The sequence below is a fragment of the Streptomyces carpinensis genome, from assembly GCF_002154505.1.
GTDB lineage: Bacteria > Actinomycetota > Actinomycetes > Streptomycetales > Streptomycetaceae > Streptomyces > Streptomyces carpinensis.
This window is the reverse complement of record NZ_MUBM01000016.1, coordinates 54,273-111,943: the sequence shown is the minus strand read 5'-3', so window position 1 is coordinate 111,943 and position 57,671 is coordinate 54,273. Positions and strand designations below refer to the sequence as shown.

Annotated in this window: 36 protein-coding genes and 3 pseudogenes (2 of these 39 cut by a window edge); 18 read left to right on the top strand and 21 right to left on the bottom strand. The window is 69.8% G+C overall.

Features of this window, described 5'->3' with window-relative positions; all coding sequences use genetic code 11:
- Both BZY54_RS02980 and BZY54_RS02975 read left to right on the top strand, forming a co-directional pair.
- Positions 1 to 1,673, top strand: partial view of a S9 family peptidase gene (locus BZY54_RS02980; RefSeq protein WP_244216926.1) — the 3' portion only. It extends 505 nt beyond the left edge of the window; the window shows 1,673 of its 2,178 coding nt (coding positions 506–2,178); its start codon lies beyond the left edge, outside the window; its stop codon occupies positions 1,671 to 1,673.
- Positions 1,674 to 2,220: 547 nt separating this feature from the next.
- The gene (locus BZY54_RS02975) at positions 2,221 to 5,202 is read left to right on the top strand and encodes an FG-GAP repeat domain-containing protein (protein WP_086722845.1); all 2,982 of its coding nucleotides are present in this window, start codon (positions 2,221 to 2,223) and stop codon (positions 5,200 to 5,202) included.
- A gap of 195 nt (positions 5,203 to 5,397) precedes the next feature.
- Here the strand turns inward: BZY54_RS02975 and BZY54_RS02970 are convergent, their stop codons facing one another.
- Positions 5,398 to 6,705 carry a sugar phosphate isomerase/epimerase family protein gene (locus BZY54_RS02970; RefSeq protein ID WP_086722841.1) on the bottom strand — a complete coding sequence of 436 codons (1,308 nt, stop codon included), beginning with the start codon at positions 6,703 to 6,705 and terminating at the stop codon, positions 5,398 to 5,400.
- An 84-nt stretch (positions 6,706 to 6,789) separates the two neighbouring features.
- The gene (locus BZY54_RS02965) at positions 6,790 to 10,332 is read right to left on the bottom strand and encodes a ThuA domain-containing protein (RefSeq protein WP_086722840.1); all 3,543 of its coding nucleotides are present in this window, start codon (positions 10,330 to 10,332) and stop codon (positions 6,790 to 6,792) included.
- A gap of 812 nt (positions 10,333 to 11,144) precedes the next feature.
- Here BZY54_RS02965 and BZY54_RS55270 point away from each other — a divergent pair.
- A pseudogene (locus BZY54_RS55270) lies at positions 11,145 to 11,886 on the top strand (SDR family oxidoreductase).
- Positions 11,887 to 11,999: 113 nt separating this feature from the next.
- Here the strand turns inward: BZY54_RS55270 and BZY54_RS02955 are convergent.
- From BZY54_RS02955 to BZY54_RS02945, 3 genes are all read right to left on the bottom strand, one after another.
- Complete coding sequence (locus BZY54_RS02955; RefSeq protein ID WP_208640527.1) at positions 12,000 to 12,794, bottom strand: COG4705 family protein; 795 nt, start codon at positions 12,792 to 12,794, stop codon at positions 12,000 to 12,002.
- A gap of 305 nt (positions 12,795 to 13,099) precedes the next feature.
- A complete protein-coding gene (lepB, locus tag BZY54_RS02950; RefSeq protein WP_086722838.1) occupies positions 13,100 to 13,771 on the bottom strand; it encodes a signal peptidase I in 672 nt (223 codons plus the stop codon).
- A gap of 726 nt (positions 13,772 to 14,497) precedes the next feature.
- Complete coding sequence (locus BZY54_RS02945; RefSeq protein ID WP_086722837.1) at positions 14,498 to 16,147, bottom strand: penicillin-binding transpeptidase domain-containing protein; 1,650 nt, start codon at positions 16,145 to 16,147, stop codon at positions 14,498 to 14,500.
- 115 nt (positions 16,148 to 16,262) lie between these two features.
- Between BZY54_RS02945 and BZY54_RS02940 the strand changes: the two genes are divergently transcribed.
- Together BZY54_RS02940 and BZY54_RS02935 are read left to right on the top strand one after the other, a co-directional pair.
- On the top strand, positions 16,263 to 17,192 hold the full coding sequence (locus BZY54_RS02940) for a LysR family transcriptional regulator (RefSeq protein ID WP_244216925.1): 930 nt from the start codon (positions 16,263 to 16,265) through the stop codon (positions 17,190 to 17,192).
- A 14-nt stretch (positions 17,193 to 17,206) separates the two neighbouring features.
- The gene (locus BZY54_RS02935) at positions 17,207 to 18,106 is read left to right on the top strand and encodes a serine hydrolase (RefSeq protein WP_086722895.1); all 900 of its coding nucleotides are present in this window, start codon (positions 17,207 to 17,209) and stop codon (positions 18,104 to 18,106) included.
- 278 nt (positions 18,107 to 18,384) lie between these two features.
- On the opposite strand, the gene BZY54_RS02930 is transcribed toward BZY54_RS02935, so the two are convergent.
- Positions 18,385 to 19,110 carry an alpha/beta fold hydrolase gene (locus BZY54_RS02930; RefSeq protein WP_086722833.1) on the bottom strand — a complete coding sequence of 242 codons (726 nt, stop codon included), beginning with the start codon at positions 19,108 to 19,110 and terminating at the stop codon, positions 18,385 to 18,387.
- 183 nt (positions 19,111 to 19,293) lie between these two features.
- Between BZY54_RS02930 and BZY54_RS02925 the strand changes: the two genes are divergently transcribed.
- Together BZY54_RS02925 and BZY54_RS52080 are read left to right on the top strand one after the other, a co-directional pair.
- On the top strand, positions 19,294 to 19,692 hold the full coding sequence (locus tag BZY54_RS02925) for a winged helix-turn-helix transcriptional regulator (protein WP_086722831.1): 399 nt from the start codon (positions 19,294 to 19,296) through the stop codon (positions 19,690 to 19,692).
- Positions 19,693 to 19,964: 272 nt separating this feature from the next.
- Positions 19,965 to 20,555: a hypothetical protein gene (locus BZY54_RS52080; RefSeq protein ID WP_208640526.1), complete on the top strand. Its 591-nt coding sequence runs from the start codon at positions 19,965 to 19,967 to the stop codon at positions 20,553 to 20,555.
- Positions 20,556 to 20,602: 47 nt separating this feature from the next.
- Here BZY54_RS52080 and BZY54_RS02915 read toward each other — a convergent pair whose 3' ends face one another.
- Positions 20,603 to 21,871 (bottom strand): amidohydrolase, encoded by a 1,269-nt coding sequence (locus tag BZY54_RS02915; protein ID WP_086722829.1) that lies wholly within the window; start codon positions 21,869 to 21,871, stop codon positions 20,603 to 20,605.
- A 545-nt stretch (positions 21,872 to 22,416) separates the two neighbouring features.
- Here BZY54_RS02915 and BZY54_RS02910 point away from each other — a divergent pair.
- The gene (locus BZY54_RS02910; protein WP_086722828.1) at positions 22,417 to 22,821 is read left to right on the top strand and encodes a gas vesicle structural protein GvpA; all 405 of its coding nucleotides are present in this window, start codon (positions 22,417 to 22,419) and stop codon (positions 22,819 to 22,821) included.
- Between the two features lie 438 nt (positions 22,822 to 23,259).
- On the opposite strand, the gene BZY54_RS02900 is transcribed toward BZY54_RS02910, so the two are convergent.
- Positions 23,260 to 24,153 (bottom strand): helix-turn-helix transcriptional regulator, encoded by an 894-nt coding sequence (locus tag BZY54_RS02900; protein WP_086722825.1) that lies wholly within the window; start codon positions 24,151 to 24,153, stop codon positions 23,260 to 23,262.
- A gap of 249 nt (positions 24,154 to 24,402) precedes the next feature.
- Between BZY54_RS02900 and BZY54_RS02895 the strand changes: the two genes are divergently transcribed.
- From BZY54_RS02895 to BZY54_RS02885, 3 genes and pseudogenes are all read left to right on the top strand, one after another.
- Positions 24,403 to 25,419, top strand: a complete 1,017-nt coding sequence (locus BZY54_RS02895) for a zinc-dependent alcohol dehydrogenase family protein (protein WP_086722823.1) — start codon at positions 24,403 to 24,405, stop codon at positions 25,417 to 25,419.
- A gap of 66 nt (positions 25,420 to 25,485) precedes the next feature.
- Positions 25,486 to 26,022, top strand: a complete 537-nt coding sequence (locus BZY54_RS02890) for a cyclophilin-like fold protein (protein ID WP_086722821.1) — start codon at positions 25,486 to 25,488, stop codon at positions 26,020 to 26,022.
- Between the two features lie 19 nt (positions 26,023 to 26,041).
- Positions 26,042 to 26,440, top strand: a pseudogene (locus BZY54_RS02885) (SDR family oxidoreductase); the annotation flags it as partial.
- A gap of 138 nt (positions 26,441 to 26,578) precedes the next feature.
- Here the strand turns inward: BZY54_RS02885 and BZY54_RS02880 are convergent.
- The 4 genes from BZY54_RS02880 to BZY54_RS02865 form a co-directional block, all read right to left on the bottom strand.
- Positions 26,579 to 27,226, bottom strand: a complete 648-nt coding sequence (locus BZY54_RS02880) for a class I SAM-dependent methyltransferase (protein ID WP_086722818.1) — start codon at positions 27,224 to 27,226, stop codon at positions 26,579 to 26,581.
- A gap of 322 nt (positions 27,227 to 27,548) precedes the next feature.
- Positions 27,549 to 28,208, bottom strand: coding sequence for an N-acetylmuramoyl-L-alanine amidase (locus tag BZY54_RS02875; RefSeq protein WP_086722817.1), 660 nt, complete (start codon positions 28,206 to 28,208; stop codon positions 27,549 to 27,551).
- The gene (locus BZY54_RS02870; RefSeq protein ID WP_086722816.1) at positions 28,205 to 29,698 is read right to left on the bottom strand and encodes a sulfatase-like hydrolase/transferase; all 1,494 of its coding nucleotides are present in this window, start codon (positions 29,696 to 29,698) and stop codon (positions 28,205 to 28,207) included. Before BZY54_RS02870 ends, BZY54_RS02875 begins: the two co-directional genes overlap by 4 nt.
- A gap of 118 nt (positions 29,699 to 29,816) precedes the next feature.
- Positions 29,817 to 31,181 (bottom strand): family 43 glycosylhydrolase, encoded by a 1,365-nt coding sequence (locus BZY54_RS02865; RefSeq protein WP_086722814.1) that lies wholly within the window; start codon positions 31,179 to 31,181, stop codon positions 29,817 to 29,819.
- A gap of 177 nt (positions 31,182 to 31,358) precedes the next feature.
- Between BZY54_RS02865 and BZY54_RS55265 the strand changes: the two are divergent.
- Together BZY54_RS55265 and BZY54_RS02860 are read left to right on the top strand one after the other, a co-directional pair.
- Positions 31,359 to 31,554 (top strand): annotated as a pseudogene (locus BZY54_RS55265) (IS1380 family transposase); the annotation flags it as partial.
- A 194-nt stretch (positions 31,555 to 31,748) separates the two neighbouring features.
- Positions 31,749 to 34,124, top strand: a complete 2,376-nt coding sequence (locus BZY54_RS02860) for a family 43 glycosylhydrolase (RefSeq protein ID WP_244216923.1) — start codon at positions 31,749 to 31,751, stop codon at positions 34,122 to 34,124.
- A 114-nt stretch (positions 34,125 to 34,238) separates the two neighbouring features.
- Here BZY54_RS02860 and BZY54_RS02855 read toward each other — a convergent pair whose 3' ends face one another.
- A complete protein-coding gene (locus tag BZY54_RS02855; RefSeq protein WP_086722812.1) occupies positions 34,239 to 35,012 on the bottom strand; it encodes an enoyl-CoA hydratase-related protein in 774 nt (257 codons plus the stop codon).
- A gap of 281 nt (positions 35,013 to 35,293) precedes the next feature.
- On the opposite strand from BZY54_RS02855, the gene BZY54_RS02850 reads away from it, so the two are divergent.
- Entirely contained in the window at positions 35,294 to 36,442 is a 1,149-nt protein-coding gene (locus tag BZY54_RS02850) for an NAD(P)-binding domain-containing protein (protein WP_208640525.1), read from the top strand.
- A 170-nt stretch (positions 36,443 to 36,612) separates the two neighbouring features.
- Here the strand turns inward: BZY54_RS02850 and BZY54_RS02845 are convergent, their stop codons facing one another.
- From BZY54_RS02845 to BZY54_RS54640, 3 genes are all read right to left on the bottom strand, one after another.
- The gene (locus BZY54_RS02845; RefSeq protein ID WP_086722890.1) at positions 36,613 to 39,891 is read right to left on the bottom strand and encodes a GH92 family glycosyl hydrolase; all 3,279 of its coding nucleotides are present in this window, start codon (positions 39,889 to 39,891) and stop codon (positions 36,613 to 36,615) included.
- A gap of 576 nt (positions 39,892 to 40,467) precedes the next feature.
- The gene (locus tag BZY54_RS02840; RefSeq protein ID WP_086722810.1) at positions 40,468 to 41,187 is read right to left on the bottom strand and encodes a hypothetical protein; all 720 of its coding nucleotides are present in this window, start codon (positions 41,185 to 41,187) and stop codon (positions 40,468 to 40,470) included.
- Positions 41,188 to 41,308: 121 nt separating this feature from the next.
- A complete protein-coding gene (locus BZY54_RS54640) occupies positions 41,309 to 44,032 on the bottom strand; it encodes a CBM96 family carbohydrate-binding protein (RefSeq protein ID WP_086722809.1) in 2,724 nt (907 codons plus the stop codon).
- Positions 44,033 to 44,392: 360 nt separating this feature from the next.
- Between BZY54_RS54640 and BZY54_RS02830 the strand changes: the two genes are divergently transcribed.
- Both BZY54_RS02830 and BZY54_RS02825 read left to right on the top strand, forming a co-directional pair.
- Positions 44,393 to 45,904 carry a glycoside hydrolase family 71 protein gene (locus tag BZY54_RS02830; RefSeq protein WP_086722807.1) on the top strand — a complete coding sequence of 504 codons (1,512 nt, stop codon included), beginning with the start codon at positions 44,393 to 44,395 and terminating at the stop codon, positions 45,902 to 45,904.
- Positions 45,905 to 46,489: 585 nt separating this feature from the next.
- The gene (locus BZY54_RS02825) at positions 46,490 to 47,851 is read left to right on the top strand and encodes an MFS transporter (RefSeq protein ID WP_086722805.1); all 1,362 of its coding nucleotides are present in this window, start codon (positions 46,490 to 46,492) and stop codon (positions 47,849 to 47,851) included.
- Between the two features lie 315 nt (positions 47,852 to 48,166).
- Here the strand turns inward: BZY54_RS02825 and BZY54_RS50720 are convergent, their stop codons facing one another.
- The 3 genes from BZY54_RS50720 to BZY54_RS52725 form a co-directional block, all read right to left on the bottom strand.
- Positions 48,167 to 48,670: a hypothetical protein gene (locus tag BZY54_RS50720; protein ID WP_158103802.1), complete on the bottom strand. Its 504-nt coding sequence runs from the start codon at positions 48,668 to 48,670 to the stop codon at positions 48,167 to 48,169.
- A 476-nt stretch (positions 48,671 to 49,146) separates the two neighbouring features.
- The gene (locus BZY54_RS02815) at positions 49,147 to 49,407 is read right to left on the bottom strand and encodes a hypothetical protein (protein WP_208640524.1); all 261 of its coding nucleotides are present in this window, start codon (positions 49,405 to 49,407) and stop codon (positions 49,147 to 49,149) included.
- An 809-nt stretch (positions 49,408 to 50,216) separates the two neighbouring features.
- Positions 50,217 to 50,462: a hypothetical protein gene (locus BZY54_RS52725; RefSeq protein WP_244216922.1), complete on the bottom strand. Its 246-nt coding sequence runs from the start codon at positions 50,460 to 50,462 to the stop codon at positions 50,217 to 50,219.
- Here BZY54_RS52725 and BZY54_RS02810 point away from each other — a divergent pair.
- Together BZY54_RS02810 and BZY54_RS02805 are read left to right on the top strand one after the other, a co-directional pair.
- Entirely contained in the window at positions 50,440 to 54,420 is a 3,981-nt protein-coding gene (locus tag BZY54_RS02810) for a carboxypeptidase regulatory-like domain-containing protein (protein WP_244216921.1), read from the top strand. The genes BZY54_RS52725 and BZY54_RS02810 overlap by 23 nt on opposite strands.
- 191 nt (positions 54,421 to 54,611) lie before the next feature.
- The gene (locus BZY54_RS02805; protein ID WP_086722799.1) at positions 54,612 to 56,438 is read left to right on the top strand and encodes a CocE/NonD family hydrolase; all 1,827 of its coding nucleotides are present in this window, start codon (positions 54,612 to 54,614) and stop codon (positions 56,436 to 56,438) included.
- Between the two features lie 120 nt (positions 56,439 to 56,558).
- On the opposite strand, the gene BZY54_RS02800 is transcribed toward BZY54_RS02805, so the two are convergent.
- Positions 56,559 to 57,299: a VOC family protein gene (locus tag BZY54_RS02800; RefSeq protein WP_086722797.1), complete on the bottom strand. Its 741-nt coding sequence runs from the start codon at positions 57,297 to 57,299 to the stop codon at positions 56,559 to 56,561.
- A 136-nt stretch (positions 57,300 to 57,435) separates the two neighbouring features.
- Positions 57,436 to 57,671, bottom strand: the 3' portion of a protein-coding gene (locus BZY54_RS02795; RefSeq protein ID WP_208640529.1) for a D-cysteine desulfhydrase family protein. It continues 760 nt past the right edge of the window; only the last 236 of its 996 coding nucleotides appear in the window; its start codon lies off the right edge, out of view — the gene reads right to left on this strand; the stop codon is at positions 57,436 to 57,438.

Below are 57,671 nucleotides of genomic sequence, written 5' to 3'. Positions count from 1 at the left end.
CCGGGCAGAGCGGTGCCGCCGGTCCTGGCGCGGGCGCCGCCTCCCCTGCCTCGCCCGTCTCCGGCGCTGCCGCGACGGTTCACCCGGAGGGCTGGACCGCACGGGACGGTCGCGCCACTCTCCTGGGCGCACCGTCCCGCCCCGCGCCGCCGACCGGTCACGTCACCACCGTCTCCGCCGCAGCGGACCGCGATGCGGCCACGGCCGAACCCGCGCCCAGGACGCTGTCGGCGTACCTCGTCGACCCCGACGGCTCGGCCGCACCCGTGCTGCTGGCGAGCGAACGGGAGGCCGCCACCCTGCGCGTGTGCGACATCAGCAGGGACGGGCGACTGGCGCTGGTGCGCCGGGGGCCGCGGGCCAGGCGGGAGGCCCTGGTCGTGCGCACCCGGGATCTGCGGGTGACCTGCGCGGTGCCGGTCGCCGACGGCGACCCGTGGATCGGCGCGTTCGCGCCGGACGCCCGTACGCTGTGGCTGCGCAGCGACCACGAACGTGAGTACGCCGCCCTGTACGCGGTCGCCCTCGACCCGCGGGGAGGACGGCTCGGTCTGACGGTGGCCGCCCAACGCGACGGCAGCGGGCTGGAGTTGCTGGCTCTGGACCGTGACGGCCGCGGCGCGGTGCTGGTCTGGAACGTGCGCGGCGTCAGTGAGCTGGAGGTGGCCCCACTGGTCCCGGTGCCCGGGACGGCCCTCGAGCCGTCCCGCGCCGTGCCGCTTCCGCACGAGGTCGTCACCCGCGTGGCAGTCACAGCGGACCCGGACGCGCCCGTCGTGGCGCTGTCGGGATCGCTGCGCCGGCCCGGTGTGTGGTGGCTGCCCCAGGGCGCCGAGCTGCGCACCCCGTGGTCCTCACGGGACGAGGACGTCGTCGCCCCCGGCGTTCACCGTCCCGTACGGCCGGTGCCGGTGCGGCCCCTCGCCCGGGACGGACTGGGCCTCGGCGGCTGGTACTACCGGGCGCGGGGACGCTCGCCGAGGGAGGCCGCGCCGTGCGTCCTGCATCTGCACGGCGGCCCGGAGGAGCAGGAGCGCCCGGTGTTCGATCCGCTCTACCACGAGTTGCTGGGCCGGGGACTGGACGTCTTCGCCCCCGATGTGCGCGGCTCCTCCGGTTACGGCCGTTCCTTCGTCGACGCGGATCTCGGCAGGGGCCGGTTCGCCGCGATCGACGACGTCGCCGACTGCGCGGCGCACGTTGTCCTGGAGGGCCTGGCCGACCCGGTCCGGCTGGCCGTGATGGGCCACTCCTACGGCGGCTATCTGGTCATGGCGTCCCTCGTGTGGCATCCGGAGCTGTTCCGCACCGGCGTCCCGGTGTGCGGGATGTCGAACTTCGCGACGTTCTTCGCGGGCACCGAGCCGTGGCTGGCGCAGTCGGCCGCACACAAGTACGGGCATCCGGACCGTGACCGGGAGCTGCTGCGGGTGCTGTCGCCGATGAGCCGCATCGACGCGCTGCGCGTGCCGCTGCTGGCCGTGCACGGCGAGCACGACACCAACGTGCCGCCGGGCGAGTCCGAGCAGTTCGTGCGGGCGGCCCGGGAGCGTGGGGTGGAGGCGGAACTCCTCGTCCTGCGCGACGAGGGTCACTACTTCCGGCGGGCGGACAACCGCCGGGCATTCCGCAGGACCGCCGCCGACTGGATCCAGCGTCACTTGACCGGCTGACATCGGGGCGTTTCGTCTTCGGCCGTGCCCGGGCACTGCTCGGTCAGCACGCTCCTCGCTGTCGCCGTCGGGTTGTCCAGAGAGGTCCTGGGGGTTCACTGCAGGCGTCATCCGGCCTTCCAGGCAAACCCGGCCCTCCGGAAGCCGGTCGGCAGGGTGGGAGAGCCGCGGTCGTCGTAGACGCCCTGGCGGTGTTGCAGGTGCCGCCGGTCGTTCTTCGGTGGCCGGGTGCTTGTACTCGCGCGGCGCGTCGGTGCGACCGGCGCCGCACACGGTCAGCAAACACTCTCCGAGGAGCTGTGAAGGGACTGTAGGATCAGGCCATTTGTGAGACGGGTGCGTTGGCCGGGGGGCCAGGGGCGCCGGAGAGCGGTGCACGTCCCGTCTCGGGTACCTAGGGAGGGTCCAGTTGGCTCGTCATGCCTCTGCACGTCTGAGTCTCGTCGCCGCCACAGCGGTCGTGTCTCTGTCGCTGGCTGCCGGTCCGGCCTCCTGGACCGCTTCCGCCGATGCCGGGACGTTCAGCAGGACCACGATTGCCGCGACCATGCGCGTCACACCGGACTCCGGCTATGTGGTGAGCGCCGGGACTTCCGGGTTCCTGCACTCCGCCACCACCACTAACGGTCCCTCCGGCCTGGAGTGGACGGGCGCGGACGGCTCGACCCGGAAGCTCGAGGGCACGCATCTGTACGACCCTGTGGAGTACTACGGAACGGCATCGGACGTAGTGGCGCTGCCGCCCGGCGGGGCCACGGGCGACGTACTGCTGCGGAACATGGTCACCGACGAGACCACAACCGTCACTGTCCCCAAGGGGCAGAAGTACAGCAGAACGATCGGGACCACCGTGGTCACCGAGGGCGGAGGTGCCGACGGGAAGTGGACCGAGTTTCATCTGCTGACCGATGAGAACGGGACCACGGAGGACCGTCGAGTGACAGGCCTTCCCGAGGGGGCCTACGTCATCAATGTCGGGCGAGCCGGCGTCCATGGGTTCCTCTCGCTTCTGAAGGTCCCCGGAGACGACGTAGCACAGTACGCATGGGTCGATCTCCGCACCGCGGAAGCCACGTTTCTGCCGTACGGCACGGTGTACGGGAATTCCGTGGTGACCGCTCTCCATCTGGTCACCCCCCAGGCCGGCGGCGTGCGGATCTATGAGCAGGGCCGGTTCGACACCCCTTTGCGCGAGGTCCAGGTCAGCCTCACGGACGCCAAGGTTCTCGGCGTCGTCGGCGACTCGCTGATCGTGGGCCGCTACGACCCTTCGCTCGGCCAGAAGGATTACCAGGCGTCCGTCTGGAGAGTCGTGGCCGTCCCCTTCGACGGTTCCGGCGAGCGGACGCTTCTCGCCCGTGCGGTGGCGGACCGTGTCGCCGTCCGACCGGACGGCGGCCTTCAGATCGTCGGCGGCCGGTCCGCGCAGGACTACGGCTACCAGGACATCACTGCCGGGGCGGACGCCGTACCGCACGCGACTCGTGTGCTCCGCATCCTGCCGGTCCCGATGCAGCTCCAGCGGCTGACGCTGGATCACGGCACCGTCACGACCCTGGAGTACGGCGATCGAGCCACCTTTGCGTACCAGCGCCTGCTCACCGAAACCGCGCCCGGATACGGCGAACGTGTGCGGGTCGGCGGCCTGCCGGCCCCGTACGACAAGTGCAGCGCCGGCTACGGACTGTGCCCCGAGCTGTATCCCACCGGGGACGGCCGGACCGTGTACCGCGGGGCAGTGAGCGTGGGCGGCGACTGGCAGCCCAAGCTGTTCGTCGTGGGCAAGGGCGAGACGTTTCCCGGCACTCCCATCGAAACGGGCCTCCAGGATTCCTTCGACGAATCCGAGGCACAGACGAGGATCGTGGGGGCATCCGAGAGCCTGGTGCTGGTCGACGGCACACCTGCGGGCGGCGGCCGGGAACTCCGGGTCGTCGACATCCACTCCGGCAAGGTCCTGCACAAGGAGCCGTATCAGACGGGTGCGATCTGGGGGACCACTCTGTGGTCCTCGACCCCGGGCGGCACGGTGACCGCCAAGGACGCGCGCACCGGGACCTCGCTGACGTCCTTCGCGGTGAGCACCAGGTGCTCCTCCATGGTCGATCTTCAGGCTGTCGGCCGATGGCTGTACTGGAAGTGCAACGTCAGCAACGCTCCGGACGCCGCAGGCGTCTACGACCTCCAGTCCAGGAAGAGCATCCCGCTTCCCTCCGCCGGGCAGGCCCACCTCGGCGACGGTGTCGTCGCCGTCCGGGCCGGGCAGGGGCTCGGTGTCTACGGCCTGCAGACCGGGGCGGCCGTCCAGCGGTGGGCAACCGACACCGCGGGGCTCGTGGCGCTCGACCCGCGCAACGGTGATCTCGCGTACTCCACACCGGACCAGGCCGTCCACGTCCTGAACACCGGGCGACCCGAGGCGGCCCTGGTCTCTCCCTACCGGAACGTCACCGCGCGGGTGGAGACGGACGCGACGCCGCTCTCCTGGCGCGGCGAATGGTGGCTGTCCGAACCGGCGGCCTCCTGGAAGGTGGAGATACGCCACAAGGCCACGGGCCGCGTCGTCGCCACGCGCAGGGGCGGACCGGCCACGTACTCGATCGCGACGACATGGGACGGCCGTGGCACGACGGGCGGACTGATTCCCAACGGCTCGTACACCTGGACGCTGACGGCTGTGCCGGCGGACGGGCAGGGTGCAGCGTTCGTCCAGTCCGGCACGGTTCGGCTGACGGGTGGCGCGGCGGTGTGGCGGGACCACGTCGGCGGCTCGTCGCTGCCCGACGGTGTGGGAGACCTCCTGACGCTGAACTCCTCGGGGGCGCTCACCTTCCAGCAGGGGGACGGGGCCGGGAAGTTCTCCGGGAAGGTGTCGGCGAGTGGCTGGTCGACCTCGGTCAGAGCCGTGCCCCTCGGCGATCTCAGCGGCGACCGCTGCAACGACGTCCTGGTCCGGCTGAGCAACGGCGCCCTGCGCCTTTACAAGCCGGCCTGCGGGGCGGCGCTGAAGCCGTCGACGCCGTACACCACACTCGGCAGCAGCGGCTGGACCCAGTACGACGTCCTGACCGCGCCCGGTGACGTGACCAAGGACGGCCGTCCCGACCTGATCGCGCGCAATGCCTCCACGGGAGCCGTCTACCTCTACAAGAGCACCAGCACCGGCAAGTTGTCCTCGCGCGTCAAGCTCTACGACAGTTGGAAGGGCTACAAGAAGATCGTCGGCGCCGGAGACCTCAACGGCGACGGCATCGGCGACCTCCTCCTCCAGGACAAGGCCGACAATCTCTACCGCCTCAACGGAACCGGCAAGGGAACCTTCACGTCCCGGGTGAAGATCGCCGGCAACTGGGGCGGCTCGTACAACGCGGTCGTCGGCGTCGGGGACATCACCGGCGACGGCAGGGCCGACATCGTCGCCCGGGACACCGCGGGCAACCTCTACCGGCAGAACGGCACCGGCAAGGGCACCTTCGGCTCCCGTACGAAGATCGCGAGCGGCTGGGCCGGCTACAAGGGCCTTTTCTAGCCGCCCGTTGCGCACGCTACGCCCCCGGCGAGGGAATCGCCGGGGGCGTGTCAGCCGGGCGGTGCGAGGTGCTTGCCCGCGCATCCTGGGACCGGACGCTGCTCCAGGTTCCGGGGCACGCACCCCGTTCCCGCCGCGGTGGCCACCGGGTCGCGTGGCCGCCGCGACGCGAGCGGGAAGGAGAGCCGCCAGGTGTCAGCCGCGCAGTGTCGCCATGCCGGCCGCACTGATCTTGGAGAACCGCAGGGACTGGCCCGGATCCGAGCTGCCGCCCGGGGCGTTGTCCTGCTCGTAGTTCGAGTTGTAGTGACCCTTGGCACCGACGCTCTTGTAGAAGGTCGTGTAGTCGATGTCGCTGCGGGGGTCGCCGAAGGGGATGAAGTTGTAGCCGTTGCCGACACCGGGTGCCTCGCCGGTGGCATCGCCGTCCTTGGCGTGGAACAGCTGGTAGCGCTGCGGCTGCTTGGCGACCTGGGCGGCCGGGTCGAAGACGTCCTCGACGCGGTTGCCCTCCCAGTCGTAGCGCCACCGCCACTGGTGCTGGGCGACGTGCGCCCAGTACACGTCCATCTCGATGACGCACAGGGCCGGGTCGGTGACGTCGAGATAGTGCTGCATGAGGCGTTTACCCGACTCTCCCCGCACCTGCGTGGGCGCGATCGGCTTTCCTGTCACGCGGTCCTCGGTCACGGTGACCATGGGACCGTCCTGCAGGAAGTTGTACGCCGGCGAGTGGTTGTGGGTGTACAGGTGGATGCCCCACTGGAGGCTGAGCGTGTTCAGCGCCTCCCATTTCTCGCCGGCGACGGTCCACGGCTCGATGTTGCGGTTGCCCGCGTTCGTCGGGTCGCTGCCGGTGCCCATGAACGGCGTGCCCAGGATCGCCGCGAATTCGAGCTCGGTCTGCAGCCGCTCGTAGTCCTGTGCGGCCATGGCGCCGCCGGGGCTGTTCGGGCCGTTCCACGTGTTCGGGATGAACCCGTGGTTGCCGATCACCTCCAGACCGTACGCGTCGAGGAAGCCGCGCAGCGTGCGCGCGTACGCCAGGTACGCTGCCCGCGACTGCGGTGTGGTGATGCCGCCCGGCGCCGGGTTGGGCACGTCGCCGCCGGGGTTCGCGGCGTTCTGGCCGTAGCCGGCGAACTCGATCTGCTTGAAGCCGCAGTTCGCCAGGAACTCGAACAGCTCCACCCAGCCGCCGGGCAGCGGCACGAGCGGGCCGAGGTCGGTGGGGTCCTGCGGGAAGTTCGGCCCGCCCAGGTAGCCCATGGTGGGTGAAACGCCGAGCCGCGCGCTCGCCGCGATGCCGACCCGCGTGGGCACGTCGCGCTGGCTGTAGGCGATCGTGCCCAGCTTGCCGCCCGGGATGAGCCGCCCGCCGGCCGCGCTCGCCTGGGCCGGCGTGAACACCGATGCGGGGCCGATCGGGCTGAACGCCGCGGCCACCGCCGCGCCCGCGCCAACCATGAACCGGCGCCGGTTGAACTTGCTGTCGAAGGCCATCGTGGTCCCTCTTTCGAAGTGGCTGAACCAGATCTGGGCCGGGGCGCCGTGGTGATCGCACGGCGCCCCGGCCGCGGGGTGGTGCTAGGACGCGCTCACTCCTTGTCCGCCGAACTCGGCCCAGTTGAGGTTGAACAGGTTGCCGCCGGTCTGGCCGCCGTCGACCGACTTGAACACGAGGTAGATCTTGTGCTTGCCGCCCGGGTCGGTGATCGGGAACTTCTGGCTCTGCCAGGTCGCCGTGCCACCGGTCGACGTGAGATTCGCCGTGGTGAGAATCGGCCCGCCGACCGAGTCGAGACGGACCTCGACGGCGGCCATCGGGCTGCCCGCCGGCACCTGCGTCGACGTGCTCGCCACCCGGAACGTCAGCGAGTCGGTGTTGAGCAGGTTGAACGGGCCGTTCAGGGCGATCCAGTCGCCGCTGCCGAGGCTGCCGCGGTGCTGACTGCCGCCGTCCGGGTCGTTCGTCGTGGCGACGGTGGTACCGGACTCCTCCAGGGCGACCTCGGCCTCCTGGCGCTTTTGCCGGATCTGATTCTGAGCGACCGTCGTCAGCGCCGGAACGCCGCCGGCTCCGCCCTTATCGGTGTACGAGGCGCTGATGACACCGAACACGTTGCCCCCGTGGGACACGTCGTTGGCATCGGTCGCCAGCACACCCGTGCAGCCGTGGGCGCTCTGCTCGGCGTGGCCGTGGGTGTCGTGGCCGAGGACGAACGTCACCTCGACCTTGCTGCAGTCGATCGTCCCGTCCTCGGGATCGGTGACCGTCACCGAGAACGGGATGCTCTCGCCGAAGGAGAACAGGCCGCCGTCGACCGGCGTCTTGACGGTCACGGTGGGCGCGGTGTTGCCGACCGTGATGGTCGTGTTCGCCGAGGCGGACTTGCCGCTGGAGTCGAGCACCGTCAGCTTCGCGGTGTACTGTCCCGGCGTCGTGTAGGTGTACTGCGGGTCGGGGTCGATCGAGTCGACGGTTCCGTCACCGTTGAAGTCCCACTCGAACCGGATCGAGTCGCCCGCGTCGGGATCCCGCGAACCGGCGCTGGAGAACTGCACGTTCAGCGGCGCGGAGCCGTTCGTCGGCGTCGCCGCGAGCACCGGGATCGGTGCGCGCTTGCCCTTGACGTAGTCCCACCGGTACAGGCCGGCGTCGGGGTTGCTGTTGAAGAAGCCGTCGCCGTAGCCGAGCAGGTAGAAGTGACCGTCCCCGTCGAACTGCATGTCCATCGGGTTGTCGCACTCGAACGGCTTGCTCGTGTCCGGGACCCGCTTGGCGTTGAGACCGGCACAGTCGAGCACGTCGTTGATCTTGAACACTCGGCCCTTCGAGTCCAGGCGGACCTCCTTGAGGGTGTCCCGGGTGAACTCGCCCATGAAGACCGCGTTGTCGTAGTACGGCGGCAGCTTCGTCTGATCCGGGTTGTCCGGGTCGAAGTGGTACTTGGCCGCGCCCTGCGGGCCGACACCGCCGGTGCCCAGCTCGGGGAACAGCCGCGGGCAACTGGTGGCGCCGGAGCCGTTGTAGTAGGCGAGGCACGGCGTACCGATCGGGTTGTCCGCCCGGTTCTCGGGTGTGTACGAGTACCAGATGTCCGGGTTGGTGATCGGCGGGCCGTACTCGAGGCCGGGCTCGACGGTGGGCCCGCCTTCGAGGTTCCACCGGGAGTTGTTCTGCGGCCCGTGCTCGGGGTTGTTGCACTCGAACTGCTGCGGCGGACTGTCCAGCGGCGTGGAGGTGTTGAAGTTCCAGCGGTAGTACGGCAGGTCCGTCCGGTAGCACAGCGGCCAGCCGTAGTTCGCCGGCTTGCGCACGATCTCCACCCGGCCGGTTCCAGCCGGCCCGCGGAAGTTCTGCGGGGTCTGCGAGTCGGGCGAGTAGTCGGTGATGTAGGCGACGTCGTTCTCGTCGACCTGGACCCGGAACGGGTTGCGGAAGCCCATGGCGTAGATCTCCGGACGGGTCTTGTCCTTGCCGACCGGGAAGAGGTTGCCCGAGGGGACCGTGTAGGCGCCGCCGAACTTGTTCTGGTCGCCGGCGGCGATGTCGCCGTCCTTGACCGAGATGCGCAGGAGCTTGCCGCGCAGGTCGTTGGTGTTCTGCGCCGAGCGGCGAGCGTCGACGAACGGGGCGTTGTACTGCCCGCTCGTGGTCTTCATGTCGTTGAAGGGAGAGAAGCCCCCGGAGTTGCCGCTACCGGCGGGGGTGTCGTCGCCGGTGACCATCCACAGGTTGTTGTGCTTGTCGAAGTCGATGTCACCCGCGACGTGGCAGCAGGCGCCGCGGTTGACCGGAACCCGCATGATCTGCTGCTCGGAGCCGACATCGAGGTGCGCCGGCGTGTCCCCGGCGGCGTCGACGAACTTGAAACGGGACAGCTGGAAGTACCCGACCCAGGGATCCCAGACCGCCGGCGAGTCCCCGGTGGTCGGCGCGTCCGCCGTCGGAGTCGTCTGCGTGACGACCTCACCCGTCGACAGCTTCACGTCCTTCACAGTGGGAGGCGCGTAGTAGAGGTAGACCCAGTGGTTGGTCTTGAAGTCGTTGTCGATCCCCGGCCCGTACATGCCGTCTTCGCTGTTCTGGTAGACCGGGATCTGGGCCAGCACGGTGGTCGTGTTCGACTTGGTGTCGTGCAGGCGGACGCTGCCGCGGCGGTCGGTCTGGATGGCCCGGCCGTCGGGAAGGACGTCGAAGCCGATCGGCTCGCCCAGGTTCGGCGGGGCTGCTACGGCCGTCTGCTGGTAGTTGGACAGCACTGTCGCACCGCAGTCGGAGTACACCGGATCGGCCTGCCCGGCAGCCCACTTGATCGCGCCACCGAGGTGCGAGCGCATGTCGCCCTCGCGGAAACTGGCCGCGGTGTTGCCGAGCGCGGTGTAGAAGGAGCGGCCCCCCTCGAAGTCCTTGCACCAGGTGACCGGGTGGTCGGCCCCCATCGTGCCGCCGCTGATGCCGGTGAGCGTGTCACCCGACGGCTGCTGCTTGAAGGTGTCCTCGACGACGGTGGCCAGGACATGGCTCTTGCCGCGCACATTGGACTTGAAGTTGTACCAGGCGTCGGAACGGGTCCAGTACTCCGGCAGGTTCTTCGACGCCTCGTGGACGCGGTCTGCGACCTTGATGGTGCCGGGCTGCACGTCGGTCCGGCCGGATGCGCGGGTGCCGAGGACGTCGGACAGGAATTTCCAGTCGGGCTGGGCCTCGATCGCCGAGCCGACGGCGACGAGGCCGCCGCCCGCGCGGTAGTACGACTCGAAGGCGTCCTGCTGGGCGGTGGTGAGCACGTCGCCGCTCGTATTGAGGAAGACGACGGCGCGGTACTGCTTGAGGTGCTCCTCGTCGAACTTTCGGGCGTCGTCGGTCACCTGAACCGCGAACCGGAGCTGATCGCCCAACTGTCTTATGGCGTCCACACCGGCGTTGGTCAGCGACGAGTGTGCCTCTGTGGATTTCGTGAAGACCAGGACTCTGTACTGATTGCCGGAGCTCTCCGGCACGGGCGCAGCCGGGGCGGACGCCGCGGCCGGAACAGACGCCGACGCCAAGCCGATGAGCGTGCTGCCCACGAGGGCGAGCAGCACGCCGAACGTGGTGAGGCGACGGCGGAGGGCTATGCGCATGGAACCTCCTCAGGGGTACGCCCGACCAACGGACCGTCATGCGGAGACGGCCCGGCCGGGGAAGGTGCGGTATGCGCCGGTATGCCGGAAGAAAAGGCAGACGGGTGATCAGTCGCTGCAGTGCGGGTGGGACGGGGTGACGGCAGGTGCGTGCACGACGCCGAGCTGCGCGTCAGCGCCCACCGGGATCGCTGGTGAGCGGCTGGCTCGGGCCAAGTTCCTGCGCGGATCGTATAGCCGCGAATGCGCCAAAGAAAGAGTCCGGTCCGCGCAAGTTTTAAGTAAAGGGGCAGAACTTCTGCTTAAACAAGTCAAAGTCAGCTGTCTGCGAGAGGAAGGCCGTTGCCCAGCCGGCGATCTCTGGCGGCACATCACCGGCGTACTGGCGATCGAGCTCGTGCCACGGGCCTGCGGGAGGGTGCTGGTCTCGTTGCCGCTCGCGAAGTACGAGCAGGGCCGAGCAAGCATGGAGGGCCGTATGGCAGGTGACCTTCGGCTTCGCCGGCCGAGCGGGCGGGCACGGATGACCCGCTGGCCACCGTTGTTGACCGCTGCTGACCCCTGCTTCCGGAACGGCTGTGGCACGGCGATCTCTTCGTCCCCAACCAGTGTCTGACGCACAGTCGCGGCTGCCGACGGCTGTGGTCGGGTAGTCGTGACCCGGGCTGGCCGACGAGGCGAGGACGGTTCGGGGGGCTGGTCTGAACGCCCGTGAACGGGGCTGAAGGAGACGGGTACTGAGACGGGCCGGGCCGTGTTCGCCCGGGCGTCACACCTCGTCAGTGGCGGAAGCGGGCCGCAGTGCCGTCGACGTGGATGAGGAAGTCTTCGATCGGTGCGGTGCCGTCCAGAGGTACGAGGGACACGTCACGCTGATCACCGGTGGCTCGACCGGAATCGGCGCCGCCACCGCCCGCGCCCTACTCAAGCAGGGCCACCACGTGGCCGTCACCGGACGTGATGCGGACAAGCCGGCCGCCTTCGCGGCTTCGGCCGGAGCAGGCGAGCGGCTACCGACGATCACCGGGGACACCAGCGACGAACACGATGTCGCTGCCGCCGTGCGCCGCGCGGTGGACACATGGGGCCGACGGGACAACGTGATCGCCACGCCGGTTTCTCACTGCCCGGTAACCTGGAGAGCCACGGCCCCGAGGACACGCGTGCCATGGTCCTGACAAACGTTCTGGGCCCGGCCCTACTGGTGCGGGAGACGCTGCCGCACCTGCGGGAATCCAAGGGCCGGATCGTGATCACCGGTTCGGTCGCCGGGGTTCGCAACACACCCGGCAACCTGTACTCGGTCACCAATTGGGCCCCGCACGCGCCGGCCGAGAACACGCGGCTGCTCGTGGGCAAGGACGGGGTCGGCGTGACGGTCGTCGCCCCCGGTGTGGTGGACACCCGTTTTAGGACAAGCGCGGCGGCACCCCCGAGACGGCGCCGGCAATGACGGCCGAGCAGATCGCGGACACGATCGTCTTCGCCGTCAACCAGCCCGCGGGCGTGGACATCAACCACATCACCATGCGGACCACGGGGCAGCTCGGCTGACACCGTTCTCTCAGCACGGTACCGCGCGGAGGGCATCACCTTCTGGTCCGTAGCTCCAGGTGGACGGGGCATTGAGCGTTTCGTACTGGCTGCAGTGAGTGTTTCGAGAGCCGCTATTTGACACTGAAGGTCGCTGAGGTTGCTGTACCTCGCTGCTGTACAGCCGTGGGTCTCCGAGTGAGTTGCTGGTAGCTCACGAGTACTACGAGCACAGCGAGCAGAGCTCCTGAAGTGATGGTCGTTCCTACACCCATTCCCCCTTGTAGGACGGGCTTTTCGACGGCGTTCTCCGCGACAGCCCCGAGGGGGCGGGTCAGCACGTAGGCCGACCAGAACAGCACTGTGCCGGAGATCGGGGTGAAGTAATGTGCGGCGAGGATCAGCAGCATCGCCGCAGACAGCAGGAGCGCGCTGTCCCGGAAGCCGATGCCCAGACCATCGGAAAGGAAGTCACCGCTGGAGGTGCCCAGCGTGTTGGACACCAGGGTCGCGGTCCAATACAGAACCTCGCCCTTGGTAGTGGCGATCCGTTCCACATCCATGGTTTGCCCGGTCGCTCGCCACCCGATCAGCACGAGCACCAGCAGGGTGGTCAGCACGGCCGCGCCGCCGGCGTAGCCCAGCCCGGCAGTGCGGTTCATGTAGTCCGACATGGCGGTGCCCACGATGCTGGTCGTCAGGATCACCGACCAGAACACCACTGGCTGGAACCGGTCGCTCTTCAACTGCATGGCCAGGGTGAGCGCGAAGGTCACCAGGAAAATGAGTGCGCTGGCGGCGTAGCCGAGATTCAGGGGCGCCATCGACACGAAGTTCGATACCGACTCGCCCAGCGTGGTTGCCACGATCTTGATCGTCCAGAAGAGCACGCCGACCATCGGCAACTTGCTCACAGGGACCTTGCTCACGTGAAGCTCCTATCCACAGCCGGATTCACGTGCTGACCATGCGGATCCCACGGTGACCGGAGGCGACAGATACAACGGGGTGTGCCGTGCGGACGGCCGCGCACACCCCCACGCAGAAACAGGCGTGAGTCAAGGCTCGCTCGCTGCACGCACCTCGGCCAGGCGGTCGGGCCGAACGGAGCATCCGTTGTTCTTCACAGCCGATCACGGTCACGATCCCCCGGAGTGGGCACGCAGCCCTCTGGCCCCCCGGAGTACGGCGGCCCCCGAGGACCGGGCCCGGCCGCCGGCCCCTGAGCCGTCCGCTACGCCTGCACGGGCCACGGTGGCAGCGGGGGAGTCACTCGCCGCCGTACGGCCCACGCGGCGATCCCGAAGCCGAGCCCGGCGAGCGCGAGGAGCAGCCCGAGCAGCGCGGCCACCCCGAGCAGAACCGGAACCGTGTAGTCATCGATCACCCGGCCCCGCACGGCGGTGGCTGGCACCGTGCCGCCGTGGTCCCAGGTGAAGAAGCGGGAGTCCCGCGCGTTCACGCGGTGATCACCGAGCAAGAACAGCCGCCCGTCGGGCACCGTCACGTCGTACGGGCGGTGCATCCCGTCGGCGACGCCGTCCTTCACGTACGGCTCGTCGAGCGGCCGGCCGTCGACGGTGATCCGCTCCCGAGGGGTACCCAGCCCCGTGCAGCACGAGACGTGATCGCCGCCCACAGCGATGACGCGCTGCATGACGCTCTCGTTGAACTGGTAACGCTCCGGCGCCATGTACAGCACCACATCGCCCCGCCGGACATCGTCCCCACCGACCCGCTCGTACACGATCCGCTGGCCGATGGTGTACGTGGGCGCCATGCTGTCGCTCGACACTGTGGCGGTGGAGTAGCTGGCCACCGAGAACACGACGGACCCGACGAGCAGCACCAGCCCCAAGGTCCCCAGAAGCCAGGCCGTTATCGTCAGCCCTCGCCGCTTGCGCATCACAGTACCCTCCCCCGCGGGGCTCTCCCGCGCGCGTCGAGGCTAGCGGTTTCTCCCGTGCACGCCCGCCCGTGGACGGCAGCATCGGTTCCTGCGCCCATGACCTTGATGCGAGGCTCGTCCATGGCCCGCACGGTATCTCGATCACCGCCCCGCGCTACGAGCTGGGGACGAGGGCGGACCCGTTGAACCTGTGGCGTCATCCCCATCAGGTCGATCGCAACGGCTCGTAGTCCGGGCCGTAGGAGTTCTCACTCAGCGGCGAAAGTCTTGGTCATCACGCAGACGAGCAGCTTGCTCTCGTAGAGAGGCCACGGTTGCGGCGGTCTCCGCCCGCAGACGAGCGGCCTGCCGACGCAGCGCTTCCAGAGATGCAGCCGTCTCTTCCTCGAGCCGATCAGCAAGCGCTTCTAGAACCTCTGGCATCGGTGTCTCGGCAACCTCGGCACCATCAGGCTGCATACCCGCGCTCCCTCCCCTTGGGTGACCTCGCGGAACCATACCGTCGATCTCCCTCGCCAGGCTTGGGGGAAACACTTGCCGACGGACTGCATGCCTGAAGGATGACGACCAGGGCCCGTCGTTTGGATCATCTGGTCCACCTCGCAGCCATCCTGATCTGGACGCGACTACGGAACGCCGACGACTCGTGCTCGCTTCAGGGAATGCCTGACTCTCCGACGGCGAGGGAACCCCGCCCTGCCCGTGCCTTCCTCAGGCCCGGCATCACGACGGATCGCCGGGGACGGCGGACAAGAGGCTGTGCAGGATCGGACCGGCTGAACCACCACCCGTGACACCCTGCTCGACGACGCACGCCACGGCGACATTGCCGCGCCGTGCGACGAGCCAGCCGTTGTTGGGCCGGCCGTCGGCGACCTCCGCGGTGCCCGTCTTCGCGCCGATGCCACCGGGCAGATCGGCCAGCACGCGCGCCGTTCCGTCGGTCACGGTGGCCCGCATCAGCGCGCGCAGTCGGGTCACCACGGACGACGGGAGCGGCTTCGTCGAGGTCGTTTCCTTCCCGCCGGGGACGATCGTCGGCTGATGGAACCGGCCGGACGCTGCGGTCGCCGTGACGGACGCCATGATCAGTGGGTTCGCCTGGATCCGACCCTGCCCGATCATCGAAGCGGCCTTCTCCGTCTCGTCCTTGGGCACCGGCACCGAGCCGTCGTACGACGGGATCCCCACGTGCCACTCCTGGCCGACCCCGAAGTACTCCCGTGCCACATCGCCGAGTTCGGCGTCGCCGAGCTTGTCGCGCAGGCCGATGAAGGCGGTGTTGCAGGACTCGGTGAAGGCCTTCCGGAAGGTGGCGCCCGGGAACTCGGATGTCTCGACGTTGTGGAACGACTTGCCGACGGTCAGGTACTTGGGGCAGTCCACGACGTCGTCGGGCGCGACGGCACCCTTGAGCAGCAGCGCGCTGCTCGTCACGATCTTCCAGGTGGAGCCGGGAGCATACGTACCGGAGACCGCCCGATTGAAGCCGGTGGCGGGGGAGTTGGCCATCGCGAGGATCTCGCCGTTGTCGACCCTCAGGGCGACGAGCGAGGCGTTCTTGCCGCCGGTCGTGTCGGCCAGGGCCTTGTCCGCCGCCGCCTGCCAGGTGGCGTCGAGTGTCGTGGTTACCGGTTTGTCGGACGGCTGCCCGTCCTTCTTCCCGAAGGTGGCCTCCGTGCGCTCGACTTCGCCGGTGGCCCGGTCGACGAGCCGGATCGCGCCGTGCGGCCCGGAGCCGCCCCTGGCGAACTGGGTCAGCACGGGCCGCAACGACGGATGGGCATCGCCCGTCAGGGACGTCCCGTTCCGGTCGATGACCTTCGGCAGGGGAGTGTCCTCACGCTCCAGGCGGAACTTGGCGGTGTCGCTGAGATGCGGATGGACGAGCGACAGGGACCAGTCGACCTTCCAGGACCCGTTCTCCTGTTCCCGCACGGGGAGCTCGGACCGGTAGGTCCAGGTGCCCAGCCCCGTGACGGGCATCTTCGCCGTGAAGGCGACCCGGACCGTGCCGTCGTCCTCCGTCGTGGCCCGCGCGGCGGTGAGCTCCGGTTTGCTGATGTCGAGACCGGCGGTGAAGCTGCGCAGCACCTTCTGAGCCCTCGCGGGACTCGTGGTGCGGGAGCCCGCGCTGTCGAGCCGGCCGCCTGCCCAGTCCGCGAGGAACGCCTGGGCCTGAGCGACGGCCGCGGGATCGGGGGCGTCGTCGCGCTCGAAGGGGCCGAGCCCGGCGGCGTACGCGCTGCCCACGGCGACGGCCGTCAGGACGGTCACGGCGACGCCCGCCCGGAGTCCGGGGCGACGGCCTCGGTGGCGGCGGGTGGTGGTGTGCCCGAAGACGGCGTCGGGAGGTGAGGAAGGGTGTGTCATGCCGTGAGGAGAGCAATCGGCCCAGGTCTCTGTCCAAGTTGGATATCGATGGGCTATCGATCGAAATCACATATGATCGCTGATCGTGGACCTGATTCGGCACCTGGAGTGCTTTGTGACTGTTGCAGAAGAGTCACACTTCGGGCGGGCCGCAGCCCGCCTCGGGATGGCCCAGCCGCCCCTGTCGCAGCGCATCCAGCGGCTGGAGCGGGAACTGGAGGTGCGGCTCTTCGACCGGACCAGCCGTCAGGTGGCCATCACCAAGGCAGGTCTGCTGCTGCTTCCCGAGGCGCGTGAACTGCTCGCCCGGTCGGAGGCGCTGCGAGCGGCCGCGCGCCGGATCAGAGACGGCGAGAGCGGGCTGCTGCGGGCCGGGCTGCCGCCCGACATCGCGGGCGACACCGTCGCCGCGCTCCTCACGGGGTTCCAGGACCGGCGGTCCGGCGTGGAGCTGGAACTGCACGAACTGTCCACCACCGATCAGCTCGCCCGCTTCGCCGCACACGAACTCGACGTCGGACTCATCAACCACCCCTGCGACGTGACCGGCCTCGAACTCGGCCCGGTGCTACGGCGCGACCTCGGCGTTCTGCTGCCACGCGACGCCGAGGTGGCCGGATACGCCGAGGTGCCGCTCTCCTCGCTCGCCGGATTCGACCTGATCCTCTTCCCGCGGGCCAGCGCCCCCGTGCTCTACGACGACCTGCTCACCACCTGTGCCCGCGGCGGCTACACGCCGCCCGCAGTCCGGCACGGCCAGGGCGCCAGCTTTGTGCGCGGCCTCGTGCTCTCCGCCGGTGCCGTCGCCTTCAGCTCGCGCGACGCACAGGCCGCCGAACCCGACGCCGACCTGGTATGGCGCCCCCTCGCGGGTGCCCCGCTGGCCTGGCGGCACTCCGTCGCCTGGCCGCGCGGGCACGGCGACACCGCCGTACGGGCCTTCGCCGACGCGGCCACGCACGCGCTGCGCACCACCGCCGGCGCCCGCCCCGACACCCCCACGCGCCCGATGCACCTGCGCCCGGCAGCGGAGTACTGGCTGTGACCCATACCGTGAACGTGCCCGACGCTCCCGACCGCATCCGCGCGGCTTTCGCCGATGCCGGAGTCACCGGGCGGCTCCATGCCCTCGACATCGATTCCGCCGCACAACTCGGCGTCGACGCCGACCAGTTGGTCTGCACCGCGAGTGTCCACAAACTGTGCCTGCTGGTCGCGCTGCACGACCGGGCTGCGACCGGCGACCTCGATCTCACGGAGCCGGTCGAATGCTCGCCGGACGGCCGCACCCCGGGGCCCACCGGGCTCGCCGCGATGCTGGACGCCACCCGGCTGTCACTGCGTGACCTCGCGTACCTGATGATGGCCGTCAGTGACAACGCCGCGGCCGATCTGCTCCTGGCCCGAGTCGGTCTCGACGCCGTCAACCGCACAACGGCCCGCCTCGGCCTCGAAACGACACGGGCCGTGCACACCTTCGGCGCCATGCTCGCCAGCATCAAGGAGGACGCAGGACCCGCCGGTGTCCAGGCGCTGGCCGACCCGCACGTCGTCGCGCGGCTGCGCGCACTCGATCCGGCCCGCACCAACCACAGCACCCCGCGGGACATGACCCGGCTGCTGCGTGCCGTCTGGCGCGACGAGGCGTGCCCTCCCGAACACGGCGCCGCCATCAGGCGGGTGATGGCCCTTCAGGTATGGCCGCACCGCCTGGCCTCCGGGTTCCCGTTCGACGACGTGCACGTCGCGGGGAAGACTGGATCGCTGCCGACGCTGCGCAACGAGGTGGGAGTCGTCGAGTACCCCGACGGCGGCCGTTACGCCGTCGCCGTCTTCACCCGAACCGCCCGCACCGCGGCTACGCTTCCCGCGGCCGACGCCGTCATCGGCACGGCCGCCCGCATCGCCGTGGACGCACTGCACAACCGAAAGCGTGATGTGCCGCCGAGCGCACGCTGACGGGGTTGCAACGGTGACGGTCCCGAGGAAGACGTAGGCTCGCTTGGAACTGCGACGCCGCGTACGAGCACGACCTCGACAACGCACGCAGGCGAGCGGCACAGACAGACCCCACCACGACAACGACGCGGTGAAGGCCGTGGCGGACGCCGCGAATGAAGCCTGCACGAGCTGCCGCCGTCACGAAACCTTGGCCAAGCCACGGCCGCGGTTGACGGCTCCGCAGAGTTCGAGCGACAAGCTCGCCGTCCGCTGCGAGCCCGCCGTGCAGCCACGGCCTAGGCGAGCTTGAGAAGCAGTTCACTGAGTTCGTCCGGCATGGTGATCATGCAGTCGTGGCCGGTCGGCAACTCCCAGACCCGCGCGGCAGTGCCGTTGGGTTGGATCGGGGGGACAGGGCGACGGGTGACCCCCGCCGGCATGGCGCCGACATTGTGGATGTGCGTGCGCGGGATCGCGTTCACGGCTGGGTTGTCCAGCCGCACCGGCTGCCGCAGACAGCGCACCGGCTGGTCCGAGAGCATTCCGTGCAGCCAGGCAACGTCGGCCGGGTCTGTGACGCCGAACAGGCCGAAGGGCGCGGGCTGCTCGGGCATCGGCGGCACGCGCCAGCCGCTCTCGGACTTCTCGGCGAGCTCGATCAGTTGCCGTGTCACGGGTTGGACGTCGACCGCGGACTCGCCGTCCTCGGGGACCATCGCGTCGAGGTAGACCAGGTGCGCGATGCGTTCCGGAATCCGGTTGGCGACCGAGGAGATCACCAGCCCCGCGTAGCTGTGGCCGACGAGTACTACGTCGTTGAGTTTCTGCTCGGTGATCAGTCCGACCACGTCGTCGACGTGCGTATCGAGCCCCACCTCCGGACCGAGTAGGTCTGCCTTGTCGCCATAGCCGGTCAGGGACGGCGCGAACACCCGGTGCCCGGCAGCCTCCAGCAGCGGCACCACCCGCTCCCAGCACCGTCCGCTGTGCCAAGCGCCGTGTACCAGCAGAAATATGGACATGAGTGAATCGATCTTCCTTCGCAGAAGCAGAAGAGCACGGGCCACGCACATGCCGACGATTCGCGGCTCTGGTGGTTACCTTTCGTGCCTCGGTACTGTTTGAGTACCGAAAGCATGCTGGTGCACAGGACGCACCGCAGGCAATAAGGCACTTTTCGGTGCCCCGGTTCTCTGGAGGTAACCATGGACGCGGCACACGGCGATCCGCGGCTCGCGACGCGGCCCAGTGACGCGTGCCGGACCCGGGTGGTGCTCGACATCGTCGGGGACAAGTGGTCGCTGCTGGTCGTGCGCAATCTCAGGAACGGGCCGCGCCGTTTCACCGAGCTCAAGAAGGCCATCGACGGAATCAGCCAGCGCATGCTCACCGTGACGCTGCGCAGTCTGGAGCGGGACGGAATCCTCACCCGCACCGTCCACGAGGTGATGCCGCCGCATGTCAGCTACGAGCTCACGGAGATGGGCGTCACCCTGCGCGAGGCCACCGCGCCCCTCCTCGAATGGAGCGTCGCGCACCTCACCCGGATCGACGATGCCCGCGCCGCCTATGACGCCCGCACGAACACACCAGTGGCCCCGTAGCGGACGCGGACGGCGAGTCGATCGTCACCCGGCAGTCCCCCGTTGATGCGGGCGCGTCCGGCGCGGACCGGTACGCCATGGCGACGCTGGCCGCGTCCGTCCTGGGTTCTTCGTGAACGTCATGCCTCTGAAGCCCTCAATTTCGAAGTGTGTCAGGAGGATTGACGCCGCTGCTGTATGAGGGGTTAATTCCTTGGTGCCGTGCAATGGGAGCGCTCCCATAGCTGTCATGAACGCACACGGCCACCCCACGTATCCGAGGAGCCGCCCGCATGACCGCACGCGACCGTGCCGGAAGCACCGGAACACCCGCCAGAACCAGCGGAGCCCCCCGTCCGCTCACCGCAGCCGCAGTCGCAGTCGCGCTGGCCACCACCGCGTTCGCCGCTGCTCCCGCGCAGGCAGCGGCGCCGGCGCACTCGGCGCCGCCGGCCACCCTGTACACCCCGCCCGCGAACCCGGACGCCAACCAGCAGATCCGGGACGTGGTCCGGCACCGGCAGTTCAAGGACGCGGCGGGCGTACTGGCGATGACGCTGACGCGGCAGGCCGTGTGGTACGGCGACGGCACGCCCGACGAGGTGCGGGCGTCGGTGCACAATACGGTCGCGGACGCGGCCCAGCTGAAGCTGGGCACCAACGTCACCGCCCTCGCCATTGTCCTCGTGGCCGGCGAAGCGCTCACGCAGGGGCGCAGCGAAACCTGGGCGAGGCGGCACCATGACCCGCGCACCGGGAGCCCCCACCGAGCAGGACGACGGGGCACGATGAGCCGGGCCGCCCGCGGCCCGCCCGTCGCCGGTCCTCGCCGAGCTCGTGGCCCGGCCGAACGGCTCATGACCCGTGCTGGATCATCCTGGTAGGCGGGTGACGTGCGCACTGCCGGGCGTGCCAGGTGTGCACAGCGTGGTCATGCGGATGGTGACGCCGGATGCGAGGGCTGGCCGAGCCACGCGAGGGCCGCAGCGGTCAGCGCGGTGACACCGTTGGTGAGGGTGGGCTGCATGACGGGCGCGAAGAACGGAGAGTGGTTCTGCGGGATGTCGCGGTTCCTGGTACCCGCGGCGTCGGCCTTCGCGTAGACGTCGGGATCGATGCCTCCGAGCAGCCAGTAGCACACCGGAGCGTTCGCACTGGTGCCGAAGACGCCGACGTCCTCACTGCCGGAGGAGGCACCCGGATCGGTCAGCCTGTCGTGGCCGATCACGTCACCGATGGCGGCCAGGGTGCGGGCGCACGCGTCCTCGTCGTTGAACATCAGCGGAAAGGTGTGCATGGTGCCGATCTCAGGATCCCGTTGCGCCCCGGCTGCCTCCGCCTCACCGCGTACGATCCGCTCCACCGCGCCCAGGACGGCTGCCCGAACGTGCGGGGTGTAGGTGCGGATGTTGAGCTGCAGTTCGGCCTCGTCCGGAATGACGTTGTCTCTGGAGCCCGCCCGCAGGGCGCCGACGGTGACCACGGCCCGGTCCATGGAGGCGATCTCGCGGGAGACCACGGTCTGCAGCCGCATCACGGTGGAGGCCGCCATCACCACCGGGTCGATCGCCGCTTCCGGCATCGATGCGTGGGCCCCGCGCCCGAACATGCGCACCTTGAGGGCGTCGGTGGCGGCGAAGGCCAGACCGGGGTGGCAGGCCACGGTGCCGGCCGGGATCGACATCACATGCTGACCGAGGACGACGTCGGGCGTGCCGAAGCGGGCGTAGAGGTCGTCGTCGACCATGGCCTGGGCACCCTGGCCGAGTTCCTCAGCGGGCTGGAACACGGCCAGGACGGTGCCCCACCACTTGTCGCGGGCGCCGGCGAGGAGAGCCATGGTGCCCAGCAGACACGTGGCGTGCACATCGTGGCCGCAGGCGTGCATCACACCCTCGTTCGTCGAGGCGTAGGGCAGTCCGGTCCGCTCGGTGACGGGCAACGCGTCGAAGTCGGCGCGCAGCAGCACGGTCGGGCCCTGGCCGTTCACCAGCTTGGCCACAACGCCGGTCTGCCCGACCCCCTCGGTGACCTCGTAACCCAGCTCCCGCGCACGGCGGAAGACTTCGGCGGCCGTGCGATGCTCCTCGAAGGACAGTTCGGGATGGGCGTGCAGGTCCTGGTAGAGAGCTTCCAGGTTCTGGATCAGGTCGGCGTCCAGACCGGCCAGGACCCGCTGAGCCGTGTCGTGTGAGGTCATGGCGAGACACCCTTCAGACCTTGCATTCCCGGGTGAATTCGGTGTTCCGGCCCCGCATCCGACCGGACCGTACGCTTCCCGCCTCGCGTGCGCCGGGGCGGTCGCCACGGGCCGTAGACACCAGCGCAGCGGCAGACCGCGTCGGCCTCGCCGATACCGCGGTCACCGCACCGGGGCCGGGAGAGACCCGGCCTGCCGACTCCGGCAGTGGAGTTTCGAACCAGCCGCACCGGTCGTCACCACATATCCATCGTCGCCCATACCGGAAAATCGGCTCGAGCCAGGTGACGACGGACACCCACTTCTGCCCGGGCGGCGGCAGGCGCGACCTGGTCGGTCCAAGTCATGACAAAGCTCTGTCTCGGGGCCGTGGTCGAGGTCTGGGCAGTCGTGGTCGGGGTGGTGTCGGCTCAGGTGTTTCATCCAGATGGATGGGGTTACTTGGGGGTGTTTCGCTGGTCGCGTCCGCGTCTTCGGATGCCGTGCGGGTGCGGCCGCCCGGGCTGGAGAGATGAGCCAGGGGATAGGCAAGGGAGCTGGTCAGGGTGAGTGTGGTGGCAGCGCATGGCGGGGGCGGGGGAGGTACCAGTGGTCTGTACGACGTACTGGAGCTGGTTCTCGACCGAGGGTTGGTGATCGACGCGTTCGTGCGGGTCTCCCTGGTCGGAATCGAAATCTTGAAGATCGATGTGCGGGTCGTGGTGGCGAGCGTGGACACCTATCTGCGGTTCGCCGAGGCGTGCAACCGCATGGACCTGGAGGCGGGGCCGCACAAGCCGGCCGGACTGCCGGAGATCCTCGGCGGCCGGCTCACCGGTTCCAGCAGTCAGGCCAAGACGAAGGGGGCCCTGTCCGGCGCTGCCCAGGCCATCTCCGATGCCTTCCAGCAGGCGCGGGACGAGCACCGCGAGAGGGAAACCGCACGCCCGCGCCGGGATGAGGAACGATGAGCACCTACGTCCACGGCATCGACCACCGCTAGCACCTTTCGCGCGCCGGCCTCGTGCGGCTCTCGATGCGTACCTCGGCCCTGTTGCGCACGCCACGGGAGGGTGATCAGCAGTCGCTGGGCAACGGCCGGACGGGCTCGGCGCAGCCCGCTCAGGCGGCGCGGCGATCTCGTCGAAGCATGGGTCGTGCTCGTCCCGCGGCTGCTTGCCGTCGTGGGCGGTGTGTCGGCAGGCGCGGTGGCCGCCGGGGTGGTGTCCTCGGACGTCGGGCGGCAGCGAGCTGCACCGCAGGAAGCCCCGGCTGTGGTGATCAAGCGAGTGGCGGACCAGGGACCTGCCCGGGCAGTGGCGCCCGGGCAGGCCTGGGCGCCACCACGCGCTGAACGCATCCGGCGCCGGGCTTTCCCGGCGAGGATCGCGTGCTGAGCGACGAGCCGGTCAGCCCGCCGGAGACGTCCGTGACGGGGAGGCCGCGGCTTCTTGGGTGGCGGCCCAGGAGGCGAGGAGGCGCAGGCCCTCTTCGGAAGGGGAGCCGGGTTCGGCGGTGTAGATGGTGAGAGTGAGGCCGGGTTCCGCGGCCATGTCCAGGCCCTCGAAGGCGAGGGTGAGTTCACCGACGGCCGAGTGGTGGAAGCGCTTGGTGCCGGTGCCGTGGTGGCGGACGTTGTGTGCGCCCCAGCGGGTGCGGAACTCGTCGCTGCGAGTGGACAGTTCACCGACCAGGTCGTGCAGGTCCTTGTCGTGCGGGTTGCGGCCGGCTTCGGTGCGCAGGATGGCGACGGCGACGTCGGCGAAGGTGTCCCAGTCGGGGTAGAAGCGGCGCGAGGCGGGGTCGAGGAAGTTGAAGCGGGCGAGGTTCGCCTGGTTGTGGGGCGTGGCGTAGACGTCGGTGTAGAAGGCGCGGGCGAGCGGGTTGGCGGCGACGATGTCCATGCGGCCGTTGCGGACGAAGGCGGGTCCGGCGGTGATGGCGTCCAGGGTCCATTGCAGGCTGCGGTGCGGTGTCCATTGCCGGGTGGCGCGGCGCCGGGGGCGGGCGAGGGAGTCGGAGCCGTCGGCGGCCTGGGCCAGATTCAGCAGATGGGCGCGCTCGGCGTCGTCGAGCCGGAGGGCACGGGCGACCGCTTCGAGGACGGCGGGCGAGACGCCGGCGAGGTTGCCGCGTTCGAGCTTGGCGTAGTACTCCACGCTCATGTCGGCGAGCGCGGCCACCTCGCTCCTGCGCAGGCCGGGCACACGCCGCCTGTTGCCGGGCGGCAGCCCCGCCTGCTCCGGGGTGATCTTCGCGCGCCGCGAGGTGAGGAACTCGCGGACCTCTTCACGGTTGTCCACCCCTCGACCGTACGTCCCGCACGCGGCCGTAGGGATGTACTGCCGGTACACCCCTTGAGCGTGACTCGCTGCGCGTACGGAGAGCCGGTTGTCTGGAGGACGTAGCGCCTCCGTCCGGCCGTGAACGCGGCCGGTGAGGAGCCCGCACCCGGCTCACGGGCGGCTCGCCGCCTGTGCCCGGCCCGGACCCGCACTCGGCGCCGCCGGTACACCCCGGCAGCGCACGCCTCAGCACGTAAGGAACCCGTCATGCGCGGAGCAGTGATCCACGCCCCCGGCGACATCCGCTTCGAGAACCTGGACGACCCGAAGATCCTCCATCCGGCCGACGCGATCATCCGGACGGCCGTCACCTGTGTGTGCGGCTCGGACCTGTGGCCCTATCGGGGCCTGGAGCCGATCGGCGAGGCGCACCCGATGGGGCACGAATACGTAGGCTTCGTGGAGGAGGTCGGCAGCGAGGTCACTGCGGTCAGGCGCGGCCAGTTCGTGATCGGCTCGTTCGCGACCTCGGACAACACCTGCGCCAACTGCCGCAACGGTTTTCAGTCCAACTGCCTGCATCGCGAGTTCATGAGCACCTGCCAGGCCGACTACGTGCGCATCCCCAACGCACAGGGCACCCTGGTCGCCACCGGCGAGACGCCCGGGGAGCAGTTCTGGCCCGGCCTGCTCGCCGTCTCCGACGTCATGGGCACCGGCTGGTGGGCCGCCGACGCCGCCGAGGTCAAGCCGGGCTCCACCGCCGTGGTCGTCGGTGACGGAGCCGTGGGCCTGTGCGGTGTGATCGCGGCGAAGGAGATGGGCGCCGGGCGGATCATCGTCATGAGCCGCCACGAACCCCGCCAGAAGCTCGCCCGGGAGTTCGGCGCCACCGACATCGTCACCGAGCGCGGCGAAGAGGGCGTGGCCCGGATCAAGGACCTCACCGGCGGGATCGGCGCCGACGCGGTGCTGGAGTGCGTGGGCACCGCCCAGGCCATGCAGCAGGCTCTCCGTTCGGCCCGGCCCGGCGGCAACGTCGGCTTCGTCGGCGTCCCCCACGACGTGGCGGTCGACGGCCAGGAGCTGTTCTTCTCCCACGTCGGCCTGCGTGGCGGCCCCGCCCCCGTGCGCCGCTACCTGCCCGACCTGATCGACCGAGTCCTGACCGGCCGGATCGACCCGGGCAGGGTCTTCGACCTCACCTTGCCCCTGGAACAGGTCGCCGAGGGCTACCAGGCGATGGACGAGCGCCGCGCCATCAAGACCCTCCTCACCCCCTGACCCCACCCCGCCCGGGCGCCGGCACTGCGCCGAGCCGCTGCCCGACCGTCCCACCGGACGACGCCCGTGATCTCCGTACCTCTCCGGGCCCTGGCCCGGGCGGCCCCGGCAGCCGCTCTGCTGGCCCTGACCGCCTGCTCCAACGGCTCCCCGGAGGCCGCTTCGCCGTCCGGGCTCTCCTCGTCGGCGTCGCCGGGACGGCAGCAGGAGACAGCGGCACCCACCACCCCGCCCGGCTCCGACAGGAACACCTCCATGGACATTCGTGTCACCCTCGACGGCCGGCCCGTCGACGCCACCTTGAACAACAGCCCCGCCGCCCGCGACCTCGTCACTCTGCTCCTGCTCACCCTGGACCTGGACGACTTCCACGGGACGGAGCGGATCGGCTGTCCGCCGCGCAAGCTGAACACCTCCGGCGCTCCCGAACCGACCGCGGCCAAGGCGGGCGACCTCGCCTACTACGCGCCCTGGGGCAACCTCGCCCTCTTCCACCGCGGCGGCCCGTCCGCATCGGCCGACCTACTCGTCCTCGGCCAGATCCACGCCGGCCCCGACCAGCTGGCCGGGGCCGGCCGCATCACCCTCGAAGCCGCCGCTTGACCTCGTCCACCACGCATGCATCTGGGCGAGCATGAAGCACGAACTGCGCCACATGCGCGCCCAGGGCAGCGGCGCCATCGTCAACTGCTCCTCGCTCGGCGGACTCGTCGGCATCCCCGGTCGCGCCTCCTACCACTCCTCCAAGCACGGCGTGATCGGCCTGACCACCAGCGCCGCCCTCGAATACGCCCCTCGCGGCATCCGCGTCAACGCCATCTGCCCCGGCACCATCGACACCCCCATGGTCCGCGACATGATTGCCAAGGGGGAACTCGACCGCGCCGAGGCCGAAGCCAACCAGCCCATCGACCGGCTCGGCACGGCCGGGGAGATCGCCCAGGCCGTCCTGTGGCTGTGCAGCGCCGGCTTCGTCATCGGCGTCGCCCTCCCCGTCGACGGCGGCTACGTCGCCCGATGACGGCCTTCACCGCCCCGTCCCGCCCCCGACCGGTGAACCCCTGATCTGCCCCCCGTGCTCCGCTGACGTCCTCCCGATGGCGCAGCACGGGGAGTGCGCGGCGAACCTGGACCGGCGGACAAGGGGCGATGACCGGGTTCAGGCCCCTGCGGTCTCCTTGCGGAGGCAGTGGAGGAAGAGGTGGGGCTCGGGCACGGCGTCCGGGTGAGACGGGGTGAACAGGAAGCTCTCCTCGGACACGACGGACAGGCCGGCCCCGGTGACCATCGCGGCGAAGCCCTCGGCCGCGAAGCTCGTCACCCGTACCTTCTGGCCCATGAAGACACCCTCGACGTCCTCCACGTCCAGGGGCACCGTGGCGACGGCCAGGCTGCCGCCGGGCTTCAGCGCCTGTACGAGCCGGCGCAGGAGCCGAGACTGGTCGTCACGCGACATCTGCAGGAGCGAGAAATACACGCAGATCGCGTCGAACGAGGCATCGGTCAGGGGGACTTCACGGATGTCGGCACACCGGAAGCAAGCCCCGGGCACCTGCCGGGTGGCGAGTTCCACCATGACCGGGGAGACGTCGACGCCCAGCACCTCGTGCCCCGCGGCGACGAGGGTCTGCGCCGTGGGCCGGCCCGTTCCGCTGCCCACGTCGAGCACCCGACTGCCGGGCGCGAGTCGGCCGAGAAGCCACTCGAGTGACGACCGGTGCGCGGCCGACCCGGCGAACGCCTTCTCGTAGTCGGCTCCCAGAGCGTCGAACACCGCCGCGGCCCGCGAACCACCCTGCTCGTCCATCAAGAGGCCTCCCTCTCTTGCCGATTGACGCTTCAGCGCATCGTGCCATCCGGGAGGTGGCCCCACAACGTGTTCTGAAGCGCCCCGGCGAGCAGGTCGAAGATGCTGTCGGCCGAGCGGGCGACGAACCGAATACCAGCCGCCGTCGCTGCGCACAGGCGAGCGCCGCTACCGTCGTCGGTGCGAGCCGCGGCCGTCCTCGTCAAGACGGCACGAGTCTCAGCCCCGGAGCGGCGGCCGTGATCCGCTCGGGCGCCGGTCCGGATCCCGGCGCACGCCCGAGGGAGCGGAGGCGCGGGCGCCACTCCCTCGGGCGTGCGCCTCACCTCTTGGTTCTCGCCATCCGCACCAGTTCGAGATAGTGATCCCAGTCCCAGTTGGCTCCGGGGTCGGTGTGGGTGGCGCTGGACACCTCGTGGTGACCCAGGATGTGGGTACGGTCCAGTGGAATCGCATGGCGCGCGCACACGGCCGCGGTGAGCGCCGCGGACGAGGCGTACATCTCCTCGGTGAACCAGGCGGTGGAATTGACCCAGCCCTCGTGTGTGATGCCGATGCTGTGGTCGTCGTAGCCGGGATCACCGGCGTGCCAGGCGATGTCCTTCTCCCGGACGCACTGGCCGATGTGGCCGTCAGCCGAGCGGACCAGATAGTGGGCCGAGGTTCTCCGGCCGGGGTTCTGGAAGACGGCGACGGCGTCGTCGAAGTGCTCCTGCGTGACATGGACGACCACGTAGTCGATCGGATGGCTGCGAGGGCGCCGTGCGGTGCGGTAGTTGGCGGGGTCCGCGGGCAGCCACTGCGCGCCCGGGTGGTCGACGACCGCGGGGGAGGGGCCGGCGCCGGCCGCGGAAGCGGTTCCGGCGCCGGCTGCGGTGGTGGCCGCCGTGGCCAGGGTGACGGCGGCGGCACCGCGCAGGACCGTACGGCGTGACGGGGAAGGTTGCCCGTTGCCGTCGCTGTGGCGGATCGGTCCGGTCATGCTCCGTCCTCCTCCGAGGTCCGGTACCAGTTGTGCGGGGCGAGCTTGGCGTTGTACTGCCCTTTCGGCAGGTCGTCGGTGAGCCGGACCGACCATCGTTGCAGTCGCTGCATGAGATCGGCCTTGATCTTGCGCAGGCTCGGATCATCCCAGCGGTTGTCCAGCTCCATCGGATCCTTGTCGAGGTCGTACAGCTCACCGGCGTCGGCGACATGCTCGTAGAGCTTGTAGTGGTCGTGCCGGATCATCCGCGACGAGCCGCTCTGGGTCACGCTGTTCAGCTCGTCGTACCTGGTGCCTTCGTAGGGGAAGTGCAGCGGCGGCCGGGCGTCGTCGGGATAGGGCAGGCCGCCGTAGCCGCGCTCGGTGACGATGTCGGCGAACTCCGCGGCCGGGTACTCGGCGCCGGTGAGTATCTGCCACAGGCTGCGGCCCTGGACACCCAGGGGGATGGGACGGCCGATCGCCTCGCACACGGTGGGAAGGATGTCGGCGATCGAGACGAAGTCCTTCTTGTTGTCCTGGGCCGCGACGCCGCAGCCGTGCACGATCATGGGGATGTGGGCCAGGACCTCGGGGATGCCGGCGCCCTTGCGTTGCAGGCCGTATTCGGCGGTGTAGTCGCCGTGGTCGGCAAGGAAGATGAGCAGAGTGTTGTCCCACAGCCCCTGCTCCTTCAGGTGGTCGACGAGCCGGCGCCACTGGTCGTCGATGAGGCGGAGCATGCCGCAGTAGGTGGCGAGGTAGCGGCGCCACATTTTGTCGTAGCCGGGGCGCTTCTCCTCCACCAGGTCGCGTAGCCACTTGTAGGCGCCGCCCTTGGCCTCCGCGGCCGCGGGGCCGCAGAGCCGGTTGGGGATCTCGTCCTCGGCGAACATCGAGAAGTACGGTTCCGACACCTGGTACGGGTTGTGCGGCTCGGGCGTGGAGACAAAGGCGAAGAACGGCTTGTCGGGGTCCCGGGCGTCTATCTGCTGGATGGCGTCGGAGACGATCCGGTGCGGGTACTGGAGCTCCACCGGGAACGGGGTGGGTTCAGTCGTCGGGCCCATGTCGATGGAGATCAGATAGTCGGTGAAGGCGCGCTGCTCGTCGGTGGTGTCCGGTGCCATCGTGTGCCCGTACGCGGAGAAGGCGTCGTAGTCCGCCGCCTTGTTTCGGTACATGTGCGTCTTGCCGGCGTAGAACAACTGGTAGCCGGCGCCGCGCAGCACATCGAGCAGGTCGTCGCCGCGCGACACCAGCTGCGGGCCGGTGTTGGAGTTCTGCCGTATGCGGTGGGTGCTGGGCCATCTGCCGGTGAGCAGGCTGGTGCGCGCCGGGACGCAGGCCGGGGCGGTGGTGTACGCCCGACGGAAGCGGGTGCCCTGGGTGGCGATGGAGTCGAGAAAGGGCATCGTGTCGAGGTCGAAGCCCATGCCCGCGGTGAAGTCGGCGCGGAGCTGATCGGACATTGCGAACACGATGTTCGGAGCGGTCGGGCAGGTCACAGTGTCCCCTTCCAGTAGGAGAACGCGATCGGGGCAGTCGGGTGGGGACGCGGATCAAGCAGCCGGTGCGATGCGTGGGTTGACGCACCGCACGGGGAGATCACGTCGCCTTCGGTCTTCACTCGCTGATGGCATGGCCTCGGCTCGGGCGCCGGACGTACAGGCGGTTGCCCTGCGGGCCGGTCCACTCCAGGCGGACGACGCCGGGCACCGCGGCGTCGGCGATGCGCGCCGGGTCGGCCCAGTAGCCGAAGTTCGGGTTGCGGAAGAAGGTCGCCCACAGCCGGCCGCCGGCGTCCGCGAAGATGTTGTTGTGGCCGGCGCCCACGCCCAGGGTCCAGCGGCGGGAGTACGGGCCCTCGAAGCGGTCGGCGACGGCGGCGATCGCGTCGTAGTGGTATTGCGTCCGGCCGGGGGCGGCCGTGTCGTAGGCATAGCGGATGCTGCCGTCCCCGGCCGTCGAGGTGCGGTCCCACGCGGCGTGCACCAGGTAGTACTTGCCGCCGTGCTTGAAGACGGACGCGCCCTCCAGGTAGGGCTCAGGGGCGTAGGGCTGCTGCTGGAACGCCGGGAGGTGTGTCGTCGGGACGATGTCCTCCATGTCGTCCCGGAACCGGGCGTACACGTTGTTGTGCAGCACCAGCCAGGCGTCGTCGCCCTCGGTGTACATGCCCCCGTCGATGTGAAAACGCGCCCCGGGATCGATGTACGGCGCGTCGGGGAGCGCATCGCCGAAGGGCTTGTCGAGGTTGCCCTCGGCGAGCCGGTACGGTCCCTCGACGCCGCCCTCGCTCACCAGCAGGAACGAGCCGACCTTGTGCGCGCGATCGCCCATGCACGCGACGATGTACCAGGTGCCCCGGAAGTAGTGCACCTCCGGCGCCCAGACGTTGCCCCGCTTGCCGAACCGGTCGTCGTACCAGTACTCCTGCCACGGCGCGACGACCGTGCGCCCGGGCCGGTTCTCGCCGGCGAACTCCGGCGACCAGACCTTGCCCTTCTCGGCGCCGGGCCGGATGCCGGTCGTGTCGGCCAAGCGCCACGGGCCGCGCAGAGAGGCGGCCGTCCACAGGAAGATCCCGTCGTTCCAGGGGCCGGCCGTGTCGAGGCCGGGTACGCGGGTGGTGCCGGTGGCGACGTAGAGCGGGCGGCGGCCCGCGACCCTGAAGCAGTTGACGTAGGCGTCGCGCATCCAGACCCGGCCGAGCTCCTCGTCGCGCGGGCGCAGCTCGAGCGGCAGGACGAAGGAGTTGTCCTCCCGTGGCCAGAGGTCCATGCGGGTGTCCGCGAGACCGTATGGCTCGAGGTCGGGCCAGTTCGACGGGTGACGCCCACTCGCCGTGCCGTCCGCGGCTGCGGCCCGCGCCGCCGCGCCCAGCGATCCGAACGCACCGGCGAGGCCGGCCGCACCGGCCGTCCTGGCCGCCCCGGCCAGCAGCGCCCGTCGGCCGATGGGCGACCCGTTCTGGGGACCGGTGTTCATCAATCACACTCTCCTTCGTCGTCCCGGATCGCCGGCATCGGCGCGCGCAGCAGCTCAACAGGAGATCTTCTGAATGCACTGAGCCCAGCATGCGAACCGTCTCCGATTTTCGTCAACAGGTCGGAGAATTAATCCGGAGCGGCCCGGATTAATTAATCCGGGCCGCTCCGGCCGATCCTTGCCGCCCTCGCTCGCAATCTCACCCGCGCTGCTCGGCGCCTTGGCCTCCGTCTTTCACGTCGGGACGCGCACCGGAACCGTCCGCCGCCACCTGATCGCCGTCCCCGCTCGCCTCGTCGCGGGTGCACGTCCCTTGACCTGGTACTTCCATGACCGCTGGCCCTGTCCGGCTGTCGGTCACCGCCCGCGCACCCGACCACCCCGACCGACATTAACCGCATTCCGGCGATGTCCGCATTCCGCGATAGACGCCCATCGGGACTTCCATTCTGCCGACGCCTTGACGGAAAAATCAGAAATCCGTTGCATGAGCTCGGAGGGCGACTTCGGTCGTTCCTGCGCTCGCTGCGCCGCAGGCGCGGGTTCTTCGATGCGGAAGGAATACTCATGGGATTGCGAGGAAGACTGGCACGGTTAGCCGCGACGGCGTTGTCAGCCGGCGTGTTGCTGGCCGGCGGAGTCTCGGCCGTCGCACCGGCCAACGCGATGACCGCCCACGGCGCCGGATCGCCGTCCGCCGCGACCTACACCAACCCGGTGACCGCCGGAGTGGTGGACACGTTCCCGGATCCGACGATGATCCGCGGCAAGGACGGCTCGTGGTACGCATACGGAACGACGAACCCGATCTTCAACAGCGCGGGTGAGGAGGGCGAACACATCCTCCCCGTACTCCGCTCCGAGAACATGGTCGACTGGAAGTACGTGGGCGATGTCGTCTCGCCGGACGCGATTCCTGCCTTCTGGCAGAGCAACTCGCGCGCCTGGGCGCCGGACATCCGCTATGTCGACGGTCAGTACTACCTGACGTATGCGCTCTCGACCGGGGGCATCGCGCTGGCAACGGCGCCGACGCCGACAGGTCCGTGGACTCAGCACGGTCTCCTCGTCCCGAGCGCCGCGGTGGCCGGCTGCCCGACGGGGAACATCGACCAGGCGTTGTTCACGGACACCGACGGAACCCACTACCTCTATTGGGGTAGCTACGACGTCATCTGCGTCTCGAGGACGAACGCCGATGCGACCGCACTCACGGGCCCCGTCACCCAGGTCGCCCAGGGGCGGCGCATGGAAGGCGCGTTCGTCGCCAAGCATGGCGACTTCTACTACCTCATGTACTCCGACGGCGGTTGCTGCGACGGAGCGTTCAGCGGCTACACCGTCAAGGTGGGGCGTAGTCGCAGCCCCTCCGGCCCGTTCGAGGACGATGAGGGAACCGACCTGATGAGCCTCTCGAGCAAGGGTGGCTTCGTTCTCGCCCCGAACGGCAACGGGTTCACGGGCGTGGGGCACAACGCGGTCCAGACGGATCTGTCGGGCCAGGACTGGATCGTCTATCACGGGATCTCGAACGCAGACCCCGACTTCCCTCCGGTGCAGTCGCGCGCGGGCGAACTGAAGCTCTCCAAGCGCCCGATGCTGATCGATCGGCTGGACTGGATCGACGGCTGGCCAGTGGCCAACGCGGGCGCTGGCGCAAGCGTCTTTGGAGCAGCGGCCCCTGTGACGACCGGACCCGTCGACGACAGCTTCGCCTCGGGGCTCGGCGCCTGGGTGTCCCGAGGACCGGCCGTCGTCGGCGACGAGACGGACGCCGGGCGTTTCGCACGTCTGGGCGATGGGGCCACGCTCACGAGCAAGGTCCGTGTCGAGGGGGATCTGCGCGCACAGGCGGACGTGCGGACATCGGCGGGTGGCACCGTCGGGCTCCGTGCCGGCGTCAACGGGCGCAACGGCGCCGTTGCGTGGCTCGACTCCCAGGCCGGCGAGCTCCGCGTCGAAGTCACGCACGGTGACACGACCGTCCGCTCGGCCGCTCCGCTGCCGGCGACGTTCGACGCGAGCAGCTGGAAGGTGCTGACGCTCGACTGGGTCGGCGATCACGTCACGGCGTCGGTGTCGGAGGACGGTCTCATCGATCCGCTGGCGGTGACGACGGCGACGGCACCCGGGAGGGCGACTCCGAGCGGCGCGATCGCGGTGAGCGCGCGTCGCGGTGGCGACGTCGACAACGTGAGCGCCGCCCCCGCGGCTCGGCGAGTCACCGAACGCGTTCCCGATCCGGTGCCGGGCAGGCTGCTCACGGGATACTCCGACGAGTTCGAAGGGACCGGCATGCCGGGAACGGGTGACTCGGCGTGGTCGTGGGTGCGGCAGCCCGCGACGGGCCCGCGGCTGGAGGACGGCCGGCTGGTGTGGCCCACCCAGGCCGCTGAGCTGTACACGGGCAGCGACACAGCCTCGGTGCTGCTCCGGGACGCTCCCCGATCGGACTACCTCGTCGAGACGAAGCTCGGCTTCGACGGTACCCGGGCCTCTCAGCAGGCCGGCCTGGTTCTCTACCAGAACGACGACCGGTACCTGAAGCTGGCGCACTCCGTTCTGCCGCTCAACCGCAAGGCCGGCCAGCTTCTGCACCAGACGGAGTTCGGGAAGGAAGCAGAGCGCCCGACGGCCACTCCGCCAGTCGCCGTGGCCAACGGCCCGATGTTCGGGGCAGCCCCTGCGGAGACGACCTGGCTGCGGTTGTACGTCCAGCATGACGTCGCGCACGACGAGTACGACGTGCGCATGGCATCGAGCACCGACGGCGAACACTGGGAGTGGGGCGGTACCTGGTCGCTGTCCGACCAGGGTGACCTGCGCATCGGCCTCGTGTCCATGAACACCGCCGGAGCCACCGCCAAGTTCGACTACGTGCACACCTACGACATGGCGCAGGGTGCTGGAACCCGAGCTGCTGGAGGTGGGACGAACAGCTGACGCGCAGTCCGACCGCGGGGTGGGGTGCCCCGGGCTCACTGCGCTCCGGTCCGGCGGGCCGGAGCGCGCCCACCCCCGGTCTTTTCACCGGTGTGAAAAGACCGGGGGCCACCTTCATTCGGGCCACTCGGGCTTGCGCTTCTCCAGAAAGGAGGCGATGCCTTCGCGCGCTGCGGGGGACTGGGACGAGACGGCCATGACTTCACAGGCGATCTCGTAGGCGTCGGTCTCCGGGCGGTCCAGCTGAGCGTAGAGGGCCTCTTTGCCCAGCGCCTTGCTGGCCGGGCTGCCGCGGGTGGCGCGGGCGAGCAGTTCTTCGGTGGCCGCGTCCAGCTCCCGGTCGGGGACCGCTCGATTGATCAGTCCCCAGTCGGCGGCGGTACGGGCGTCGATCACGTCGCCGGTGAGGGCCATCTCCATGAGCCTTTTGCGCCCGATCGAGCGGGCCACCGGAACGGCGGGCGTATGGCAGAACCAGCCGCCCTTGCCCCCGGGGAGGGCGAATCCGGCGGACTCTCCGGCCACCGCCAGGTCGCAGGTCGCCACCAGTTGGCATCCGGCGGCCACGGCCAGTGCGTGCACCCTGGCAACCACGACCTGCGGCACAGAGTGGATCAGTCGCATCACCTTGGTGCACAGCTCGAGCAGTCCGCGGATGTCGTCGGTGTCCGCGGCCAGCACGTCGGCGAAGTCGTGCCCGGAGCAGAACACCGGGCCGTTCGCTGCCAGCACGATGCCGGTGGCCGAGGAGTCAGCCACCTCGGTCAGGGCTTTGTGCAGGTCCTGGAGCATGCTCCAGTTCAGGGCGTTTCTGCGCTCGGGATGATCCAGGGTGACCCAGGTGAATTGTCCTCGAGCCGCCACAGTGAGGTGCTCGTACGAGGCCATGACCCCACCGTACGCCGGAGTGATACGCCGCGCCCCGACTCCTCACCTCCCCTGCGAGCCGGGAATCGCGGCGTCCGCACCGGGCCCTGCCGGCTCGGCGGGCCTTGGGTTGCGGCGATGTCCACCATCGAGAGATGCTCGGCACAAGTGGGGCCGTCATCCGGTGTGAGAGCCCCGGCGAAGATCACGTCACCCTGGAAGCCGGTGACGCTGGGACGTCGACGAGCCGCCTGCCACGCGATGTGCGGGTCCACATCGAAGCCGGGGACAGGAGCCGGATCGTGCATGACACCACCTCCACGAGCATGCTCATCGTCGGCGCCGGCCCGTTCGCCCTCTCCGCGGCCGCGCTCGCCCGGGAGCACGGCATCGACACGATCACGGTCGGTCGGCCGATGGGCTTCTGGCGCGAGCACATGCCCGACGGGCTGCTCCTGCGCTCAGGTCCCGACTGGCACTTGGACGCCACCGGGGAGCACACCCTGCGGGCCTACCTGGACGAGCGGCGCCTGGGCACCGATGAGGTCGCCCCGATCCCCGTCGCCGTCTTCCTCGGCTACGCCGACTGGTTCCGCGACGCGAAACAGATCGAGGTCCGGGAGGAATTCGTCACGGACATCACCCGGCACGACGGCGGATTCGAGGCCGAATGCTCCGGAGGCGGACGCGTGCACAGCGATGTCGTGGTCGCCGCCCCGGGCGTCGGCTACTTCGGATCGCTCCCCGACTGGGCCGCCGAGGTGGTGCCCGGCCGCGCCGCCCACAGCGTTGATCTGATCTCCTTCGACGCGCTGTCGGGACGGCGTGTCCTCATCGTCGGAGGCCGGCAGAGCGCGTACGAGTGGGCGGCGCTGATCAGTGAGCACGGTGCGGAGCGCGTCGACGTCGTGCACCGCCATCCCGTGCCCCGCTTCGAGGCCGTGAACTGGGACTTCTTCGACGACTATGTGGAGAGCACGCTGCGCGTGGACGGCTGGTGGCGCCGCCTTGCGCCCACGGAGCAAGCCGCTGTCCGCGAGCGGTGCCGGCAGGCCGGACGAGCCACGCTCGAACCATGGCTGCCGCCGCGCCTGAGCTCTCCCGCCGTCCACGTCTGGCCGCGATGCCAGGTCGCTCACGTGGACGGCGACGCGAGAGGCGGCTGCCCGCGGATCACTCTGTCGAACAGCGAGACCTTGCAGGTCGACCACATAGTGTTCGCCACCGGATACGCACCCGACCTCGCACGCGTCCCCTACCTGGCCGGCCTCCTCGACCGCATCGCCACCCGCAACGGCTTCCCGGTACTCGACGAGGGCTTCCAGAGCACGGTGCCCGGCCTCTACCTCACCGGCTTCACCGCCACCCAGGACTTCGGCCCCTTCTTCGGCTTCGTCAAAGCCGCACCGGTTTCTTCAACGGTTCTCCTGCGGGCGCTTGAGTCCCGCTGAGCCGACGACACACCGCAGACCAGGAGACATACAGAAGCCCGGCCGGCGTACTGCGTGGCGCCGAACTCCGCGCCGCCACGGCGCACCGGGCCAAGGCCTGACCAAGGCCTGCTCCTCCCTTCGCAGGGCTGAGCAGGCCTTGGCGTGGCCGCAACCGGTCGGACCGGTCGTCAGGCGGTCGCCACCGCGAAGATGTGGATCACGCCGCCGTTCGTCGTGGCGGGCAGTGTCACACTGGCGAGCTGCTTGCCCGCCTGCAGCGCGATGGGCGCGGTGGTGAAGACGTCCGTGGCCACCGGGTCCTTGCCGCCACCCTGCACGTCCCGGTACGCGGTCTTGACGGCGACCGTGTTGCCGAAGGAGGGCGTCTGCGAACCGCCACCGAGCGTCCAGTCGCTGAAGCCGATCTCGGCCTGCTGGGTAGTGCCGTCGGTGTACGTGAGCGTCACCGTACCGCTCGCCGCTCCCTCAGCCGCACTGCCCAGGAAACTCAGCTTCGTGGCACCGTCGGCCGCCGGCACGGCGAGCGTCTGACCGCCCCCGACGACCTCGATGTTGTCGGGATCACCGGCGGCGGCCTTGGGCCAGGTGAAGCTGAACCCACCGGAGGAGACGGTCCCACCCGGTTCCACGCCCGCGGCGGCGAGGGCGGTGGCCGAGTAACTCCAGCCCTCACCGTCGAAGTTGGCCTGCGGGTTGGTGTCGTCGGCCGAGATGCCGTTGCTGTTGACGTTCCACAGCATGCTGTTCTTGGCGGCGACGGTCACCGATGCGGACGTCTTCGGCAGCGCCGTACCCGACGACGACGTGAGCGTCACCGGGATGGTGTAGAAGCCCTCCTTGGTCCCGGCAGCCGCCGAGACGGAGACCTTCGCGCTGACGGAGCCACCACCCGGCACCGTGAAGTCGCCCTGGGAGGGTGTCACGGTGATGCCCGCCGGAGGTGTGGCAGTCCAGTGGACCTCGGTGTCCTGGTCCTGGAGCGCCTGCACCTTGACCGTCGCGGCGACGGCGTCACCACCGGGCTCCGCCTTGAGCTTGGAAGGGGTGAGGCCGGTGAAGAACTTCACTCCGCCGCCCGGGAACGACGGCGGGGCGTCGGCCTTGGCCCTGCCCCACGAGGTGTCGGGCTTGGAGCCGAGGGTGTAGTCCAGAGTGCCGCCGTGGGTGACGAACGAGGCGGGCACCCAGGGCTTGTCGGACTTCTTGCCGTCGGTCTTCAGGCTCTGGATGTAGATGTTGTCCGCCGACGCCGCGGGCGCGTTGACCGTGATGGTCTTGTCGTTGCCGGTGTGTACCACAGCGTGCGGGAACAGCGGCGCCGAGAGCACCATGTCGGCGCGGCCGGGCACCTGCGGGTACATGCCCAGCGCCGAGAAGACGTACCAGGACGACATCGTCCCGGCGTCGTCGTTGCCGGGGATTCCGCCGGGGCTGTCGTTCCACAGCTGGTCCATCTCCGCGCGGACCGTCTCCTGCGTCTTGTACGGCGTTCCCAGGTAGTCGTACAGGTAAGGCGCGTTGATGTCGGGTTCGTTGGTCGGGTCGTAACGCGTGCCGTCCTTGGCCGAGAAGTCGAAGGCACCGTCCGGGGTGCGGAAGAAGGAGTCGAGGCGGGCGACGGCCGCGTCGTCGCCGCCCATGGCGCTGGCGAGTCCTGCCACGTCGGAGTAGACCATCCAGGTGTAGCGGGCGCTGGTTCCCTCGACGAATCCGCTGCCGGTGCTCGGGGTGAACGTCCCCGCCCAGGTGCCGTCGGCCTTGCGGTCGCGGATGTAGCCGCCCTGCGGTGTGGCGTTGGGGTCGAAGACGTTGGTCCAGTTGCCGGAGCGGTCGAGGAACTTCTTCTCGTCGGCGTGGTCGCCGATCTGGCCGGCGAGCGAGGAGATGGCGTAGTCGGCCGCGGCGTCCTCCAGCGTCTCGGCGGCGCCGCCCCAGCAGTGGCAACCGTCGGACGGTACGTAACCCAGGGTCAGGTACTCGCCGAGCGCCGGGCGTTGGCCGACACACTCGACGTTGCAGCCCGCACTGTCGGAGTCGTTCGCCGTCGGCACGGTCGCGGCGGTCACCAGCGACTTCAAAGCGCCCTTGACGTCGAAGTCATGACCGCCGAAGGCGTAGATGCTCGCGAGCGCCGGGTCGGAGGGGTCGCCGGACATGACGCTGGTCTTGCCGTTCTCCAGCAGCCAGCGGTCCCACTCGCCGTCCCGCTGGCTGGCGTAGTTGAACAGGGACTGCGCGTAGTCGCTGCCGGCCTTCGGGTTCAGCAGGGTCATCAGCTGCACCTGGGCGCGGTACTGGTCCCAGCCGGAGAAGGTGCCGTACTGCGCCTTCTGCCCCTTGGCCAGCTTGTGCGGCTTGCGGTCGGCGCCCAGGTAGCGGCCGTCGACGTCGCTGGTGAGGGTCGGCTCCAGCATCGAGTGGTACAGCGCGGTGTAGAAGGTGGAGCGCTGGGCGTCGCTGCCGCCGCTCACCTGGATCTTGCTCAGTTCGTGCTTCCAGGCCGCCTTCGCCTGGGACTCGACGGCGCCGAAGGTCTTGGCCGGCGGATTCTCCGCACGGAGGTTGGCCTCCGCGTTCTGCGGGCTGACGTAGGAGATGGCCACCTTCGCCTGGACCTTGGTGGTGCCCGACGGGAAGGTGACGTACGCCCCTGAGCCCTTGCCGGCCACCGGGTTGCCGGACGAGGTGAAGCCCGTGCCGCCCTTGGCGGAGGTGGAGCCCGGCTGCAGGTTTCCGTCCGTCCAGGTGCCGGACTTGGCGAACGGCGTGTCGAAGTGCGCGGTGAAGTAGAGCGTGTACAGGTCCTTGCGGTTGTTGGCGCTCTGCGGCCCGCAGAAGTTGCCGGCGCTGACCGAACCGGTCACGGTCCTGTCTGCGGCGTTCACCTGGACGTCGGCGGCGGTGCTGCCGCTCTCGGAGTTGGACGTACGGAACAGCATGCTGGCGGGCTTGTCCGCGGGGAAGCCGAAGCGGCCCGAGCCGGTACGGGGGGTGGCCGTCAGCTCGGCGGAGGCGCCGCTGTCCAGGCCCACCTTGTAATAGCCGGCCGATGCCGTCTCGTTGGCGTGGGAGAAGGTGCTGGCGTACTTGGAGTCGGTGGTGTCGGCGGTGGGTGAGGAGTCGACGTCGCCCACGTACGGCATGATCGGGATGTCGCCGTTGGCGCCGGAGCATCCGACGCCGTTGAGGTGGGTGAGGCTGAAGCCCCGGATCTTCGTCGCGTTGTACTGGTAACCGCCCGGGGCGGGGGTCGAGACCTGATTGCCGCGGGAGTTCTGCGGACTCCACGCCAGCATGCCGAACGGCTGGACGGCGCCGGGGTAGGTGTTGCCCGCGTTGGACGAGCCGATCAGCGGGTTGACGTAGGAGACCGGGTCCTTGACCTCGCCGCGGTCCGCTGCCGCCGAGGCGGGCGTGACGGTCATGGCCGTCGCGGCGGCAGCCATGGCGGCCGCCGCCACGGTAGCGAGAACGCGCCGTCTGGGACGGGTCCGGTTCCCTACATGAGTCTGACGTATCGATGAGCCTGGCACGGCTCCTGCCCTTCTTGCCTGACGGTGGATCAAGGCGCGCTGAGAACAGGCGCGTCCGCCTTCCGTCGGGACTGCCGACAACGTTGTCAGTGAACGCGAGGATGCTCCCTCCGTAGTCGGGTGGTGTCAAGGGTGTTCGGTGTTTCCCAGAGTGGCGGGCGGTGTGAGGACCGCGAAGTACCCTCGTGCGCACGCCACCCGAACGGCCGTCGGCCACGACAGCGCTCATGAGGGCGTCGGCCGGCGGGCGGGACGATCGGAGCCGGCGGGAAGGTGGACCTTCAAGCCCCTTGGGAGCAAGTGAGGTTCGACCCGCCGGCTCGAGCACCCCGACCGTCCCCCCCAGCGGCGCACGCTCGTGGTGGGGCGCAGTTCACCGAGCGCATATGCGTGGCGCCCGGACGGATGGAGTCCGCGGTCCGGCTGGGGGGAAGGCGGTGTTCCCCCGTTGCGGGCGTGAACGCCGGAACGGTTCCGTGCCGCGGACGGCTACCGCACCGGCAGCCAGGCGTAGCAGCCCGACGACACGAACGTGCGCGTCCCGGCCGCGACCTTCGCGGTCACCTTCTTGGCGCCGCCCGGGCCGGGGCCGGACGCCAGCACCTTGTCGCCCGAGCCCAGCGCCTTCCAGGTGCAGTTCTCGGCGGTTGTCAGCGCCCGGTAGGTGCCCGGTTCCGGATTCTTGCGGGCGCCGTCGGCGAAGCCGGTCGCGGCGGCGCTCAGCAGGGGTTGCAGCGTCGGGCAGAGCTGCTTGATCGCGGCCTCGGCGGTCGGCACCTCCTTGGTGATGAGCGCGCCGATCGCGGCGTCCTTGTCGTGGGCCGCGGTGCGCTCGAAGCGCTGGCAGGTCTCCTGGCCGGCCTGGAGCACGGCGGCCGGATCCATGTTCCGGGGTACCCGGCCGTGCAGGTACTTCTTCTCCTTGGCGGTGAAGGAACCGGTCGCCGGGGTGAGCTGCGCGTCGGGCAGGACGGGGCCCTTGGAGGACGCCGACGGGCCCTTGGAGGACGCCGACGGGCCCTGGGGCGCGGGGCTCGCCTGGTCGTCGGGTAGGGCGGCGGCCTGTTCGTCGGAGATGCGGTGCGGGGACTTCGGCTTCGCATCCGTGTCGCCCGCCGAGCTGCAGCCGGCGAGCACGAGAAGCGCGGTGAGAGCGACGGCGCCGGCGGCGGCGTCGCGCCGAAGAGGCCGAAGGGTACGAGTGTGCATGGTGGCTCCTGCGGCCCGGCGGGCCTGGGTATGGAGGCGGCCACAAACGGGTGCGGCCCAGGCGGGGTGTGCGGGGCACCGGAACGTGGTCCGGTGCCCCGCACAAGGGACGCGGTGAGGGTTACGGAGCCCCGAAGGTCAGCACCAGCTGCGGGGTGTTCTCCGCGGCCGACGCCTCACTGGACCACAGCCACAGCGCGTCCGTGCCAGTGCTCGTGAGCGCCAGGTCGTAGGAGCCGCCCAGGGCGGGGGAGAGCGCCGCGGTGTCCAGCGTCGCGGAGTAGACCGTCGAGAGGTCGGTGGCCCCGCTCAGGGTGCCGACGACGGTGGAGGACACGGCGGGCCTGGAGGCGTAGGTGGTCCCCGCCTCCGTCCAGCTTCCGGTGACCGGCCGCACGGAGATGTCGTCCGTGCTGCCCGCGCTGCTCAGCGTGGTGGTCTTCACCGCCAGCCGCGCGCTCTTGAGCACCGTCCCGGCCGGGGCAGACGGCAGGTCGAAGCGCAGATACGTCTCGTACGCCGCGCTGCCGCGGACCGCCAGCGAGGAGGAGGTGCCGTAATTGGTGCCGGTGGCACCTGCGTTGACGTACGTGTCGTCCGACGCGCGGACGGTCTGCACGCTGTCCGCCGGAGCCGAGGCCGCGGTGTAGTGGCTCTGCACTTGAGCCGCGCTCAGCACCGACGGGTAGATCGCGGTCTCGTCGATCTGCCCGGCGAAGTAGTTGCTGGAGGGCTGGTCCGGCCAGGCGTTGAGGTTGTCGCCGCCGACGTGCCAGTAGCCGCTGTAGCTCTGGTTGGTCGTCTCGCCGAGCGTGCCGACCTGGTCGCCGTCCACGTACAGCGCCATCCCGGAGTCGCCCTGGGTGGCGACGACGTGGTGCCACGCGTCGTCGTTGTAGCTGTCGGGCGAGGTGATGATGCGGGCGGTGCCCGTCCACACGCCGAAGACGAGCCGGCCGTCGTTGCGCATGTAGACGTGCTTGTCGTAGTTGCTGCTGGACCCTGTGGTGTTGTTGCCGAACCCGACGAGCTTGCCGCCCCGGCCGGTGGTGGTCTTGAACCAGGTCTCGATCGAGTACCGGCTCGGCACCGTGGTGCGCTTGTCGCTGTAGACCTGCTGGTTGGTGCCGTCGAAGCCGATGGCGGTGGACGGGCCGGTCACGGCCGCCGGGGTCTGGCGCAGGGAGGGCCCGTTGAGGTGGATGCCGCTCTGGTCGCCGGGTGAGGTGTCGCCGACGAACGGAGTGGCGGACTCGTCGTAGCGCCAGTAAAGGGTCGCGCCGTCGTCGAGCACCTTCGCCGCGTACTTCTGGGCGGACGTCGGCACCGTCACCGTGGTCGCGGCGGACAGCGCGGAGGTGTTGCCCGCGCCGTCGGTGGCCGTCACCCGGTAGGTGTAGGTGGAGCCGGCGGTGACGCCCTTGTCGGTGAACGACAGTTGCGGGCGCGACCACTCCACCGAGTCGCCGTCCACGGTGTACACGGGCGTGGCACCGCCGTTGCGGTAGACCTTGTACGTCAGCCTGGTGTCGTCCGTGTCGAGGGCGGCGCGCCAGCGGACGTGGGTCTCGGTGGGCTTCACGGACTCGGCGCTGACCGACGGCACCGACGGCGCGCCGGTGTCCGGGGAGGCCGCGAAGTGCGTGAGGCCCTGGGCCGGCGAGCCGTTCACGGTGGTGAACTCGCCGCCGACCCACATGTACTTGTTGTCGGAGGTCTCGGAGATCACCATGGCGCGCGGGCCGATGCCCTCGCCCAGCCCGTCGTTGGTGTCCGGGAACCAGCCCAGCTTGTTGGTGCCGGTCGTCGGCTCCGCGAGCAGGTGGTGGCGGCGCCCGTCGGGGAACTCCCCGACGCTGGAGCAGTCGTGCGCGTGCGAGGCGCTGTAGACCACGCCTTCGTAGGACTTGACGGCCTGGGTGGCTCCGAGGCAGGTGTCGCGCCATCGCTGGTCGAGTGTGGACAGGTCGAGGGCGATACGGCCGTCGAAGACGCCGCCGCCGGTGCCCTCGTTGCCGGTGTAGAAGCCCGTGGCGTCGGTGTCGATCGACTTGACCACGGAGTTGGTCTCGATGAACCCCGGATAGGTGCGGACGTTGCCGCCCGTGGTCGCGTCGACGACGGCCAGGGCGTGCGAGTTCGCGCCGTTGACGGTGAAGAAGTCACCGCCCAGGACGACGTTCTTGCCGTCGGGGGTGACCGCGACGGCCCGGCCGGGCTCGTCGACGTCGGCCTGGAAGGGCTTGACCGCGCCGCTGGTGGCGTCCACCGCCGCGTACCGCGCGTGCGCGGTGCCGCCGACGGATGAGAAGTCGCCGCCCAGGTACACGGTGTCGTCGGTGACGGCGAGCGCCCGCACGGTGGCGGACACGCTCGGGTGGAAGTTCGCCTTGGGCGTGCAGGTGGCGATGTCGATGGCGGCGAGGCTGCTGACCTGCGTGCCGTTGACGGCGCCGAAGTAACCGCCCGCGTACAGCGTCTTCTTGTCCGGCGAGACGGCGAGCGCCCGCACGGTCGCGGTGCCGCTGCCGATGGTGAAGGACAGCGTGCAGGACGTGGGAGCGCCGGTCGCCGCGTCCAGCGCGACGAAGTTCACCGCGTTCTGAGCAGTGCCGCCTCCTCCCTCGGGTGGGCGCACCTGCGAGAAAGTGCCGCCCGCGAAGACGGTGCCGTGTGCCTCCGCCAGGGCCCACACGATGCCGTTGGTCTGCCAGGTCGGCAGGTCGTCGGCGGTGAAGGCGACGGGCGGGGTGAGCGCGGCGGCCGGCTGCGGCAGGGCCACCAGGCCCAGACCGGCCGCGGTGGACAGGACGAGGGCGGCGCTCAGCCGCCTGGATCTTCTCATATACCCCCCGGCTCCGGGGCCCAGTCACAGGCCCCCGCCTTGACGAGCCCGCCGGTCTTCCCCAGATCCGAACGGGCTCGCACGTATGTGTTGTTGTTCCGTGCACCATACGAGTACATGACACGCCGTTGAACGCACTTGACTCATCTGGGAGGGAGATTCGCCGCCTTCTCGGCCACCGCATGCGTCCCGGGCGTACCGCGGCACCGGTCCCACGACGCCGACCGGCTCGGCGCCACGACCTTCCGACGGGCGGCGATCACGACCGAATCAGCCCGTACGGTGTGGCTCGCCACGCACCGGGCCACCCGGCGCACTAAAGTTCGCACCGGAAGCCATCGGCGCCCGTGGAGGACACCCATGACGGACCACGCCGCTCCTCCGACGAGCCACCATCGAAGGCCGCCGGGCCGCCGCCGACGCACCGTGCTCGGCGCCCTGGCCGGTCTGCTGCTGATCGCACTGATCACGGGCACCGGGCTGGCCATCGACCTGACGGACACCGAGCCCCGCACCGAGCGTACGAGCACCGCAGCGCTTCCTTTCGACCTGCCGAGCCCTCACCTGCTGCGCGACAGCCCGCATCTGGTCTTCGCGCACTACTTCCCCCCGTATCCACTCTCCCTCGACAACCAGCCCGCCGAGCACGACTACTACGCCCGCAACTACCTCACACCGCAGGGTGAGCAGGGGAAGCACGCGGCCTACGGCGGACTGCTGCGCGACCGGCCGCTGCCCGTGAAGCCGACCAGCGGCGACTGGCAACTGGCCAATCTGGAACGGGAGGTGAGGACCGCCCGGGACGCCGGGCTGGACGGATTCACCGTCGACATCCTCTCCCTGACCGGCCCCAACCGTGAGCGCGTCGACCTGCTGCTGCGCGCCGCGCACCGCGTGGATCCCGGCTTTCGCATCGTGCTGATGCCGGACATGACCTCCCTGCACACCGACCCCGGGACCCTGGCCGACCAGTTGGCCGTGCTCGCCGAGTCACCGTCCGCCCACCGGCTGGCCGACGGACGCCTCGTGGTCTCCCCGTTCAAGGCCGAGGAGCAGGACCCCGCCTGGTGGAGCCAGGTCATCGCGCGGCTGCGCGACCACGGCATCGCCACCGCCCTCGTCCCGGTCTTCCTGGACTTCCGCTCGAACGCCGAGCGGTTCGCCCCGATCAGTTACGCCTTCTCGTCCTGGGGCAGCCGCAGCTACACCCGCCAGAACAACGTTCCCGGCGACATCCGGCTCGCCCACTCCCTGGGCAAGAAGTGGATGCAGGCCGTGTCCGTGCAGGACGCCCGGCCCAACCAGGGGGTCTACGACGAGGCCGGCAACACCGCGACCCTGCGGTCGACCTGGAACCACGCCATCTCCGACGGTGCCGACTGGGTGCAGCTCACCACCTGGAACGACTACTCGGAGGGCAGCCAGTTCGCCCCCTCACTGCACAACGGCCACACGTACCTGGACATCTCCTCGTACTACCTCACCCGCTTCAAGACCGGGGCCTGGCCGCAGATCGTCCGCGACACCGTGTACGTCACCTCCCGTGTCCAGTTCGCGGACACCGGTGCCGCCTCGCTCCAGCGGTGGCTGATGCGCCCACGCCCGGGCACCGCTCTCCCACGCGACCAGGTGGAGCTGCTGACCTTCCTGACCGCGCCCGCGACGGTCTCCGCGCGGGTGGGCACCACCCCCCACACCTACCGGGTTCCCGTCGGCGTGCACGCCCAGGACCTGCCCCTGTCTCCCGGACGCGCCGAGGCCGTGGTGCGCCGCACGGGAGACACCGTCGCCACCGTCACGACCGGCTTTCCGGTACGGCGCACGGTCACCGTGCAGGACCTCCAGTACTACGCGGTCTCCAGCCGCCGGTAGTGTCCCCAAGCCCGCAGCCGGTCCCTGACCACACCCGATGCCGGAGGGCCCCGGCGTCCCAGGCCGGTGCGGGGTGGGACGCCCCGTTCGGCCGCGGCCGGCACGGCGGGTCCGCACCGGTCGGAGACCAACCCGGAGGCCGGCGGGCCGGGGCGGCGGATCCATCTGGAGCTGTGCCCGGTCTGCGACGCCGGAGACGTCGACCGGACGACCGTCGAGCTCCTGGTGCGGTTCTCCGCCGGCAACGGCGGCCGTGATCGCGCGCGGACCGGAGGAGGCGCATCCCGCCGCGCCCGCACGGCTCGGCCTCGAGGCGCCCGTCGGCGGCCGCCGACCGCGGCTCCCCACCTCGCCAACGAATCGTCGCTGACCTGCGCGAACGCACCCGATCGAGCCAGACGGAGCATCACATTTGCCCAGGGCTCTCGACGCCAAACGCAATATGACCTAGATCACGCTGCCCTGCCTTTTTTACGCGTGCCCACGCTTGATACAAATTGGCGCGCGTTCCTGTCCGTCGACGGTCGCCCATCCCTCTCTTGCTCCACCCTTCCTCCTGTCGCTTTCGCATGCCTTGGAACGCCCGTGTCCTCCCCCGCGCCCGCGCTCTCGCGCGGTTCCTCCTGGCCCCTCGTAGCGCTATTCACGGCGGGCTACCTCGCGCCCTATCTGCTGCCCACCGTCGTCGGCCGCCTCGGTGACCGGCTGGGCCTCGGGCCCGCACAGGCAGGGCTCGTCGGCAGTGCGCTGCTCCTGAGTTCGGCCACGGCGGGCTTCACGCTCGCGGCGCGCGTCGAGCGGTTCGGGCCGCGGCGTCTGGCCCGCTCCGGGCTGCTGCTCGCGGCGCTCGGATTCGGCTGCGCGGCCCTGTCCGACAGTGTGCCGGTGGTGGTCGCCGGGGCGATGACGGGCGGTTTCGGCTCGGGTACGGCGACGACGGTCGCCGCCTCGGGCATCGCGGCCCAGCGCGACCCGCACCGCACCTCGACCTTCGGGCTGCTGAGCGTGTCCGCGCTCGCCGGCGCCGTGTACCTGACGATCCCGCACCTCGGGCCCGGACACGGGCTGCCGTTCGCTGCGATCGCGCTGACCGCGCTCCTGGTGTGGCCCGCGACGGGCCGGCTCGCCAATGCCATGGGCCCCGGTCACACGGCGGCGCCGCGCGGCAGGCTCCCCTACCGCCGCTCGGGGCTCGTCCTCGCCGGCTCGATGCTGTTCTGGTCCATGGCGCAGAACTCGCTGTGGGGCGTGAGCGGCCGGATCGGCCTGCATCAGGCAGGGCTGAGCGAGGTCACCGTCGGCGCGGTCTTCGCGACGGCCCTGGGCGCCGGACTGCTCGGTGTCATCGGCGCGGGCGCGCTCGGGGCGCGGCTGGGGCGGGCGCTACCGATCGGGGCGGGGACCGCGCTGATCGCCTGCTGCATCGTGGTCAGCGCCTCGGCGGACGGCCTGCCGTCGTTCGCGACCGGCGAGATCGCCTGGAACACCGTCTATCCGGTCGTCCTCTCGTACCTCATCGGGCTGGCGGCATCCCTCGACGCGCGCGGTCGCTGGGCCGTGCTGGCCGGGTCCGCGTCCTCGCTGGGCACCGCGTGCGGCCCGCTCGTCGGAAGCCTGCTGTCCGCGGGCGCCGGCTATCCGGCGATGGGCCTGGTGCTGGGCGCCGGGCTGCTTCTGCTCGTGCTGCCGCTGACGGCGGTCGCCCTGCACACCGGCGGCCGGCCGCTCGGCCCCGGGGCGGTGCGGCGCCGGGGTGGCGCCCCGGCCGCGGTGGTGGCGGCCACGACGGGCACGGCGTCCGGCACGGTGCCCCAGGTGGGTGCCCCGGAACAGCCGGTCGTCGAGATCGAGGTCCCGGTCGCCGGACCGGCGCTCGACCGGCAGGCGTTCGGCACGGCGGGCCCTCGCGGACTCGCCCCCGCGGAGGCGGCCCCGGGCACCCACTGAGGCGCCGGACGGCGTGTACTGGACGAAGCCGGTGCCGAGCGCTGCACCGCTCGCGGCCTGCCGGCGATCCAGCCATCCTCTGCGGTGATGCGCGGGTGGTTGTGGGGTGGGCGGCGGTTGTGCCGCGTGCGCGAACAGATCGTGACGGGTGAGTGGACTGGTGTGACTGGCCCACGCGGCCGCCGCCGCTGAATGGCGGCGGCGGCCGGTTGCGTGTTCCTGCCCGGAGGGTCGTGGACGCGCCGGCGTGCCGGGGGACACGGGGGGGCTCGACCGGGACGCTCCAGGAGGACGGTGGATGTACTGGGTACGGTGCTATGAGTTGCTGCGGCGGCGCGCGATCAGCATGGTGCCGGCACCTGCTGCGATCAGAGCGGCGGCCGCACTGCCCAGGATCACTTCCTGCGTGTGGTCGGCACCGGTGTCGGCGAGTCGCGGTTTGTCCGGGCGCTGTTCGTCGTTGTCGCAGCGGTGCTCGGGGCAGCCGTTCTCGTCCGAGCCGTTCTCGTCCGAGCCGTTTTCGTCGGAGCTGTGCTCGTCCGAGCCGTGCTCGTCGGAGCCGTGCTTGTCGGAGCCGTGCTCGTGGTGAGGTGCGTGTGTGGGTTGTGGGTTGTGGGGATGGCCGTCGGCGTAGGCTGTCGTCGCGCCTGCCAGTGGTGCGGTGAAGAGCGCAGCGGCGGCGGCCGCTGACGCCATAACAGATCGCCATCGAGGCAATGTCGTCATCGTTTCCACTCTCCTCGACTTGGGGACGCCCGTCTTCGGTGAGGGCAGCTCCAGCACCTGGATAGTGGAATAAATAGGAATGTCATAGCGCAAATGGCATGGTGTCGGGCACAAGCCGTCGAATGGTGTAGCGCGGACGGAACGCCGCTGCCTGCTGTCCGATGGGGAGATGGGTGGCTGTGGTCTCGCGTGGTGCCGGTTGCTTCACGAACTCAGGCTCGGGCTCCGTCTCCGCTGAGCCCGCCGCACCGAGCGGGACGCCCGGCGGGATGCCGCCCGCAACCTTTGATTCCGTTCGGCATCCCGCCTCCGGCCTCATCGTCGGCCGCGATGTTTCGGGCGAAGTGTTCACGTGCGGGCACCGGCGGCCCTCGTCCCGGCGGGTGGCCGGTACCTGCACGTCCCAGGGCACTCGACGCCGTCGACCACCTGGGCGGGGTCACCGACGCGGTGTCAGAAAGGGTCCCGGGCCCGCGCTCGTGACCCACTTGGGGCGGCTTGCGTTCTTCAAGCGCCCCGATGTGGGTCACGGTCCGGCCGCGGCCGGCAGGAGGCGCGGTGCCGGTGTGTCATCTGCCGGAGGTGAGCCAGTGGTGGAGGGCTTGGTGCACGTTGTCGGGCAGTGCGCTGAGTTCTTCGATGGCTTCCCGGTCGCCTGGGTAGGGGGCGATCCCGGCCGCCGTCAGAACGGCGTACAGGTTGAGGCGCCGTAGGTCGCGGGGTTCGACGCGGCAGGCGATGCGGTCGGCGGGTCGGGGTGGCGACAGTGGGGAGTCGCACGCCGGGGCTGGATCCCACGCTTGATCGGCTGCTGGGGTGAAGGTCTCCATGATCGTGCTCCGTTCTGTGCGTGCTTCCTTTTCACACTCGCGCGATCTCCGCGTCTCGTGTGTCCTGCGTACTTCGTCCTCCATGGGCGGTGGCCTTCCGGCGCGGCGGTCAGGTCGATCGACGGCAGCCCCCTCTTCGGACTGTCGCGGTGATCGGCGCCGGGGGCGGTCCGCTCTCGCGTGGTCCTGACGTCGGTCGCCGGGGAGGCGGCAGGTGGCCACCGGCTCCGCGCCGGACACCAGCTCCTCCCGCTGCACCGGGTTGTCGCGCATGCCCGACCAACCGCATGCGGCCGCACCCCGTTGCGGGTCGCCATCACTCGCGGACCAGGTCGTAACCGCCCGGGCACTTTGTCCCTGAAGGGGAGCAGATGCGTCTTGCCCCGCCTGTCGGTGACCGACGGGCGTCACATCCGTGCTAATGCACCGTTCGCCCTGTTGTCGGCTGGTATGCCGTCAGGACGGACTGCCTGCATGAAGTTGATCGCGCGGGGGCGGGCCGCTGACGTCTATGGCCTGAACGATTCCAGGGTGTTGCGGCGTATCGGCAGGGGAGCCAACGGAGCTGGCCGTCCGCCTTGGACGGAGTCCGTTTGTGCACAACGTGCGCGAGGGCTGTCGGACCGACCCGGGCTGGTGGCTGCTGTGGATCATCCGCAGTATGGCGGGTTCATGACATGTCATGTTTCCGCCATCCATCCCTCCTTGTCGGGAGCATGATGATAGGCGTTTGTTATCTCAGCGGACAAACTCCGTCCGCAGTCGACCTTGAACCAGCGCAGGTCGGCCCCAGCTCAACAGCATGGGAGTCAAACAATGCGCACTTCGAGGCACATCAGACCAGGCGCGCGGAAAACCTCCGCGCGCCTGGCCGCTTTAACCGCAGCCGCCGTCGCCGCCATGGTGGTGGGCTTACCCGCCGCCACGGCCTCCACCGGCGCTGCGGCAACCGTTTCGCGCGCCGCCACCACCGCGACGCATCCCGGGACGGAGCAGGTCTGCAGCACGCCCAAGAAGGGCGAGGTCAGATGCTTGGCGCTGCGCCGCACCGACATCAAGGGCATCAAGGGCGTGCAGCCGGCGGCCGATACCCCGAACGGCTTCGGCGCGTCTGACCTGCAGAGTGCATACAACCTGCCGGCGAACGGCGGCGCGGGCCAGACGATCGCCATCGTCGACGCCTACGACGACCCGACCGCCGAGGCCGACCTGGCCGTCTACCGCCAGCAGTTCGGTCTGCCCGCCTGCACCACCGACAACGGCTGCTTCAAGAAGATCGACCAGCGCGGTGGCACCAACTACCCCTCCCCGAACACCGGTTGGGCGGGCGAGATCTCGCTCGACCTCGACATGGTCTCCGCGGCGGCGCCCAACGCCAACATCCTGCTGGTCGAGGCCGACAGCGCCAGCTTCGCGGACATGGGTGCGGCGGTCGACCAGGCCGTCGCGCAGGGTGCCAAGTACGTGTCCAACTCCTACGGCACCGGCTACGACTCCTCGCCGGGCAGTGGTGAGGACCCGTCCGAGACCACGGATTTCGACGCCCACTACAACCACCCGGGCGTGGCGATGGTCGCCTCCTCGGGCGACGACGACTACGGCGTGTCCTACCCGGCCGCCTCGCAGTATGTGACCTCGGTCGGCGGCACCGCCCTGAAGCGGGACACCACCACCAGCCGCGGCTGGTCGGAGTCGGTGTGGCACAACAGTTACGGCGGCCCGGGCTCGGGCTGCTCGCTGTACGAGCCCAAGCCGGCCTTCCAGACCGACACCGGCTGCGACATGCGGTCCGTCGCCGACGTCGCCGCGGTCGCCGATCCGGTCACCGGCGTCTCGGTGTACCAGACCTACGGCGGCTCCGGCTGGGCCGTGTACGGCGGCACCAGCGCCTCGTCGCCGATCATCGCTGGCGTGTACGCCGTCGCCGGCACCCCCGCCGCGGGCAGCTACCCGAACGCGTACCCGTACGCGAACCCGTCCGCGCTCAATGACGTGACACAGGGCACCAACGGCAGTTGCACCCCGGCCTACCTGTGCAACGCCGGACCCGGCTACGACGGGCCGACCGGCCTGGGAACGCCCAACGGCACCGCTGCCTTCCGCAGCGGCCCGCACGGTGAGGTCTCCGGCAGCGTGACCGACACCTCCGGGAAGGCACTGGCCGGCGCCTCCATCACGGCCGGTGACTACCGGGCGACCACCGACGCCCAGGGCCACTACAGCCTGACCGTGCCGCCCGGAACCTACGACGTGACCGCGTCCGCCTACGGATACAAGTCCCAGACGACCAACGCGGTCACCGTCGTCGAGGACGGCACCGTCAAGGCCGACTTCGCGCTCGCCGCAGTGCCCCGTCAGACCGTCAAGGGCAAGATGACCGACGGCTCCGGCCACGGCTGGCCGCTCTACGCGAAGGTCTCCGTCGACGGCATGCCCGGTGCCCCGGTCTTCACCGACCCCTACAGCGGCGACTACAGCGTCGACCTGCCTGAGGGTGCGGACTACACCCTGCACTTCACCGCCGTGTACCCCGGCTACAAGGCCGTCACCAAGCAGGTGACCGTGGGCGATGCGGCACAGACCGTGAACGTATCGGCCGAGGTGGACGCCCAGGCGGCCACGGCCGCCGGTTACGAGGTCAAGCTGGCCGGCCCGACCGAGCCCTTCGACTCGACCGCCGGCGCCCCCGAGGGCTGGTCCGTCGTCAACGCCGACGGCACCACCGGCGGCTGGGCCTTCGACGACTCCGGCAAGCGGGGTAACAAGACGGGTGGCTCCGGCGGCTTCGCCATGGCCGACAGTGACCACTACGGCAGCGGCAAGAAGCAGGACAGCTCGCTGATCAGCCCCGTGTTCGACCTGAGCGGCAACACCAGCCCCCAGCTCTCGTTCGACACCGACTACAAGAGCTACAGCGGCCAGGCGGGCAACATCGACGTCACCACCGACGGCGGTGCCACCTGGACGAACGTCTGGAACCGCACCACCACGCTCACCGGCCCGGCCCACGTCGAGGTTCCGCTGACGGCCTACGCCGGGAAGTCCGACGTGCAGCTGCGGTTCCACTTCACGGCCACGTGGGGCTACTGGTGGGAGCTCGACAACGTGTTCGTCGGCAAGCGGACCTACGAGCCCGTCAGCGGTGGGCTCGTCGCCGGTACCGTGACCGACGCCAACACCGGCGAGGGTGTCGTCGGCGCCACCGTCGTCAACGCCGACGCCGCGCAGGACAAGGCCACCACGACCGCCACCCCGGACGACCCGGCGCTCGGCGGCGGCTTCTACTGGATGTTCACCACCAAGACGGGCAGCCACACCTACACCGCCTCCAAGGCGAAGTACGGCGACCAGGACAAGACGGTGGACGTGGCGGCGGACAGCACCACCAAGGCGACCTTCAGCCTGAAGGCCGGCAAGCTGGCGTTCACCCCCGGCTCGGTCGACAAGACGGTCGGGTGGGGCACGAAGACCACCCAGGACCTGACGGTGAAGAACACCGGCGGGGCGCCCGCCAGCCTCACCCTGGGTGAGCAGCCGGGTGGCTTCACGATGCAGTCCAAGGGCGGCGCCCCGCTCAACCTGGTGAAGGGCGACTACTCCCCGCTCTCCGTGGCCAAGAAGGACGGCGGCAAGAAGGAGCCCGCGGCCGTGGCCAACGCGGCCGGCGACGCCTGGGAGCCGGTGGCGAACCTGCCGACGACGCTGCAGGACAACGCGGTCGCCGTCGACGGCGGCAAGGTCTACTCCGCGTTCGGCTACACCGGCAGCGGGGACACCAACGCGCTGTACGCCTACGACCCCGACAGCGGCACCTGGTCCAAGCTGGCCTCCGCGGCCGACACGCGTGAGGGCAACCCGGCCCATGGCTTCATCGGCGGCAAGCTGTACGCCGTCGGCGGCTGGGGCGCCAGCGGCAACCCGGACGCCAAGCTGGAGGTCTACGACCCGGCCTCGAACAGCTGGTCCACCAAGGCCTCCTCGCCCAAGCCGTACGCCGGTTCGGGCAGCGCGGTGCTCGGCGGCAAGCTGTACGTCGTCGGCGGCTGCACCGCCAGCGCCTGCGGGACCACGGACGTCACCGTCTACGACCCCGCGTCCGACAGCTGGTCGCAGATCGCCTCCTACCCGGAGTCGATCTCCTGGGAGGCCTGTGGAGGCATCGACGGCAAGCTCTACTGCGCCGGCGGCAGCAACGCCTCGGGCTCGGTGAAGCACGCCTACGTCTACGACCCGGCAGCCGACGAGTGGTCGGCCGTGGCCGACCTGCCCGTCGACCTCTGGGGCTCGGCGTACACCGCGGCCAACGGCCTGCTGCTGGTCTCGTCCGGTGTCACCAACAACAGCTCCGCCATCACCAACCAGGGCTTCGCCTTCGACCCGGGCACCGGCGACTGGACCGCCCTGCCCAACGCCAACAACTCCGTCTACCGCAGCGGCAGCGCCCCCGGCTTCTACAAGGTCGGCGGCAACCCCGGCGGCAGCCTGACGCCGCCGGTGGCCACCGTCGAGGTGCTGCCCGGCTATGACCAGAGCGGTTCCTCGGACGTCACCTGGCTGTCCACCTCCGAGCAGAAGGTGACGCTCCAGCCCGGACAGAGCACCACGATCACCGTCAGCCTGGACGCCACGGTCGACGAGGTCACCCAGCCCGGCGACTACACCGCGGCACTGACCGTCCAGACCGACACCCCGTACTCCGGCGGCAGCGTCGACGTGAAGATGCACGTCAACCCGCCGAAGGACTGGGGCAAGTACGCCGGCACCGTGCTCGGCGAGGACGGCAAGGGCGGCACCGCTCCACTGGCCGGAGCGACCGTCCAGATCAACGCCGCGACGACGAGCTACACCCTGCGGACGGCCAAGGACGGCACCTACGCCCTGTGGCTCGACACCCGCCTCAACCCGGTCACCGTGATCGTGTCCAAGGACGGCTACAAGCCGGTGACCACCACGGTGAAGCTCAAGAAGGGAGGGACGACGACGGGCGACTTCACGCTGAAGAAGAGCTCGTGACCCTGTCCCTCTGAAACAGCACGGGCCGGTCCCCCGGGAGACCGGCCCGTGCGCCGCACCCGGCGGGTGGCCCCGCTCGTGCGGTTCGGCGGATTTACCGCGATGTAGTGTATGTCATGTACATGTTTAGAAGAGATCGATAGTCTTCATGGCCGACCAGACGACGTCGTCCGGAGTTAGGTGGAGGATGGATGAACCTTCGAAGGAGGGTGGTGTCGCCCGCCGCGGCCGGTGCCCTGGCCATCATCACCAGCCTCACCGCGGGCGGTTCGCCCGCGGCGGCACAGGTCGCTCCGGCGCCCGCGGCAACCGACGCACCGATCACCCATGAGGAGAATCCACGGGTCCCCGAGGGGGCCGCGTGGACGCAGGCGTACTTCCCGTCCTCGGACGGCAGCGGAGTCGAGCTGCACGCCGACGTGCTGCGCCCGGCAGACCTGCCGGCGGATGCGAAGACACCGGTGATCCTGTCGGTGGGCCCGTACTTCTCCCACGCGGGGGAGACTGCTCCCGCGGGGTGGGACCGGGTCGGGCCGTCGGCGCGCTTCCAGGATTTCGTCGACGGCGCGCGGCTCATGGAGCGCGGATACACCTTCGTGATGGTCGACCTGCGCGGCTTCGGCGGCAGCACCGGGTGCCTGGACTTCCTCGGCCCGGGGGAGCAGGCCGACATCAAGGCGGCTGTCGAGTGGGCAGCGAGCCGGCCGTGGTCGACCGGCAAGGTCGGCATGTACGGCAAGTCGTACGACGCCAACACCGGGCTGGCGGCCAACACCCTCAAGCTCAAGCCGCTGCGGGCGATCGTTTCCCAAGAACCGACCTGGAACAGGTACAACTACCTGTACAGCAACGGGGTGCCGCGTTCCAACGTGACCAGCACGCCGCGGAGTTACTATTCGATCGCGACGATGACGCCGCTGGCCGACGACAGCGACCACTACAAGGCGAACGCGGGGTACGAGAAGAACCACCCTCAGTGCGAGAGTGACAACCTCACCAACACCCAGAATCCCGACCCGAAGTCGCCGTTCTGGCGTGCCCGCGATTTCGCCTCCCGCGCCGCCGGATCCCAGACGCCGCTGTTCGTCACGTCGGGATTCATCGAGGACAACACCAAGCCCGAGGAGATGCAGAAGTACCTGGCCAACCACCAGGGTCCGGAACGCGGGTGGATCGGTCAGTGGGAACACGTGCGCGGTAACGAGACCAATGCCGCGGGCCGGCTCAAGATGGGTCGGGCGGGCTGGTTCGACGAGGTGATGCGGTTCTACGACCAGTACCTCCGCGGCATCGAACCGTCGGTGACCGACCCGGCGTTCTCCGTCGAGGACAGCCTCGGCCACTGGCGCGCCCAGCCGACCTGGCCGGTGACCGACGACTCGTACAAGGTGCGGCTGTCGCCCGGGCAGTACGTCGACGACGGCGGCAAGGCGCAGAAGGCCGCCCTGTCGATGACGGCGCCGCAGTCCCAGGGCCGGGACATCGAGTACGCACCGGAGATCGGCTCGCTGACGACCGACCAGACGAGTGCGCTCAGCGCCGACACACCCGCCAACAGTTACTGGACCTGGTCCACGGCCGCCGCTGAGCAGGTGCGGATCACGGGCAGCCCGGAGATCACGCTGAAGACCGGGGGCCAGGGCAACGTCTGGGCACGGCTGTGGGACGTCGCTCCGGACGGCAAGGCGACGATGTTCGACGAGAACGTCGCACTGCTGGAAAGCAGCGGATCAACCTCCTTCGCCCTGAAGGCGACGGACTGGACCTTCGAGCAAGGGCACCGGCTGGGGGTCCAGATCGGAACCATCACCTCGAACGGCTGGCGGAGCGTTCCCTCGGGCGAGACGATCACGGTCTCCGACGCGCGGCTCGCCCTGGACGTGCAGGACCCGCGGTTCGACTCGCCGACCCAAGGTGACCGCTCGCCGTACCTGGACACGTACGTGAGAGCGAACACCACCACACTGAACAACGTCGGCACCCCCGCCTTCCGGCTGGGCATCTCGAAGAACGGATGACCCAGCGGCTGCCCGGCACCCGCCTGTGCGGGTGCCGGGTGGCGTGGTGTGTCGCGTGGCGACGGTGATCAAGTTCATGACGGGAACCTCTCACCGTGCTGGGTGTCGTCAGGCTTTGCGTCAGGACGGGGAGAGGACACAGAACTCGTGGCCCTCCGGGTCGGCCAGGCACGTCCACGGGACATCGCCCTGGCCGAGGTCGAGGTCTGTGGCGCCGAGGGCCCGCAGCCGGGCCACCTCCGCCACCTTGTCGTCACCGGGGTACGGCAGCAGGTCGAGATGGACGCGGTCCGGCACGGTCTTCATACCGGGCGTGCGGAGGAACTCGAGATACGGGCCTACACCCTTGGCGGAGCGCAACACCGCGTGATCGTCGGTCACCCCGTGCAGGGTCCAGTCCATCGCCTCACCCCAGAACCGGGCCATGGCCCGCGGATCCGCACAGTCGACCACCACCGCGGCGATCGGCCCGGTGTCCCGGTAGATCTCCCGAGGCTCCAGCACGCAGAACTCGTTGCCCTCCGGGTCGGCGAGGACCGTCCACGGCACCTGGCTCTGGCCCACCTGGGCGGGCGTCGCACCGAGAGCCTCAAGGCGCGCGACCAACTCCGTCTGATGGGCCCCGGAGGTGGTGGCGAGATCGAGGTGCACACGGTTCTTCGTCGTTGTCTTGGGTTCCGGGACGGGAACGACGTCGACGCAGACGGCGACCGGGTCCGGCCAGACGAGGCCGCCGACGGGTCCCACGTAGGTGGTCACGCCGGGGCTGTAAGCACTCCAGCCGAGCGCCTCCGCCCAGAACCGGCCGACCGCCGGGGCGTCAAGTGCCTTTATGTTCACCTGAACAGGTCGCACCGCCATGCCGGCGATCCTATGCGCCCGCTCCGCAAGGACATCCGCAGGCACCATCGCCGAACAGAGCACAATCAGCAACCCAGTGACCCTTTTCCGACCTCGCCGTCGCTCGCGCTTGCACCCTGCGCGTCGGCGACGCCGGTCAAGGACTGGCGGGTCGCTGATGGGCGGTGACTCGTTCCTCTGCGAACCTCACGGCATCTGGATGACCGAAGAGTCCCGGGAGTCCGCCGGTGTGGATGAACACCGTCTTCTCGCCGGGCTTGATGTCCGCACTGCGGACTGCGGAGACGAGCCCCGCCATGGCTCGGCCCGTGTAGGTGGGATCGAGGATGAGACCTTCCGTGCGCGCCGCCAGAGACAAGGCGGCAGCCACCT

Bases quoted from the DNA above. Each gene is read 5' to 3' on its own strand.
- BZY54_RS02975 (WP_086722845.1), top strand. From the start codon at position 2,221: ATGCGCGTCACACCGGACTCCGGCTATGTGGTGAGCGCCGGGACTTCC.
- BZY54_RS02970 (WP_086722841.1), bottom strand. From the start codon at position 6,705: ATGGCCTTCGACAGCAAGTTCAACCGGCGCCGGTTCATGGTTGGCGCG.
- BZY54_RS02965 (WP_086722840.1), bottom strand. From the start codon at position 10,332: ATGCGCATAGCCCTCCGCCGTCGCCTCACCACGTTCGGCGTGCTGCTC.
- lepB (WP_086722838.1), bottom strand. From the start codon at position 13,771: ATGCGCAAGCGGCGAGGGCTGACGATAACGGCCTGGCTTCTGGGGACC.
- BZY54_RS02945 (WP_086722837.1), bottom strand. From the start codon at position 16,147: ATGACACACCCTTCCTCACCTCCCGACGCCGTCTTCGGGCACACCACC.
- BZY54_RS02930 (WP_086722833.1), bottom strand. From the start codon at position 19,110: ATGTCCATATTTCTGCTGGTACACGGCGCTTGGCACAGCGGACGGTGC.
- BZY54_RS02925 (WP_086722831.1), top strand. From the start codon at position 19,294: ATGGACGCGGCACACGGCGATCCGCGGCTCGCGACGCGGCCCAGTGAC.
- BZY54_RS52080 (WP_208640526.1), top strand. From the start codon at position 19,965: ATGACCGCACGCGACCGTGCCGGAAGCACCGGAACACCCGCCAGAACC.
- BZY54_RS02915 (WP_086722829.1), bottom strand. From the start codon at position 21,871: ATGACCTCACACGACACGGCTCAGCGGGTCCTGGCCGGTCTGGACGCC.
- BZY54_RS02895 (WP_086722823.1), top strand. From the start codon at position 24,403: ATGCGCGGAGCAGTGATCCACGCCCCCGGCGACATCCGCTTCGAGAAC.
- BZY54_RS02880 (WP_086722818.1), bottom strand. From the start codon at position 27,226: ATGGACGAGCAGGGTGGTTCGCGGGCCGCGGCGGTGTTCGACGCTCTG.
- BZY54_RS02875 (WP_086722817.1), bottom strand. From the start codon at position 28,208: ATGACCGGACCGATCCGCCACAGCGACGGCAACGGGCAACCTTCCCCG.
- BZY54_RS02865 (WP_086722814.1), bottom strand. From the start codon at position 31,181: ATGAACACCGGTCCCCAGAACGGGTCGCCCATCGGCCGACGGGCGCTG.
- BZY54_RS02860 (WP_244216923.1), top strand. From the start codon at position 31,749: ATGGGATTGCGAGGAAGACTGGCACGGTTAGCCGCGACGGCGTTGTCA.
- BZY54_RS02855 (WP_086722812.1), bottom strand. From the start codon at position 35,012: ATGGCCTCGTACGAGCACCTCACTGTGGCGGCTCGAGGACAATTCACC.
- BZY54_RS02845 (WP_086722890.1), bottom strand. From the start codon at position 39,891: ATGGCTGCCGCCGCGACGGCCATGACCGTCACGCCCGCCTCGGCGGCA.
- BZY54_RS02840 (WP_086722810.1), bottom strand. From the start codon at position 41,187: ATGCACACTCGTACCCTTCGGCCTCTTCGGCGCGACGCCGCCGCCGGC.
- BZY54_RS54640 (WP_086722809.1), bottom strand. From the start codon at position 44,032: ATGAGAAGATCCAGGCGGCTGAGCGCCGCCCTCGTCCTGTCCACCGCG.
- BZY54_RS02830 (WP_086722807.1), top strand. From the start codon at position 44,393: ATGACGGACCACGCCGCTCCTCCGACGAGCCACCATCGAAGGCCGCCG.
- BZY54_RS02815 (WP_208640524.1), bottom strand. From the start codon at position 49,407: ATGGAGACCTTCACCCCAGCAGCCGATCAAGCGTGGGATCCAGCCCCG.
- BZY54_RS52725 (WP_244216922.1), bottom strand. From the start codon at position 50,462: ATGTCGGTGCGGCGCAGCGCCAAGCATCTGACCTCGCCCTTCTTGGGC.
- BZY54_RS02805 (WP_086722799.1), top strand. From the start codon at position 54,612: ATGAACCTTCGAAGGAGGGTGGTGTCGCCCGCCGCGGCCGGTGCCCTG.
- BZY54_RS02800 (WP_086722797.1), bottom strand. From the start codon at position 57,299: ATGGCGGTGCGACCTGTTCAGGTGAACATAAAGGCACTTGACGCCCCG.